Annotated in this window: 56 protein-coding genes, 1 tRNA gene and 2 pseudogenes (2 of these 59 running past the window's edge); 29 read left to right on the top strand and 30 right to left on the bottom strand. The window is 64.3% G+C overall.

All coding sequences use genetic code 11. The features are described from left to right. Together LKE06_RS29005 and cobC are read right to left on the bottom strand one after the other, a co-directional pair. Positions 1-432 carry the 5' end (the start) of a Nif3-like dinuclear metal center hexameric protein gene (locus tag LKE06_RS29005; RefSeq protein ID WP_228002512.1) on the bottom strand. 693 nt of this gene lie to the left of the window's left edge, so 432 of the gene's 1125 nt are visible here — the first part of the coding sequence; its start codon is at positions 430-432; its stop codon lies beyond the left edge, outside the window. A gap of 213 nt (positions 433-645) precedes the next feature. Beyond that, entirely contained in the window at positions 646-1683 is a 1038-nt protein-coding gene (gene cobC, locus LKE06_RS29000) for an Rv2231c family histidinol phosphate aminotransferase CobC (protein WP_228002511.1), read from the bottom strand. Positions 1684-1727: 44 nt separating this feature from the next. On the opposite strand from cobC, the pseudogene LKE06_RS28995 reads away from it, so the two are divergent. Beyond that, positions 1728-2186: pseudogene (locus LKE06_RS28995) on the top strand (low molecular weight protein-tyrosine-phosphatase); the annotation flags it as partial. Positions 2187-2353: 167 nt separating this feature from the next. After that, a complete protein-coding gene (locus tag LKE06_RS28990; protein ID WP_228002510.1) occupies positions 2354-3205 on the top strand; it encodes an SURF1 family cytochrome oxidase biogenesis protein in 852 nt (283 codons plus the stop codon). A gap of 182 nt (positions 3206-3387) precedes the next feature. On the opposite strand, the gene LKE06_RS28985 is transcribed toward LKE06_RS28990, so the two are convergent. Next, positions 3388-4332, bottom strand: coding sequence for a cobalamin biosynthesis protein (locus LKE06_RS28985; protein ID WP_228002509.1), 945 nt, complete (start codon positions 4330-4332; stop codon positions 3388-3390). A 440-nt stretch (positions 4333-4772) separates the two neighbouring features. Here LKE06_RS28985 and LKE06_RS33405 point away from each other — a divergent pair, with 440 nt between their 5' ends. Further along, complete coding sequence (locus tag LKE06_RS33405) at positions 4773-5090, top strand: sigma factor (protein WP_228002508.1); 318 nt, start codon at positions 4773-4775, stop codon at positions 5088-5090. Beyond that, the gene (locus LKE06_RS28975; protein ID WP_228002507.1) at positions 4982-5305 is read left to right on the top strand and encodes a hypothetical protein; all 324 of its coding nucleotides are present in this window, start codon (positions 4982-4984) and stop codon (positions 5303-5305) included. Before LKE06_RS33405 ends, LKE06_RS28975 begins: the two co-directional genes overlap by 109 nt. A 95-nt stretch (positions 5306-5400) precedes the next feature. Here LKE06_RS28975 and ald read toward each other — a convergent pair whose 3' ends face one another. Continuing rightward, the gene (gene ald / locus LKE06_RS28970; protein ID WP_228002506.1) at positions 5401-6513 is read right to left on the bottom strand and encodes an alanine dehydrogenase; all 1113 of its coding nucleotides are present in this window, start codon (positions 6511-6513) and stop codon (positions 5401-5403) included. 124 nt (positions 6514-6637) lie between these two features. Here ald and LKE06_RS28965 point away from each other — a divergent pair, with 124 nt between their 5' ends. The 4 genes from LKE06_RS28965 to LKE06_RS28950 all read left to right on the top strand — a co-directional run bounded on the left by LKE06_RS28965 (position 6638) and on the right by LKE06_RS28950 (position 8552). Beyond that, positions 6638-6880, top strand: a complete 243-nt coding sequence (locus LKE06_RS28965; RefSeq protein WP_228002505.1) for a hypothetical protein — start codon at positions 6638-6640, stop codon at positions 6878-6880. 68 nt (positions 6881-6948) lie between these two features. After that, entirely contained in the window at positions 6949-7464 is a 516-nt protein-coding gene (locus LKE06_RS28960) for a gamma carbonic anhydrase family protein (protein WP_228002504.1), read from the top strand. A 165-nt stretch (positions 7465-7629) separates the two neighbouring features. Further along, the gene (locus tag LKE06_RS28955; RefSeq protein WP_228002503.1) at positions 7630-7815 is read left to right on the top strand and encodes a hypothetical protein; all 186 of its coding nucleotides are present in this window, start codon (positions 7630-7632) and stop codon (positions 7813-7815) included. A gap of 119 nt (positions 7816-7934) precedes the next feature. After that, the gene (locus LKE06_RS28950; RefSeq protein WP_228002502.1) at positions 7935-8552 is read left to right on the top strand and encodes a TetR/AcrR family transcriptional regulator; all 618 of its coding nucleotides are present in this window, start codon (positions 7935-7937) and stop codon (positions 8550-8552) included. 1158 nt (positions 8553-9710) lie between these two features. On the opposite strand, the pseudogene LKE06_RS33005 reads toward LKE06_RS28950, so the two are convergent. Beyond that, positions 9711-10328: pseudogene (locus LKE06_RS33005) on the bottom strand (Eco57I restriction-modification methylase domain-containing protein); the annotation flags it as partial. Positions 10329-10448: 120 nt separating this feature from the next. On the opposite strand from LKE06_RS33005, the gene LKE06_RS28940 reads away from it, so the two are divergent. After that, positions 10449-11141, top strand: a complete 693-nt coding sequence (locus tag LKE06_RS28940) for a nitroreductase (protein ID WP_228002501.1) — start codon at positions 10449-10451, stop codon at positions 11139-11141. Positions 11142-11154: 13 nt separating this feature from the next. Here the strand turns inward: LKE06_RS28940 and LKE06_RS28935 are convergent, their stop codons facing one another. The 7 genes from LKE06_RS28935 to aceE form a co-directional block, all read right to left on the bottom strand. Next, complete coding sequence (locus tag LKE06_RS28935; protein ID WP_228002500.1) at positions 11155-11640, bottom strand: winged helix-turn-helix transcriptional regulator; 486 nt, start codon at positions 11638-11640, stop codon at positions 11155-11157. A 119-nt stretch (positions 11641-11759) separates the two neighbouring features. Further along, entirely contained in the window at positions 11760-13193 is a 1434-nt protein-coding gene (locus LKE06_RS28930; RefSeq protein ID WP_228002499.1) for an acyl-CoA carboxylase subunit beta, read from the bottom strand. Between the two features lie 125 nt (positions 13194-13318). After that, positions 13319-14569 (bottom strand): KasA/KasB family beta-ketoacyl-ACP synthase, encoded by a 1251-nt coding sequence (locus tag LKE06_RS28925; protein WP_228002498.1) that lies wholly within the window; start codon positions 14567-14569, stop codon positions 13319-13321. A 10-nt stretch (positions 14570-14579) separates the two neighbouring features. Next, positions 14580-14882: a meromycolate extension acyl carrier protein AcpM gene (gene acpM, locus LKE06_RS28920; RefSeq protein ID WP_228002497.1), complete on the bottom strand. Its 303-nt coding sequence runs from the start codon at positions 14880-14882 to the stop codon at positions 14580-14582. A gap of 117 nt (positions 14883-14999) precedes the next feature. Beyond that, on the bottom strand, positions 15000-15914 hold the full coding sequence (locus LKE06_RS28915; RefSeq protein ID WP_228002496.1) for an ACP S-malonyltransferase: 915 nt from the start codon (positions 15912-15914) through the stop codon (positions 15000-15002). A gap of 128 nt (positions 15915-16042) precedes the next feature. Next, complete coding sequence (locus LKE06_RS28910; RefSeq protein WP_228002495.1) at positions 16043-17377, bottom strand: PucR family transcriptional regulator; 1335 nt, start codon at positions 17375-17377, stop codon at positions 16043-16045. 11 nt (positions 17378-17388) lie between these two features. Further along, entirely contained in the window at positions 17389-20310 is a 2922-nt protein-coding gene (aceE, locus tag LKE06_RS28905) for a pyruvate dehydrogenase (acetyl-transferring), homodimeric type (protein ID WP_372477443.1), read from the bottom strand. 215 nt (positions 20311-20525) lie between these two features. Here aceE and LKE06_RS28900 point away from each other — a divergent pair, with 215 nt between their 5' ends. The 4 genes from LKE06_RS28900 (at position 20526) to LKE06_RS28885 (ending at position 22292) form a co-directional block, all read left to right on the top strand. After that, positions 20526-21083 carry an Rv2240c family protein gene (locus LKE06_RS28900; protein ID WP_228002493.1) on the top strand — a complete coding sequence of 186 codons (558 nt, stop codon included), beginning with the start codon at positions 20526-20528 and terminating at the stop codon, positions 21081-21083. A 127-nt stretch (positions 21084-21210) separates the two neighbouring features. Further along, complete coding sequence (locus tag LKE06_RS28895) at positions 21211-21633, top strand: DUF3052 domain-containing protein (protein ID WP_228002492.1); 423 nt, start codon at positions 21211-21213, stop codon at positions 21631-21633. 75 nt (positions 21634-21708) lie between these two features. Continuing rightward, entirely contained in the window at positions 21709-22188 is a 480-nt protein-coding gene (locus tag LKE06_RS28890; protein ID WP_228002491.1) for a peroxiredoxin, read from the top strand. 32 nt (positions 22189-22220) lie between these two features. Next, positions 22221-22292 (top strand) — tRNA-Val (locus LKE06_RS28885). Between the two features lie 390 nt (positions 22293-22682). Here LKE06_RS28885 and LKE06_RS28880 read toward each other — a convergent pair. Beyond that, positions 22683-23096, bottom strand: coding sequence for a MarR family winged helix-turn-helix transcriptional regulator (locus tag LKE06_RS28880; protein ID WP_228002490.1), 414 nt, complete (start codon positions 23094-23096; stop codon positions 22683-22685). A gap of 70 nt (positions 23097-23166) precedes the next feature. Between LKE06_RS28880 and LKE06_RS28875 the strand changes: the two genes are divergently transcribed. From LKE06_RS28875 to LKE06_RS28865, 3 genes are all read left to right on the top strand, one after another. Then, positions 23167-23694 carry a MarR family winged helix-turn-helix transcriptional regulator gene (locus LKE06_RS28875; RefSeq protein WP_228002489.1) on the top strand — a complete coding sequence of 176 codons (528 nt, stop codon included), beginning with the start codon at positions 23167-23169 and terminating at the stop codon, positions 23692-23694. 256 nt (positions 23695-23950) lie between these two features. Further along, complete coding sequence (locus LKE06_RS28870; RefSeq protein ID WP_228002488.1) at positions 23951-24523, top strand: hypothetical protein; 573 nt, start codon at positions 23951-23953, stop codon at positions 24521-24523. Next, positions 24507-24758, top strand: a complete 252-nt coding sequence (locus tag LKE06_RS28865) for an abscisic acid-deficient protein Aba4 family protein (protein ID WP_228002487.1) — start codon at positions 24507-24509, stop codon at positions 24756-24758. The genes LKE06_RS28870 and LKE06_RS28865 overlap by 17 nt, the downstream gene beginning before the upstream one ends. Here LKE06_RS28865 and LKE06_RS28860 read toward each other — a convergent pair. Beyond that, positions 24695-25615 (bottom strand): hypothetical protein, encoded by a 921-nt coding sequence (locus tag LKE06_RS28860; RefSeq protein ID WP_228002486.1) that lies wholly within the window; start codon positions 25613-25615, stop codon positions 24695-24697. The genes LKE06_RS28865 and LKE06_RS28860 overlap by 64 nt on opposite strands. An 859-nt stretch (positions 25616-26474) precedes the next feature. Here LKE06_RS28860 and LKE06_RS28845 point away from each other — a divergent pair. After that, entirely contained in the window at positions 26475-26921 is a 447-nt protein-coding gene (locus LKE06_RS28845; RefSeq protein ID WP_228002485.1) for a DUF6924 domain-containing protein, read from the top strand. A gap of 147 nt (positions 26922-27068) precedes the next feature. Further along, a complete protein-coding gene (locus tag LKE06_RS28840; protein WP_228002484.1) occupies positions 27069-27566 on the top strand; it encodes a class I SAM-dependent methyltransferase in 498 nt (165 codons plus the stop codon). A gap of 255 nt (positions 27567-27821) precedes the next feature. Here the strand turns inward: LKE06_RS28840 and LKE06_RS28835 are convergent, their stop codons facing one another. The 3 genes from LKE06_RS28835 to LKE06_RS28825 form a co-directional block, all read right to left on the bottom strand. After that, complete coding sequence (locus LKE06_RS28835; RefSeq protein ID WP_228002483.1) at positions 27822-28409, bottom strand: tyrosine-protein phosphatase; 588 nt, start codon at positions 28407-28409, stop codon at positions 27822-27824. Positions 28410-28524: 115 nt separating this feature from the next. Next, positions 28525-29055, bottom strand: a complete 531-nt coding sequence (locus tag LKE06_RS28830; RefSeq protein WP_228002482.1) for a DUF3145 domain-containing protein — start codon at positions 29053-29055, stop codon at positions 28525-28527. A gap of 122 nt (positions 29056-29177) precedes the next feature. Beyond that, the gene (locus tag LKE06_RS28825; protein WP_228002481.1) at positions 29178-30008 is read right to left on the bottom strand and encodes a serine hydrolase domain-containing protein; all 831 of its coding nucleotides are present in this window, start codon (positions 30006-30008) and stop codon (positions 29178-29180) included. Positions 30009-30107: 99 nt separating this feature from the next. On the opposite strand from LKE06_RS28825, the gene LKE06_RS28820 reads away from it, so the two are divergent. Further along, positions 30108-31301 (top strand): serine hydrolase domain-containing protein, encoded by a 1194-nt coding sequence (locus tag LKE06_RS28820; RefSeq protein WP_228002480.1) that lies wholly within the window; start codon positions 30108-30110, stop codon positions 31299-31301. A 193-nt stretch (positions 31302-31494) separates the two neighbouring features. Here the strand turns inward: LKE06_RS28820 and LKE06_RS28815 are convergent, their stop codons facing one another. Both LKE06_RS28815 and LKE06_RS28810 read right to left on the bottom strand, forming a co-directional pair. Continuing rightward, positions 31495-32625, bottom strand: a complete 1131-nt coding sequence (locus LKE06_RS28815) for an NDMA-dependent alcohol dehydrogenase (protein ID WP_228002479.1) — start codon at positions 32623-32625, stop codon at positions 31495-31497. 164 nt (positions 32626-32789) lie between these two features. Then, positions 32790-33845, bottom strand: coding sequence for a phosphotransferase family protein (locus tag LKE06_RS28810; RefSeq protein ID WP_228002478.1), 1056 nt, complete (start codon positions 33843-33845; stop codon positions 32790-32792). 91 nt (positions 33846-33936) lie between these two features. Between LKE06_RS28810 and pabB the strand changes: the two genes are divergently transcribed. Beyond that, complete coding sequence (gene pabB, locus LKE06_RS28805; RefSeq protein WP_228002477.1) at positions 33937-36132, top strand: aminodeoxychorismate synthase component I; 2196 nt, start codon at positions 33937-33939, stop codon at positions 36130-36132. Positions 36133-36256: 124 nt separating this feature from the next. Here pabB and LKE06_RS28800 read toward each other — a convergent pair whose 3' ends face one another. Next, a complete protein-coding gene (locus LKE06_RS28800; RefSeq protein WP_228002476.1) occupies positions 36257-36748 on the bottom strand; it encodes a hypothetical protein in 492 nt (163 codons plus the stop codon). 233 nt (positions 36749-36981) lie between these two features. Here LKE06_RS28800 and LKE06_RS28795 point away from each other — a divergent pair, with 233 nt between their 5' ends. After that, positions 36982-38955 carry a TerD family protein gene (locus LKE06_RS28795; RefSeq protein WP_228002475.1) on the top strand — a complete coding sequence of 658 codons (1974 nt, stop codon included), beginning with the start codon at positions 36982-36984 and terminating at the stop codon, positions 38953-38955. Positions 38956-38962: 7 nt separating this feature from the next. Here the strand turns inward: LKE06_RS28795 and LKE06_RS28790 are convergent, their stop codons facing one another. Both LKE06_RS28790 and LKE06_RS28785 read right to left on the bottom strand, forming a co-directional pair. Continuing rightward, positions 38963-39682: a TetR/AcrR family transcriptional regulator gene (locus LKE06_RS28790; RefSeq protein WP_228002474.1), complete on the bottom strand. Its 720-nt coding sequence runs from the start codon at positions 39680-39682 to the stop codon at positions 38963-38965. Between the two features lie 8 nt (positions 39683-39690). Continuing rightward, positions 39691-40920, bottom strand: coding sequence for a cytochrome P450 (locus LKE06_RS28785; RefSeq protein ID WP_228002473.1), 1230 nt, complete (start codon positions 40918-40920; stop codon positions 39691-39693). Positions 40921-41142: 222 nt separating this feature from the next. On the opposite strand from LKE06_RS28785, the gene LKE06_RS28780 reads away from it, so the two are divergent. Continuing rightward, entirely contained in the window at positions 41143-41391 is a 249-nt protein-coding gene (locus LKE06_RS28780; protein WP_228002472.1) for a globin domain-containing protein, read from the top strand. Positions 41392-41508: 117 nt separating this feature from the next. Further along, positions 41509-41787: a hypothetical protein gene (locus tag LKE06_RS28775; protein WP_228002606.1), complete on the top strand. Its 279-nt coding sequence runs from the start codon at positions 41509-41511 to the stop codon at positions 41785-41787. 290 nt (positions 41788-42077) lie between these two features. Here LKE06_RS28775 and LKE06_RS28770 read toward each other — a convergent pair whose 3' ends face one another. The 3 genes from LKE06_RS28770 to LKE06_RS28760 form a co-directional block, all read right to left on the bottom strand. Further along, a complete protein-coding gene (locus tag LKE06_RS28770) occupies positions 42078-43304 on the bottom strand; it encodes a cytochrome P450 family protein (protein ID WP_228002471.1) in 1227 nt (408 codons plus the stop codon). A gap of 10 nt (positions 43305-43314) precedes the next feature. Next, positions 43315-44583 (bottom strand): cytochrome P450 family protein, encoded by a 1269-nt coding sequence (locus LKE06_RS28765; protein ID WP_228002470.1) that lies wholly within the window; start codon positions 44581-44583, stop codon positions 43315-43317. Positions 44584-44961: 378 nt separating this feature from the next. Further along, entirely contained in the window at positions 44962-45321 is a 360-nt protein-coding gene (locus tag LKE06_RS28760) for an Rv2640c family ArsR-like transcriptional regulator (RefSeq protein WP_228002469.1), read from the bottom strand. A gap of 97 nt (positions 45322-45418) precedes the next feature. On the opposite strand from LKE06_RS28760, the gene LKE06_RS28755 reads away from it, so the two are divergent. After that, positions 45419-45946, top strand: a complete 528-nt coding sequence (locus LKE06_RS28755; protein ID WP_228002468.1) for an ArsI/CadI family heavy metal resistance metalloenzyme — start codon at positions 45419-45421, stop codon at positions 45944-45946. Between the two features lie 766 nt (positions 45947-46712). Then, positions 46713-47402 carry a DUF899 domain-containing protein gene (locus LKE06_RS28750; RefSeq protein WP_228002467.1) on the top strand — a complete coding sequence of 230 codons (690 nt, stop codon included), beginning with the start codon at positions 46713-46715 and terminating at the stop codon, positions 47400-47402. A gap of 297 nt (positions 47403-47699) precedes the next feature. On the opposite strand, the gene LKE06_RS28745 is transcribed toward LKE06_RS28750, so the two are convergent. Both LKE06_RS28745 and LKE06_RS28740 read right to left on the bottom strand, forming a co-directional pair. Next, positions 47700-48044, bottom strand: coding sequence for a hypothetical protein (locus LKE06_RS28745; RefSeq protein WP_228002466.1), 345 nt, complete (start codon positions 48042-48044; stop codon positions 47700-47702). A gap of 548 nt (positions 48045-48592) precedes the next feature. After that, positions 48593-48793 carry a hypothetical protein gene (locus LKE06_RS28740; protein WP_228002465.1) on the bottom strand — a complete coding sequence of 67 codons (201 nt, stop codon included), beginning with the start codon at positions 48791-48793 and terminating at the stop codon, positions 48593-48595. A gap of 624 nt (positions 48794-49417) precedes the next feature. On the opposite strand from LKE06_RS28740, the gene LKE06_RS28735 reads away from it, so the two are divergent. Both LKE06_RS28735 and LKE06_RS28730 read left to right on the top strand, forming a co-directional pair. Continuing rightward, on the top strand, positions 49418-49966 hold the full coding sequence (locus LKE06_RS28735; RefSeq protein ID WP_228002464.1) for a hypothetical protein: 549 nt from the start codon (positions 49418-49420) through the stop codon (positions 49964-49966). A gap of 576 nt (positions 49967-50542) precedes the next feature. Further along, complete coding sequence (locus LKE06_RS28730; RefSeq protein WP_228002463.1) at positions 50543-51040, top strand: MarR family winged helix-turn-helix transcriptional regulator; 498 nt, start codon at positions 50543-50545, stop codon at positions 51038-51040. 302 nt (positions 51041-51342) lie between these two features. Here the strand turns inward: LKE06_RS28730 and LKE06_RS28725 are convergent, their stop codons facing one another. Both LKE06_RS28725 and LKE06_RS28720 read right to left on the bottom strand, forming a co-directional pair. Next, a complete protein-coding gene (locus LKE06_RS28725) occupies positions 51343-52305 on the bottom strand; it encodes a hypothetical protein (RefSeq protein ID WP_228002462.1) in 963 nt (320 codons plus the stop codon). 985 nt (positions 52306-53290) lie between these two features. After that, complete coding sequence (locus tag LKE06_RS28720; RefSeq protein ID WP_228002461.1) at positions 53291-54112, bottom strand: hypothetical protein; 822 nt, start codon at positions 54110-54112, stop codon at positions 53291-53293. Between the two features lie 194 nt (positions 54113-54306). On the opposite strand from LKE06_RS28720, the gene istA reads away from it, so the two are divergent. Further along, positions 54307-55548 (top strand): IS21 family transposase, encoded by a 1242-nt coding sequence (gene istA, locus LKE06_RS28715; protein WP_228002605.1) that lies wholly within the window; start codon positions 54307-54309, stop codon positions 55546-55548. Beyond that, entirely contained in the window at positions 55548-56345 is a 798-nt protein-coding gene (istB, locus tag LKE06_RS28710) for an IS21-like element helper ATPase IstB (RefSeq protein WP_228002460.1), read from the top strand. The genes istA and istB overlap by 1 nt, the downstream gene beginning before the upstream one ends. Before the next feature lie 225 nt (positions 56346-56570). Here the strand turns inward: istB and LKE06_RS28705 are convergent, their stop codons facing one another. Continuing rightward, positions 56571-57519 carry the 3' portion of a HEPN domain-containing protein gene (locus LKE06_RS28705; protein WP_228002459.1) on the bottom strand. 260 nt of this gene lie beyond the right edge of the window, so only the last 949 of its 1209 coding nucleotides appear in the window; the start codon falls outside the window, past its right edge; its stop codon occupies positions 56571-56573.

Below are 57519 nucleotides of genomic sequence, written 5' to 3'. Positions count from 1 at the left end.
TCGCGGGACTTGAACCACCCAGTTATCCACGGCGGCACGCGGTTTCGCGTTCAACGGGCCCGTGACGGTGAGCCCCAACGCCGCGGCCAGCGCATCCGAGACGCCGGGATCGGCGGAATCGGCATTGGTGTGCGCACTGAACAACGCACAGCCCGAACGGATCAGTCGATGCAACAGTGCGCCCTTCGGGGTATCAGCCGCGACCGTGTCCACCCCACGCAGCAGCAGCGGATGGTGCACCACCAAAGCCTGTGCCCCCCAGTGGATCGCCTCATCGACAACGGCAGCGGTGGGGTCGACAGCGAATAGCACGCGCGTCACCCCGACAGCCGGATCACCACACACCAGCCCCACCGAATCCCACGACTCGGCCAGCTTCGGCGGATAGGCCATATCGAGCACCTCGATGAGATCCGCCAGCGTCGTTACCATCCACCGTCCTCCACTTCGCCCATGTCACAACCGTCTTCGTCCACCGAGCCCGGCGGAGTGTGTACCACCCCCGCCGAGCTTCCCGCAGACGCCACGCCCATCCTGCGCTTACCGTGAACATCCGCCTCAGCGACATCCCGGCCCAACGTCCTGGAGCGCACTTCACCGGCGTCGCTCACCGCGACCAGCACCCAGCCGATCGCCCCACCGGCATCACAGACCCGCCGCGCGGATGCCGGCGATCAGGCGATCGACCTCGGCGCTGCCGCGTACCGCGACACGCAGGTGGTTCGGCCCGAGGCCGGGGAAGGTATCGGCTCGCCGGACCGCGATCCCCTGGTCCGCCAAGTGCTTTCGCAGCAGCTCGCCATCGGGAACGCGGATCAGCAGAAACGGTCCGGCAGCGGGTGTGTGAACCCGCACACCGAGGGAACGCAGCCGCTCGATCATCGAATCCCGTTCGACGCCAAGGACTTGCGCCCGCGCATGAGATTCGGCGACAGCGTCCGATGCCGCGGTAGCGGTGATCGCTTCCAGTTGCAGGCTGCCCAGCGGCCAGTGGGGGCGGCCGTGATTCAACCGGGCCAGTAGTTCGGGAGCGCCGAGTGCATAGCCACAGCGCAGACCCGCGAGCGCCCACGTTTTGGTGAGGCTGCGCAGTATCAGGACATCGGCGTCGCCGGACCCGGCCAGCGATTCCGGCTCGCCCGGCACCGCGTCCGCGAATGCCTCGTCGACCACGACGATTCGGCCGGGCCGACGAAGGGCGCGGATCGCTTCGGCGGGGTGCAGCACCGAAGTGGGATTGGTCGGGTTGCCGAGCACGACCAGGTCCGCGGCCTCCGGCACGACGGCGGTGGTCAGGGTGTATGGCGGTTCCAGCAGCACTCGAGTCATCGGGACACCGGCCTCGCGCAACGCCAGTTCCGGCTCGGTGAACGAAGGATGGATAACCGCGGCCAACCTGGGCGCGAGCCGTGGCAGCATGGCGAAACCCTCGGCGCCGCCCGCCAGCAACAGCACCTCCTCCGGCGAACGAGCGTGGCGTGCCGCTACCGCGGTCCGCGCCGCGAGGTCCTCGGCGGCACTCGGGTACCGCCCGAGCGATTCCAGGCGCGCGGCCAGCCGCAGACGAAGCCACTCCGGGGGTGCGCTGCCCTGCACGTTCACCGCGAAGTCGACCATGCCCGGGCGCGCGTCCACGTCACCGTGATGTCGCAGTTTCGCATGATCGACGCTGTCCTCGGGCACGAGAACTCACCCTACGTGGCGGGTCATCGGGACCACCGGCCAGAATGGTTGTCGTGGCTGAGCTGCACGTGTCATTCGTCTGTACCGGCAATATCTGCCGGTCGCCGATGGCGGAGAAAATATTCGCGGAGCATCTGCGCCGGGCCGGGCTGACCGACCGGGTGCGGGTGAGCAGTGCGGGCACCATGTCCTGGCACACCGGCGCGGATGCCGATCCGCGCACCACCGCCACATTGCGCCGGCACGGATACCCTGTCGGACATGTTGCCGCCGCAGTCGGCGACGAGCATCACAACGCCGATTTGCTGATCGCCCTCGATACCGGTCACGAACGCGAATTGGCCCGCATGGGCGTCCCCTCGGAACGCCGCCGACTCCTTCGCAGCTTCGATCCCACCGCCGATGGCCCCGACGTCCCCGATCCGTATTACGGCGACACCGCCGACTTCGAGCTCGTCCACGACCAGATCGAGGCAGCGATCGCGGGCCTGTTGGACTGGGTCGACACCGCGTTGGCGGCCCGCGCGTCCGCAGCTTCCCCAGCACCACCTCGGCTCGACACCCCGACCGACGCCGACCACCGTCACACGGCCGCCAACCACGCTGCTGGCGACCACCTGACGTCGGCCCACCGGCATAACGCGGCACCGGTCGCGGAGGGACGCCCGTGATGCGCAGACTGACCTTCTTACTGCGACCGAGCTGGCTGATCCTGGCTGTGGTGGTCGCCGGGTTCGCCTACCTGTGCTTCACCGTCCTCGCGCCGTGGCAGCTCGGCAAGAACACCTCGACCGCGCACCGCAACCAGCTGATCGCCGATTCGGTTGACGCTGCACCGATCGACATCACCGCTGTCCTCGATGACACCGGCAACGATTCGCCCGTCGAATGGAGCCGTGTCACCGCTACGGGCAGCTACCTGCCGGATTCGACGGTGCTGGTCCGGCTCCGCCATCTCGACGGTGCTCCCGGCTACGCCGTGCTGTCCACCTTCCGGCTCGACGACGGCCGCGTCCTACTCGTCGATCGCGGTCTCGTCGCCGCTGTCGACGGGACCCGCCCGCCGCAGATCCCCGAGCCGCCCGCCGGATCGCAACATATCGAGGCCAGGGTGCGCATGTCCGAGGGGGTCACCCCCGGCAAAGACCCGAGCGTCCAAGACGGCTACCGGCAGGTCTACACGATCGATACCGATCAGGAAGCAATCGTCCTGCAACAGCCGCTGACCGCGATCCCCACCGGCGAACGCGGCGGCTACCTGCAGCTCGACGAGAAGCAGCCCGGCGCGTTCACCCCTACCCCACTGCCCCAACTCGACGCGGGGCCGTACCTCTCCTACGGCCTGCAATGGCTGGCCTTCGGCATCATGGCTCCCCTCGGCCTCGGCTACTTCGTCTTCGCCGAAATCCGCGAACGCCGCAAGGAAAAGCCCGCCATCCCCACCCCGGCCCCTGAAGTCGCCCCAACCCCAGCCGCTACCAAAGAACAACGTCTGGCCGACCGCTACGGCAGCAACCGCTGACCTCGCCACGATTGGACAGCTGCGAGCGCATTCGATCCTGACCTGTTCACCCGGCACCGTGCGACCCACGGCCGGATGTCGGGATCACACCTCCGCGCGACCATCCAGGTCCCCCACCGTCCCACGCACTGGTCGCCTGGCGAGTGGCACATGCAGAGTCGGCTACTCGACGTTCGCCGCAATCATGTGCCACTCGGCGATGACCCGCGGCGGGGACGCAGGATCGCCCAGGTGGCGGCCGTCAGGGCGGCGGCCACCTGTACTGCCTCTGATATGCGGATAGCGCGGCGGAGGTCGGGGACGGTGGGGGACGGACCATCGCCGAGGGTGGGCCGCAGCTCGATGCCGTACCGGTATTGGGTTTTGCCACCCAGCCGGACACCGAGTGCCCCAGCCATCGATGCCTCGACTACACCCGCGTTGGGGCTGGGGTGTTTCGCCGCGTCCCGATGCCAGGCGCGCAGCGCGGTAACGGGACGTCCACCGACGAGCGGGGCCGCGGCCGCGGTGAGCAGACCGGTTACGCGGGCGGGCACCAGGTTCGCCAGATCGTCGATGCGGGCCGCGGCCCAGCCGAATCGCTCGTAGCGGTCATTGCGGTAGCCGATCATCGCGTCGAGGGTGTTGATCGCGCGGTAGCCCAGCAGGCCGGGCACACCGGTTGCCGCGCCCCACAGCAGCGGCGCCACCGTCGCGTCGGAGGTGTTCTCGGCGATGGATTCCAATGCGGCGCAGGCCAATCCGTCCGCGTCGAGCACCTCGGGGTCGCGCCCACACAGCGACGGCAGCAATGCCCGCGCGGCGGCCAGATCACCGGATTCCAGCCGATCGGCCATCTCTCGACCGGTGCGCGCCAAGCTGCGTCCACCCAGCACCGCCCAGGTGGCCAACGCCGTCGCCACAACCCCACCACGCCGCACACCGAACCCGACCGCGATCACCGCGCCCACACCCAGCGCTTCGTGCAGCACGCCCGCCGACCGCCGATCCGAGTACGTAACGGATTCGAGTGCGCTTGCCGCATACCCGAATCCAGCCACCGGATGCCACCGCCGCGGGTCACCTAACAAGCGGTCGAGCCCGAATCCGAGCAGCAGGCCGGCAGCGGTCGAAGTCCCGGTAGACACCGTGCGAGAGTAACCGGTCCCGGCCACACCTTCGCGCGCCCCTCCGACAACAACACCGGAAACGACGTACATACATAACAGCGATCGACGCCAGACTCCGGCTTCCGGCGAAGGATCGGCGGATCGAATCGGCGCTGTCAGGGCACGGGCCGCAGCGGGAGCGAGGCGGATGGCGGGCCGATCGGCGTTCGACCGAGACCAGGAGCGACCGCACTCGGCACTCCCGCACGACACTGTCGCGCCGCGACCCCGTACAACACTGTCGCGCCGCGACCCCGTACAACACTGTCGCGCCGCGACCCCGTACAACACTGTCGCGCCGCGACCCCGTACAACACTGTCGCGCCGCGACCATGTCACACTCACCGTCCTCGCGTCGTCACCCTGATGACCATCCTGAACTTGTCCCCGATAGGGACCCATGACCGAACGGCGGGACCGTGACATTCGACCAGCCTTCCGAATCCCCGCCCATCGACCAGGCTGAATTGGCCCGGCAATTCGAGGAGCATCGGCCGTATCTGCGCAGGCTTGCCTATAGCAATCTGGGTAGCCTGACCGACGCCGACGATGTGGTGCAGGAGGCGTGGCTGCGGCTGCAGCGCCAGTACGAGGCCGGGAAGGCGGGCGAGATCGACAACCTCCGGGCTTGGCTGACCACGGTGACCGGGCGACTGGCACGGGCGCGTGGGGCCGCGCGGTCCTGGTCAACGGCCGCCCGGGTCTCGTCGTCTTCGATGGCACCCACGCCGGCGTAGTCGCCTTCACCGTCGACGCGGGCCGCATCGTCGCCATCGATATCGTCCGCAACCCCGACAAACTCCGCGACCTTCCGACCGGCGGCACGCCCGACTGGTACCTCGGCGCCGACCCCAACCCCCAACCCCAACCCCGCAACGGAATAACGCATCCACGAACGGGCGGCCTCCTCGAGGAGGCCGCCCGTTTCCGCGCATCGACCCGTCGCCCGTGAATCCGTATATCCCTGCGCCGCAACAACTCCCAGTGCGACCATCGCCCCGCCGCGAAACATCGGATCGGGCAGAACAGTCGGACGATCGTGCCGAATCAGTCTCGCGGGCCCACCGGATCCAATGCCGTATACCCATGTGCGGCAGCAACTTCCACCGACATCAAGCGGCCCGCGTCCGCGGTGAGCCCCGACGCGAGATCCGGGTGTGCCGCGCAGGCCGCGCGCCAGCCGTGGTCGGCGATGGCGCGCACGTATGGCAGCGTCGCGTTGGTGAGGGCCACGGTCGAGGTGTGCGGTACCGCGCCCGGCATATTGGCCACGCAGTAGAACAGCGAATCGGCCACACGAAAGGTGGGATTCGCGTGGGTTGTCGGATGAGAGCCGGCCAAGCAACCGCCTTGATCTATCGCGATGTCCACCAGCACCGATCCGGGGCGCATTGCGGCCACCAGCTCCTCCGAGACGAGTCTCGGCGCCCGCGCGCCGGGCACCAGCACCGAACCGATAACGAGATCCGCGGCCGGTACCACCTGCTCGATCGTGACGGCATTCGAGGCGAGTGTGGTGACCCGCCCTTGGAATCGGGCATCCAGCTCACGCAACCGAACCAGATTCGTATCCAGCACAGCAACTTTCGCCCCCATGCCGGCCGCGACCACAGCAGCGTTCGTCCCGGCGACACCGCCGCCGAGCACCACCACATCCGCCGGACGGACACCGGGCACACCACCGAGCAGCACACCGGCACCGCCGAGCGGCGCCATCAGGTGATACGCCCCGACCTGGGTGCCGAGCTTGCCCGCGACCTCACTCATCGGCGCGAGCAGCGGCAGCGAACCGTCGGCCGCGCGCACCGTCTCGTAGGCGATCGCGGTAATTCCGGACCGCAGAATCGCGTCGGTGCAGGCCCGTGACGCGGCCAGGTGCAAAAAGGTGAACAGGACCTGCTCGCGCCGCATTCGCGGATATTCCTGCGCGATCGGCTCCTTGACCTTCAAAATCAGCTCGGCCCCCCAAACCTCGTCGGCGGTGGACAGCAGTCGCGCTCCCGCCGCGCCGTAGGCGGAATCCACGAATCCCGACCCCACCCCCGCACCCGCCTCGACGAGCACCTGGTGCCCGTGACGCACCAACTCCCCGGCCCCCGCCGGCGTCAGCGCGACCCGAAACTCCTGCTCCTTGACCTCCCGTGGAATTCCGATCCTCATATCGCCATCGTGGACCAGATACTCCGCCGATGCCACGAACGCCGCGCGCTCGACCTCGACCAACCTTTACGAACACCCTGGTCACAACGGATCCGACACCCGCGACCACGGTGCGGCGTCACGAATGAGATGCATCAGCGCACCGACTGCGCCCGCCTACTGCTCGAATCGAGCACCCGACACTGTGGACCGCATCGCCACCGACACCGGCTTCGGCACCGCCGTCAGCCTCCGACACCACTTCCATCGCATTCTCGGCACCTGTCCCGCCGCACACCGCGCGCAGTTCCAAACCGCTGACGCGAGTATTCAGCGGACCCGCCCGACCCACGATGCCAGCGCGGACCGGCACGTCGACGCGGGGTGAGACGCCGTGCCGGTCGACCAGCACGACCCGCCGGGTTCCCCCGGTTGCGGCCTCGCTACGTTTTTCGCATGAGGATTCAGGTCGGTGAGTTCGCGCCGGAAGTCGACGACAGTGCGTGGATCGCGCCCAACGCGACCGTGATCGGGCGGGTGCGACTCGCCGCCGAGGTGAGCATTTGGTACGGCGCGGTGTTGCGGGGTGACCTCGAGTCGATCGAGGTCGGCGCCAGGACGAACATCCAGGACGGGTGCGTGCTGCATGCCGATCCCGGATTCCGGCTGACGGTCGGCACGGGAGTTTCGGTGGGACACAATGCGATCCTGCACGGGTGCACGGTCGGCGACGATGTGCTGGTCGGTATGGGAGCGACGGTGCTCAACGGCGCGGTGATCGGAGCGGGCAGCCTCATCGCGGCCAATGCGCTTATCCCCGAGGGCGCGCAGATTCCGCCGGGTTCCTTGGTCGCGGGAGTGCCGGGCAAGGTGCGGCGCGAACTCGGCGAGTCCGAGCGCGAAGGCATTCGACTCAACGGCGCTGTGTACCTACACAACATGGCCAACCACCGCGACGCGCGGATACTGTGAGTCAGCGCACACTAGTCAAGTGTCCAACAGGAATCGCTGATAACATTTTGCCAGCGTGTCCGGTGTCGAGGGGTCCCCTGTCGACACCGCCGCCGTGCGGCTCGTAGCACGGCAGGGCGCCCGTCAGCAATGGCGGACCGGCGCGTGCGGGTAGGAGGTTTCACGGTGGCGTACGGACAACCGAGTATGCACCGGCTGCAGCGGCGGATCAGCGTGGCCGATATCGCGGCCCAGCCAGGCGGTATCGAGGCGCTGCAGCGCCGAGTCCACGAATTGCGTTCCAATGGGGTCGATTTCGCGGCCAATGCCATCGAACAAGAGATGGCGGAGCTGGATCTTCCGCGACAGTAGTTCGCAAGCAACTCGCCGGTCACCGCAGCGCAACCCGGTGAGATACTGGTCGTCCATCGCCCATACCGTCGCGGTAGCGCGCGTCATCAGCGCCCCGCGCCGAATCGACTGGAGACCTGATGCCCACCGTCCCGTCCATGCTCGAGCGCATCCTCGACAATCCCGTCAAGGACGGCGAGCAGCTGCTGGAGAGCGCGCTGTCGGCGTTCCTGGACTTCGGCATCAAGCGCACCAGCATGGGCGAGATCGCGCGGCGCGCGGGCATCAGCCCGGCAACCCTGTATCGCCGGTTCGAATCGAAGAACGATCTGGTCGAGGCGGTCAGCCTGCGCGAGGCGCAGCGTTTTGTCGCCGAGATCGACGAACGCGTGCGGACCGTCGCTGACAGTGACGACCAACTGGTCGAGATCTTCGTCGCATTCATCAGCGCCATCGCGGGTAACGAACTGCTGCGCAGGCTTTTGCGCACCGAGCCCGATCTCATCCTGCCGCGCCTGACCACCGATGCGGGGCCGATCATCGCGGTCGGGCGCATTTACCTGGCCACTAAGCTGCGAGAGTTACGGCCGACCGACGCTACCGAGGACTTCGACGCCGACCTGGTCGCCGAGATCATGGCCCGGCTGGCCCTGTCGCTGGCGCTGACCCCGGACGGACTCATCCCACTCGATGACCTCGAAGCCGGACGCGATTTCGCCCGCCGCATCCTGCTGCCGATGATCGGCGTCGCAGGCTGACCCGACACCGAACGCGACGGCGACTCGATCGTCGAGCATTCGTGCCGCCTCGGCGTCGGGCACGCGCCCGCCCTCGACGAATTCGGTGACCAATTCGACAATTCCGGAGCACCGGGTCGGATCCGGTAACGGCAGGCGCGACACATATTGGGTAATCCACCGCCGCCGACCCGAATACAGCCGATTCCCGCAGACCGCATCGTAGAAGCGCAGGCCGAGCGCCGAATTCGCGACACCCATCAGCAGATACGCCAACATATCGGCATCACCGCGAATACCGATGTCCGACAACGACATCCAATAGCAGTCGCCATTCACTACCGCCCCGGACCGGTCCAGCGCGAACCGTGGCCGCACGCTGATATCAGGAAATACCAGTTTCGGCACCTGCCACAGATGCGGTCGCTGTGGCACCCATATCTCGAACCACGCACGCCCACTCGCTGTCACATATTTCCGACCGGACAGGATCTCCTCATGGGTCCGCAAATATGCTGCGGCACCGGGGAATTCGGCCAAGTCGACGGGTACCCGCCGCAGTTCGGTGATGTCGTAGGGGTACAGCACGCGGGTGTCGCGATCACGACGAATCCGCCAAGGCCCGAGATCGTGATGAGTAATCAAGTCGAACAACAACTCCGGCTCCGGACGCGGGTCCGCCTGCTCCCACCGATCCGAAATGAACACCCGGTCCGCGGTCGTCTTGATCCCCACCCGGATCGGCGCCACCTCCCCGAACGTCTTCCATGTCCTCGCCGCTACGCGCGCCAGCCAGTCATCCACCCCCGGCCGCGACATCCGCCACGCTCGTCCCGCAGCCATCCCGTCGACACCGGCTCCATCGCCGATATCGAACTGGTCACTGCCACTGGAACTCTCGCCCACTCCGACATCGGCCGACGGTACCGTCGCGGCCCCCGATACGCACGCGGGCGCCGCATCGCCGGTTGCCAAGCTGCCGACCCGCACGGCGAAATTCCGCCCGTTGTGGGTAATCAGACGGTCGGCTATTCCGACCAGTGCTTCGAAAAGGTCAGCATCATCGGCGGTTTCGTCATCGTCCGCCTCGTAGGCCGACACATAGCGGCAAGGGGCGTCTCGGAGCGAGCGCGTCGCGATGGTGACAGCGGGCAGCACGGCCGCGTCGAACAGTCTGGTGTCGCCGAGGTCGTACAGTTCGACCGGAGCCAGCTCGGAAAGCAACAGTCCGCGAACGTTAGCGCCCGCCTTTGTGGTGAGAAACCGGTTGGCGCACAACAATCCGAGTGCCCCGCCTGGACACAGCAGTCGAGCGGTGATCGCGACGAACGGATGGGTGAGATCGATCCGCCCGCTCAGTCCGAATCGCTTACTCAGCAGCCGCGCGGTCTCCCCACCCAACTGCTGGGTCCGGACATACGGCGGGTTCGTAATGACGACATCGAAGCATCCGTCCGCGATGGCCTCGGACACGGTCAGAAAGTCGCCGACATGACCATCGATGGCCACGCCTTCCGCACCCGCTCGCTGCCGCACCACCCGCAGCGCGTCGTCGTCCAGGTCGTATCCGACCAACTCCAGCCGCGTCCCCGGCAACGCGGCCGCCGCCTCCCGATGCAGCGCCAGCAGTAACTCGCCATCCCCGCAGGCGGGATCCAGCACTCGCAGCACACCGGCGGACCCGTTTCGCGGTACATGCTCGAGTAGTCGCCGGGCTAGAAATCGCGCCAGGGCGGGCGGCGTGTAGTGCCTGCCGTGCCGCTTTCGATCCCGCGCGGCGGCGATCTCGGATCCCATGCCAGGGATTGTGCCCCGTCTATCGGCATTGAACCGCGTGGCGCGAGCGACTCGCGCCAACCGACCGGAGACCTTCAATGCTAGCGTTCAGTCTCAAAATGAGACTTACGGAGGAACGCCATGGCGCCGAGCACCACTGACCCCGAGCAGTTCGCGGTGTTGTCCCAGATACTCGACGACCGGTGGACCTGCAGGCAGTTCCAGCCGCAGCCGGTGGCGCGGGAGACCATCGAGTCACTACTGCGACTGGCGCAGCGAACGCCATCGTGGTGCAACACCCAGCCGTGGCAGGTCGTGGTGACCGAGGGCGCGGGCACCGACCGGTTCCGCAAGGAGCTGCTCGATCACGTCCAAAAGTCCACACCCGAACCAGATTTCGCGTTTCCGAAGCAATACACCGGCGTCTACCGCGACCGCAGGCGCGAATGTGGCAAGCAGCTGTACGCAAGCGTCGGGATCAGCAAGGGCGACGACGAGAAGACCATGCGGCAGGCGATTCGCAACTTCGAACTCTTCGACGCACCGCACGTCGCGATCGTCACCAGCGAGGCCGACCTCGGCGTCTACGGGGCCGTCGACTGCGGGCTCTACCTCGGCAACTTCCTGCTCGGCGCGCACAGTCTCGGCCTGGGAGCCGCTCCGCAAGCCGCCCTCGCGTCATATGCGCCATTCCTGCGCGAATACTTCGGCATTCCGGATCACCGCCGGGTCGTCGCGGGCATCTCCTTCGGCTATCCCGATACCGATCACCCGATCAACTCGTTTCGCACGGCTCGCGAAACTCTCGATCAAGTCGCCATCTGGGCCGACTGACGCACCCTGCGCCCTACCGAACCGAACTCCGCGCCCCGGCCGCCGCCTCCGAAACGGCCAGGCCGGGCCCGGGCAATGGCATCACCTCACGTGCGGTGAGCTCGGTCCCACACACATCGCATTCGAGTTTCACGTGCGCCTCGCCGGTGCAGTCGCGATGCCGATACTCCACCGGCGGCCCCTCCGGCGCCATATAGATATCGCCCCAGTCCCGAATCGCCAGGAGAATCGGATAGATGTCATGTCCCTTCGGGGTGAGCCGATATTCCTCGTGAGCACCCCCCGCCGCCTTCTGTTTCACCAGAATCCCGTGTTCGATCAATCGATCGAGCCGATCCTGTAGCCGACTGCGCGAGATGCCGAGCGTGCTCTGGAATGCGTTGAATCGGCGGATCCCCGAGAACGAATACTTCAGGATCAGCAGTGTCCAGCGGTCGCCGAATATTACGAGCGGACGCGTGATCGAGCACGGCACATCGGCCAGTTCCTCATAGCGCACCTCTCGATGCTACGCAGCCGTCATCGCGCGGCGGTCTTGTCGAGGCGAATAGCCGGTCATCGGATCAGGGCAAAAAGAATGGGCTCCGGGATATCCCGGAGCCCAACTCTTTCCCGCCCTTACAGCGGAATGTTCTTGTGGTGACTCTTGCGCGCCGGCGCCGAGGCCAACGCGGCGGCGACGGTGCTACGGGTCTTCGCCGGGTCGATGACCTCGTCGACGACACCGATCGCGATAGCACGCTCCACACCACCGGCGATCTGCTCATGCTCTGCGGTGAGACGTTCGTGCAGCGCCTCACGCTCGTCGTCCGGCGCCGCGGCCAGTGCCTTCTTATGCAGAATGCCGACGGCGGCCTTGGCGCCCATAACGGCGACCTCGGAGCCGGGCCACGCGTACACCGCGGTCGCGCCAAGCGAACGGGCGTTCATGGCGATGTAGGCGCCGCCATAGATCTTCCTGGTCACCAGCGTGACACGTGGTACCCGTGCTTCGGCGAACGCGTGCAGCAGCTTCGCGCCACGGCGCACCACGCCTTCCCACTCCATGCTGACGCCGGGCAGGTAGCCGGGAACATCGGTGACCACGATCAGCGGGATACCGAAGGCGTCGCACAGCCGCACGAAACGTGCTGCCTTCTCGGCGCTTTCGGAGTTCAGGCACCCGCCGAGCCGGATCGGGTTGTTCGCGAGCACGCCTATCGTACGACCGCCGAGCCGACCGAGCCCGGTGACGATGCTGCGTGCGTAACCACCCTGCAGCTCCTCGAACGAGGACTCACCGTCGACGTTGTCGAGCAGCTCGTGGATGATCGGCTTGACGTCGTAGGCACGTTTGGCCGACGCCGGCATCATCGCCTTCAGGTCGACGTCACCGTGTTCGGCGGCAACCAGATCGAACTCGCCCTGTTCGGCGAACATCGACACCAGCCGACGACCCCGATGCAGCGCATCGGCCTCGTCAGTGGCGACGATATGGGTCACACCGGACTTCTTGCCGTGCGTCTCCGGGCCACCGAGGGTCGCCATGTCGACCTGCTCGCCGGTCACGCTGCGCACCACGTCCGGACCGGTCACGAAGACCCGGCCCTCGGGCGCCATGATGACGATGTCGGTCAGCGCGGGGCCGTAGGCAGCGCCACCGGCCGCGAAGCCGAGAACGACCGAAAGCTGCGGGACCAGGCCTGATGCCCGGACCATGGCCTCGAAGACCAGGCCGACGGCGTGCAGTGCCTCGACCCCTTCGGCGAGCCGGGCGCCGCCGGAATGCCAGATGCCGACAACCGGAATGCCGGAGTCGATAGCGGTGTCGATCGCGTCGACGATGTGCTTGCAGCCTTCCACGCCCATCGCGCCGCCCATGACGGTGGCGTCGGAGCAGTAGGCGACGGTGCGTACTCCGTCGACCTCACCGATGGCGGCGAGCACACCGGACTTGTCACGCGGATGTAGCGGTAGGACTGTACCGGGATCGAAGAAGCGTTGCAGCCGACCAAGCGGGTCACGCGGGTCGGTTGCTGTTTCGGGCTGAAACGCGGGGGCCATGATTGTCATCGCGTTTGTCTCCTCACCTCTATGAAGTGCGCCGCTGCCGCGGCTGCGTATGTCGAACCACGGTGGGGTCGAGCCAATTCAATTGGCCGACCCCACCGGGATCGTTGTGCAGTCGATCGGTGCGGCTATGCCCGACCGAAGGCGAGCGCCACATTGTGCCCACCGAAACCGAAAGAGTTGTTGATCGCGTACTCGATCTCCTGGCGGCGAGCCTCGCCGTGCACCACGTCCAGATCGATCTCCGGATCGAGGTTTTCCAGGTTCAGCGTCGGCGGAACGATGCCGTCCCGGATGCTGAGCACGGTGAGCACCGACTCGAGGGCACCGACGGCGCCGATCGAGTGACCCAGTGCTGATTTCGGCGCGTATACCGACGCGTGGTTACCCACGGCCAGGTTGATCGCCCGCGCCTCGGCGGTGTCGCCGATCGGGGTGGCGGTCGCGTGCGCGTTGACGTGGGTGATGTCGTTCTTGGTCAGACCAGCGGTCTGCATCGCCCTTGTCATCGCGCGCGCGGCGCCATTGCCATCGGGAGCAGGAGCTACGAGATGGAAGCCATCGGAGGTGATACCGGCGCCGAGCACGCGGGCGTGGATCGTGGCCCCGCGTGCCTTGGCGTGCTCCTCGGTCTCGATGACCATGAGCGCACCGGCCTCACCGAAAACGAACCCGTCACGATCCTTGTCGAACGGACGCGAGGCACCCTTCGGGTCGTCGTTACGAGTGCTCATCGCACGCATCATGGTGAACGCCGCAATCGGCACCGCGTCGATAAAGCCTTCGACGCCACCGGTGACGACGATGTCCGCGTCACCCATGACGATCATTCGCCACGCATTAGCGATGGCCTCGGAGCCGGACGAGCACGCCGAGACCGGAGTGACCACTCCTGCCCTGGCCTTCAATTCGAGACCAACAACGGCCGAGGGGCCGTTCGGCATGACCATCTGAACAGCCAGCGGCGAAATCTTGCGATAGCCACCGTTCTTCAGCTTGTCGACCGAGTCGATGAGGGCGTCACCGCCACCGAGTCCGGTGCCGATTGCCACACCCAGCCGTTCCGGGTCGACTTCCGGGCTGCCCGCGTTACGCCAGACCTCACGACCGAGCACGGTCGCGAGCTGCTCGACGTACGCCATGCGCCGGCACTCGACTCGGGTCAGCAGGGTCTCGGGCCGAACCTTCAGGTGACCGCCGATGCGGACCGGAAGGTCGTACTCCTCGATGAAGGAATCCTCGAGAACGTCGATACCGCTCTCGCCGTTGAGGAGTCCCTTCCACGTCGCATCGACGTCACCAGCGATCGACGTGGTCGCCGCCATGCTCGTGACGACGACGTTGGGGAAGTTCCCGTTCAAGGTGGAAGGAGTGGTCACAGTGTCAGCCCTACTCGGCGTTGTCGAACTTGGCCTTGAGCTCCGCGGCGGCATCCGAATTCTCCGCCTCGAGCTTCTGGATGTAGCCGACTGCGTCGCCGACAGTCTTCAGGCTGGCCAGATCCTCATCCGGGATCTTCACGCCGTACTTGTCCTCGGTCTGCACTGCGATTTCGACCATGGACAGCGAGTCGATGTCCAGGTCATCGACGAAGGACTTCTCGAGCGTCACCTCGGAGGGTTCGATACCCGTAACCTCTTCGATGATCTTGCCGAGTTCCTCGACGATTTGTTCCTGGGTCAGAGCGGCCACGTCGTGGCTCCCTTCTTGTTACTTTGTAGGGCTCTACTGTTTTCGGATCGAGCGGGACGATAGTTACGCACCCACTCGGTCGCGGTCGTGCGTTTGGTTACACGACCGCAGGGAAAGCTAGCCGGAACTGGTCAGCCCGGCCAATGCGGGGAGGTCTTCGGGAGTCTTCAGGGCCAGCGTCGGCGTGCCCTTCAGTTCCCGTTTTGCGATGCCGACGAGTGTGCCCGCCGGCGGTAACTCCACCACCGCCGAAACCCCGGCTTGCCTGGCGGTTTCGGTGCACAGGTCCCATCGGACGGGCCGGGTGACCTGCGCGGCGAGCTTAACGATCGCGTCGGCGCCCGAGACGACCGGCTTGCCGTCGAAGTTCGACAGCAGCGTCCGAGTCGGGTTGTTCGGCGAGATCTTGCTCACAGCTTCCGTCACCGCATCCTGGGCCGGACCCATGAACGTGGTGTGGAAAGCCCCCGCGACGGACAGGGCACGTACCCGAGCCTTTTCGGGTGGGTTCGCGGCGAGTTCCGCCAGCGCGTCGAGCCGGCCCGCGGCGACGATCTGGCCCGTCGCGTTCCGGTTGGCCGGAACGAGGTCGAGCTCCGCGAGTCGAGTGAGCACGGTGGCCTCATCGCCACCGAGTACCGCGGACATTCCGGTCGGGTCCAGCGCGCACGCCTTGGCCATCTCCGCACCGCGGATGGCAGCCAGGGCGACCGCGTCGTCGTCGGTTATGACTCCAGCGACAGCGGCTGCGGCAAGTTCACCGACCGAGTGTCCGGCGACGATGGTATCGGCCGGCAGTGAATTCGGCTCGATTTCCGCGAACGCGAGCAGCGCAGCGGCGACAACGAGCGGTTGGGTAACGGCGGTGTCGGTGATCTCCTCGGCCGTCGCGGTGGTACCGAGACGAACCAGATCAAGGCCGGAGGCCTTGGACCAGATGGCGAGGCGATCTATCGCGCCGGGGAGGTCGAGCCAAGGCACGAGCATGCCGGGTGTCTGGGACCCCTGTCCAGGGGCGAACAACGCGATCACACCTCTAAGAAAACACTGTGAGGTGGCCCGCACGAGATGTCGACGCGAATGAAGCTTGTCGACTGCTTTTGTGGGGGTCCCACAAAAGGCCACGTGAGATGTCCGGATCGACCGAATCGCATGTTCTGTTACAGGCCCTCGTGACCCGAGGAAAGGCGAGTGGCCTCTGAGGCAGAAGGTGATGATTCGTTACGAGTTCGTGTCAAACGACCTACCGTTGCCGCGATCCGGAGCACATAGGCATCCCGTGGGTTCATCGGATCGCGCCCGGTGATTTCGGCTATTCGTTTAAGACGGTAGCGAACGGTATTTGGATGTACGTACAGCTGACGGGCGCACGTCTCGACAGCGCCACCACAATCCAGATAGGCCTCGAGCGTGTCCGCCAGCGACGAACCCGCCGCAGCCAACGGAAGGACAAGATACTCGTTCAGCGCGTCCACCGCAGCTCGGTCGCCGAGCAGCGCTCGTTCGGGCAGCAATTCGGCCGCGTGTACGGGTCGCGGTGCCCCGCGCCAGCCCACCACGGCCTCCATTCCGGCAAGCGCTTCCAGCGCGCTGGCATGCGCCGCGCCAAGGGTTCGGGTGGTCGGTCCGATCACCACTGGGCCATCGGAGAACACCTCGGCCAGCAGGTCCGCGAGGAACGGTGACACATATGAGGTGTCCCCCAACTGACCGCTGACCACCATCACCAGCCGCGATCCCTGCACCACCGCCAGCGCCGCCCGGCTGTGGCGAGCGGCGATGGTGTGTACCGACCCGAGCATCGAGACACCCTGGTCCCCCGGCGGCGTACCGACAAGCACCGTCGCAGGCGCGGTCGCGTCCCAGTTCAAGGTCGCGGCCCGCGACAACATGTCCGGGCCGGTATCGCCGCGGACCACCGCGTCCACGACCAGGGCCTCGAGGCGGGTATCCCAGGCGCCACGGGATTCCGCGGCGCTCGCGTACACCGAGGCGGCGGCGAATCCGAGCTCACGACCGTACCGCAACACCGCCTCGGTGAGCGCGACCAGCTGCCGGTCGTTGCGGGCGAGCGCGGGCAGCCACTGTTCGAAGAACTCCATTGCCACCCGGACCATGTCCACGGTCTGGCGCAGCGTGAGTCGCCGCGCCAGATCCTGTGGAATCACCTGGAAGGCATCCAGACTGAACCTGATGTCGCTGTCGGGATCCTGCAACCATTCCAGGAAGTTCACCACCGCGGTCTGCACCAGCATCTGCACGCCCGCGCGCTGCGCGGCATCCAGATCGGCGAAGAACGGCAACCGATCCTGCATCGACCCCACCGCCTCGGTGGAAAGCCGACCCGAGAACTGCTTCACGCGTTTGAGCAACGTGTCGGGAAGCGGGTCACGGGTTTGCCGGTTCGGGGAGAGCGCGCCCGTCGGCAGATACACCTCGTGCTCGGCAGAGCCTTCGGAGATCCGTCGCGGCCTCGGCGGTTTACGGTCCACCATGCAATCGTCCGCTACTCGCCGTCTCCGGCGCCGCTTGCCACCGATTTCGGCGCGGCGCCCACGTCATCGATACGGTATTCGGCGGCGGCCGTTGCCAGCGTCGCGTGGTCGATCTTGCCCGCCCTGACCAGGCCGGTGAGGGCGGCGATCACGATGGATTCCGCGTCCACGTTGAACACTCGCCGCGCGGCGGGCCGCGTGTCGGAGAAGCCGAAGCCATCCGTCCCGAGGGTGGTGAAGTCGCCTGGAACCCACTTGCGAACCTGGTCGGGTACCGCGCGGATCCAATCCGTCGCGGCGACATAGGGCCCTTCGACCTGAGAGAGCGCCTGCGTGACATACGGGACGCCCGCGTCGGTGCCCGGGATCCGCAGGTTCGCGATCTCCATGTCGAGCGCCTCCTTGCGGAGTTCGCCCCAGGAGGTCACCGACCAGACATCCGCCTGCACACCCCACCGCTTCGCGAGCAGCGCCTGAGCACGCAATCCGTCGGGCACCGTAACGCCGGAGACCAGGATCTGCGCGCGCACATCACCCGCGCCACCACGGGAGTACAGATAGATGCCCTTGAGTAGACCGGCGATATCGAGCCCCTCCGGTTCCGCCGGTTGCTGGTAGGGCTCGTTGTACAGGGTGATGTAGTAGAAAATGTCCTCGCCACCGAAGTTGCCCGCCGATTCCGCGCCATGCGAAACGGCTCCCGGCAACGTGCCGGGCCCGATCTGCGGGGTGCCGCCGCCGTACATCCGGCGCAACCCGTCGCGCACGATGTGCGCGAGCTCGAAGGCGAACGCCGGATCGTAGGTGACAACGGCCGGGTTGGTGGATGCCAACAGCAGCGAGTGGCCGTCGTTGTGCTGCAGCCCCTCACCGGTCAACGTGGTTCGCCCGGCAGTTGCTCCGAGTACGAAACCGCGCGCCAATTGGTCCGCGGCCGCCCACAGTCCATCGCCGGTGCGCTGGAAGCCGAACATCGAATAGAAGATGTACAGCGGGATCATCGGTTCGCCGTGCGTCGCGTACGAGGTACCCACGGCGGTGAACGACGCGGTCGATCCGGCCTCGTTGATGCCCTCGTGCAGAATCTGCCCGACCGAGCTCTCTTTGTAGGCAAGCATCAAATCGGCGTCGACCGATGTGTACAACTGGCCGTTTCGATTGTAGATCTTCAACGAAGGGAACCAGGAGTCCATACCGAAGGTACGAGCCTCGTCCGGGATGATCGGAACGATCCGCTTGCCGATTTCCTTGTCGCGCAGCAGCTCCTTCATCAGCCGCACCAGCGCCATCGTCGTCGCCACGTTCTGCTTACCCGAACCCTTGCGCACCGAGCGATACGCCTCGTCGCCGGGAAGTTGCAGAGGCTTAGCTGTGGCACGTCGCTCGGGCAGGTAGCCACCGAGCGCCTTACGACGGTCGAGCATGTACTGGATCTCGCGCGCCTCCATACCCGGGTGGTAGTACGGCGGCAGGTACGGATCCTTCTCGAGCTCGGCGTCGCTGATCGGAATCCGTTGCAGGTCACGGAAATCCTTGAGGTCCTGCAGCGTCAGCTTCTTCATCTGATGCGTGGCGTTACGGCCCTCGAAGTGCTTACCGAGGGTGTAACCCTTGATGGTTTTGGCCAGGATCACCGTCGGCTGACCCTTGTGCGCCATCGCGGCGGCGTAGGCGGCGTAGACCTTGCGGTAGTCGTGGCCACCTCGCTTGAGATTCCAGATCTCCTGATCCGACAGATCCTGCACCAGCGCCTTGGTACGCGGGTCACGGCCGAAGAAATGATCGCGCACATACGCGCCGTCATTGGCCTTGTAGGTCTGGTAGTCGCCGTCGGGCGTGCTGTTCATCAGATTCACCAGCGCCCCATCGCGATCGGCGCCGAGTAGCGCGTCCCACTCACGGCCCCAGATGACCTTGATGACGTTCCAGCCCGCACCGCGGAAGAACGACTCGAGTTCCTGAATAATCTTGCCGTTACCGCGAACCGGGCCGTCGAGACGCTGCAGATTGCAGTTGACGACGAAAGTCAGATTATCGAGGCTCTCCATTGCCGCGACCTGCGCGAGCCCGCGCGACTCCGGCTCGTCCATCTCGCCGTCGCCGAGGAACGCCCACACATGCTGGTCAGAGGTGTCCTTGATACCGCGATCGTGCAGGTAGTGGTTGAACCGCGCCTGGTAGATGGCGTTCATCGGGCCGAGGCCCATCGACACCGTGGGGAATTCCCAGAAGTTGTTCAGCAGGCGCGGATGCGGATACGACGGCAATCCCTTGCCCGGGCCGCCGTGGCTGTACTCCTGTCGGAAGCCGTCCATCCGGTCGGCGCTGAGCCGGCCCTCCAGGAACGCTCGAGCATAGATGCCGGGCGAGGCGTGGCCCTGGATGAAGATCGAGTCGCCGCCGCCGGAATGGTCTTTGCCGCGGAAGAAGTGGTTGAAGCCGACCTCATACAGCGCCGCCGAGGACGCGTAGGTCGAAATGTGGCCGCCCACACCGATTCCCGGACGCTGTGCGCGATGCACCATGATCGCCGCGTTCCAGCGGATCCAGGCGCGGAAGCGTCGCTCCACCTCTTCGTCGCCGGGGAACCACGGCTCGTTTTCGGTGGGAATCGTATTGACGTAGTCGGTCGAAGTCAGGGAGGGGATGGCGACCCGGCGCTCACCGGCACGCTCGAGCAAACGCAGCATGAGGTAGCGCGCTCGGCCCGGGCCTTCCCGGTCGAGCATGTCATCGAACGATTCGAGCCATTCGGAGGTTTCCTCCGGGTCGATGTCCGGTAGGTAGGACGCCACTCCCTCGCGGATCACCCGGACGCGTCCACCTGCAGGCGCGTCGGATGATCCGTGCGGATCGCGGCCTGGAGCAGGGGCGGTCTCGGAGTTGGGCACAGCGGGTTTCGCTGTAGCGGAAGAGTGGATCAGGTCGGTCAAATCTGCTCCTCGTACAGGGGTGGACATGTGATGACGTCTGTTTCCCCGGGCGGGCACGCTTGGTTGGCGAACCGCCCGCTTACGAAAGGGTTCGGGCGCACCTCCATCCTTCCGGATGATGTGTCCCAGGTCATCATGTCAGTCGCGAATCCAGTACCGTTCTGCAGGGAACGTGAGTCGAGGCTGCCGTAGTACGAGCAGGAGCGGAGAGGACGATGAAGGTGCTGGACCCACGGGGGTTCGGGTTGGTGTGCGCGGGCCTGGCGGTGGCCGCCGGTCTGACCGTGGCGGGGTGTGCGAATCAGGTCGAGGGGGTCGCGAGTCCGAACGCGCAGGAACTAGCGACATACAAGACCGAGGCAGCCTCTTCGTCGGCCGCGGCCAGTTCCTCACGCAAAGCGGCGGCACAGGCACAGGTCATCGGCGACAACTGTGCGCAGTTCCCCAACACCACCGGCGTCGGCGTCTCGAAGTACAACGACTTCATCAACGCCCACGACGCCAACGCACCCGACTACGCGGCCAAGCGTGAGGAGGCCGCGGCGACACTCGATGAGGCCGCCAACAAAGTCGAGACCGGAGTAAACTCCACCAACGATGCGCTGCCAATTGACTTGTCGGCGAACTTCACCGAGTACGTTGCGGCCGCCCGGCTGTTGGCGTCGGAGACTCGCAAGATGACCTACACCGCACCGGTTGGACCGCTTAACGACGCGAGCAAACGGGTCAACGACGCACGTAACGCGGTCCGCGACGCGTGCCCGAAGCGCTGATCGAGAGCCATCGGCACGAACTTGTCACACGACATTCAAGGGTTATTTCGTCCGATCAGCTTGCGCTCGAGCCGATAACCATGTTCGCTTGCAACTACCTATCACCTGATTTGAGGAGGACACCACCGTGGTCGCCGCGGCGGACGCGCAGAACTACGCTCAGAAGCTTGGCATTATTCACGGCATGGTTGTCCAGGAACTGGGCTGGGATGAGGACACCAACGACGACCTGAGAGCCGACATCGAGGAAGTCATCGGCAGCGAGCTGCTCGATGAGGACTCCGATGAGGTCATGGACGTCGTATTGCTGTGGTGGCGCGACGACGACGGGGATCTGGTGGATGCCCTGATGGAGGTCACCGGTCTGCTTTCGGACGAGGGATTCGTCTGGGTGCTCACTCCCAAGACCGGAAATCCTGGACACGTCGACCCGAGTGAAATCGCCGAGTCCGCACCACCAGCAGGTTTCACGCAAACCTCCGCGATCAATCTCGGAGACTGGGCAGGCAGCCGCCTGGTGCAACCGAAAGCGCCCTCCAAGCAGCGCTGACCGGTCATTCGCTATGGTTCCGCCGGGCGGCTTTCATGCCGCCCGGCGTTAGCCCGACACCGATGGAGGTTCACGATGCCGTTGGAGGTTGGCCCGCTAGAGGTCGGCTCTGTCGCGCCGAATTTCACACTCAAGGATCAGAACAACCAGGAAGTCTCGCTCTCGGACTTCCTGGGCAAGAAGAACGTGCTGATCGTGTTCTACCCGCTCGCCTTCACCGGCATCTGCCAGGGCGAGCTGTGCAAGGTCCGTGACGAACTGCCGAAGTTCCAGAACGATGACGCGGAAATCTTGGCCATCTCGGTCGGCCCGCCGCCCACCCACAAGATCTGGGCCGCCGAACAGGGCTACGTCTTCCCGCTCCTGTCGGACTTCTGGCCACACGGCGCCGTAGCCCAAACCTACGGTGTCTTCAACGACAAATCCGGTTTCGCCAACCGTGGCACGTTCGTCATCGACCGAGACGGAATCGTCCGTTTCGCCGAAATGAACGGCCCCGGCGAGCCCCGTGACCAGGCGGCTTGGGAGAAAGCGCTCGCCGCGCTAGATTCATAGACCGATCCCGCCGGTATCCGCCGGCGGACCAAGGGCGTATAGCTCAGCGGTAGAGCTCTGGTTTTACACACCAGCGGTCGGGGGTTCGAACCCCTCTGCGCCCACAAGTGAACATCGAGGCAGACGCTGCTTTCAGCGGGGCAGCCAGCGCCGATGCAACGGACGCTGTGGGGCGAACACGGGGCCACAGCCCAGTATCGTCGCTATGAGCCCTCTCCACTCTGGCAATGCCCCGCAGCGCATCATCACCCGAGCTCGCGAGCCATCTGGCGCGAGTTTGCTCGGTGAAACTCGAAATGACTGCTCATGAGTATGCTGTCGCGTATCTGGGCGGCTGGTATCCCGGCCTCCTCGAGTAGCACAATCGGGGGCACCCAGGGCACTGCGCGTGACAACGTCGCCCACCGGAGCACCCGGATGTCCAGCGTCTCATTGGCATTGCCGCCGAGAGGGCATCGACTGATGCCACCCCGGTCGGTGGCGAAACGAACGATTTAGGCCATCGCATCGACGAAACGGGTAAGTAGCCGCGCGAATTCGCCCCGCTCGCATGCGGTCCACCCAGACATCGCTTGATCGAACGCCTCGCGGCGGCGACGGTGCACTGCGGCGACGACCGCCTGCCCGCGGTCGGTCAGCACCAACACTGAACGTCGGCCATCGGTCTGATCGGCGACCCGCCGCACCAGGTTCGCTCCGACTGCGGTGGCAATCAGTTTGCTCGCGCGTGGCTGGTCAACCGCCAGGGCCACCGCCACTGTAGACACAGTGGGTTCGTCGGAGGATTCGATGACATCGAGGACGTCGAACGCCTGCCCGGCGATCTCCTTTCCGCCCGCCAGCGTGCGCTTGGTCTGGCGGCGGCGAATCGCGATCATCGCCTGCTCCACACGATCGACATCATCCATACCGGCATGTTATCGTTCCAAACTACTTGCACTTAGACAAGTAGTTGTAAATCGACATGGAGGTGCCACAATGCGCATCCGCTCACTTCTCCTCTGCGTCTTGACCACTGCCGCGCTGCCATTGGCCGCGTGCTCGAGCCAGGGGCAGGACCCACCCAGCTCGACGGTGGCTACCGAGCCGACCGACAGCAGGTTGATCGGATTCCAACTCAAGCGACTCGACCAGTTGATCGAGTCCACCTTCGACAAGCTTCTGACCGAGGCCGGTCTCACCCGCCGCCAGTGGCAGACTCTTAACGTCATCAGCCGGAGCCCGGCCGATGCGGCGCAACTGACCGACGCACTGCGTCCGTTCTGGGACGCGAATCGGGAGAACGTCGACGAAGTGGTCGCCGAACTGACTGCCCGCGCCTGGGTCGAGCAGAGTCCGGACTCTCGCTATGTCCTGACGCCCGCTGGGCGCACCGCACACAGCGAAGCAGCAAAGTCCGTGGATCGGATCCGAGACCTCTCGGCAACCGGGGTCAGCCCCGAGGGGTTCGCCACCATGATGGACGTCATGGGACGCATGATCGAGAACTTGGAACGCGTCAGCTGAATGCGAGCACGGAGCCGCTGCGAACCACACTGCGCATGCTCCTTATCAATGATCCGCAACTACATTTGTCGCGTCCCTTTTGCTGATCGATATATGGATATCAAACTAGCAACCAACGAATAGTTGCGTTATCCGTTCTTGGAGATGTTGTGACTACCGGCAATATCACTGCCGCATTGCGCGAAGTGCTGCGGCGCGCGGAACCCGCAGTCATTTCAATGTCGCGACCGAATTCGACACCACGCTGTGGCAATTCATGGGCCTGACCATCGCAGTTCTATTCGTCGGCACGCTTGTGGCCGGTGTATCACTTGCCGTGCGCCGCGTCAGCGATCCAGCGCTGACCTGGGCGATTCGGTTCGGCATCGCTATCTCGTTGGTCGGCATGGCATTGGGCAAACTGATGGCCGATCTACCGTCCGGCATCGACGGTGTCTCCGGCGCACACACTGTCGGAGCACCGGATGGGACTCCGGGGATGCCGGTGACCGGTTGGAGCACGACACATGGTGACCTGAGGGTGCCGCACTTCGTCGGCCTGCACGCCCTGCAACTACTTCCGCTTATCGCGGTATTGCTGGCCGCGGGATCGAAACGCATCCGCCGGCTGGGCAATGCAACCCTGCGCGTTCGTCTGGTCTGGATCGCGGCGGCCGGTTATGCGGCAGTCGTCGTCCTGACCACCTGGCAAGCTCAGCGCGGGCAGCCGCTGCTCCACCGCGATCCGACGACCGCGAGCGAGTTCGTGCTGCTGGCCATTGTCTGCGTTGCCGCAGCGGGTACCGCAGTCCGATCCGGCCACGGGAAGTCGAATGAACCGGCTGTTTGATCTCGCCTTCGACGTCACCGCTCCGTTCTGGGCCCTGATGATCCTCGCACCTACCTGGTCCTGGACCGCCCAGGTGATCACCGAGACCGTCAGCGCCGAACTGACCATCACCCGCCCGTCCGAGATCGCCCTGCACGAGAAGACCTTCACCCTGCTCGCCGACCAGGCCGCCTACAACGACGCCGCCCGAGCGCTCATCGGGCGAGCGCTGGAGCGGCGTACGGGGGCGGCGTGAGCGCACCTATCCGCGTGAGCACGCGCTCTATTGCGCCGCAATGAACCTGGAATTGGCATACCGCCCGGTGTCGGCTCCCAATCAGGCTTCGCCATCTCCTCGGCCAGCCAGAACTCGAATTCATTGCTCTTACAATGGTATTCATCAACTTGACACCGGACCGCCTCTTTCACCTGGTCCCAAAACCAGCCGTAGAACTGACGGGCGCGCGTTGAATACTTCTCCAATAGAGGAAGGAACTCAACGTCTTTCGCCTGGGTTTTGAGGAAGCGTTTGGCCGGCCCTCCCCATCTGGAGTACTTGTCCAGTTCGTCTCGCTCGAGTTCGACTGTGTTGATCCACATCGCCGGTCCGGGTGGGCGGTGACTCAGCGTCGTGCCAATCGACATCATCGGCACGGCGTAATGCACTGTGAAGTTTCGGAGATCGAACAAGAACTTGATGTCGTCGTCGCCGAAAAGCTCAGTAACCTTCGGTTCGTAGGTCTCGACTTCCCAGACCGTTCTGGTGTCGTTGTCGTCGCGCCGCTGATCGTTGGGAAGACGCTTCGACCAGAGCTTGCGGTGGGTACTGCGTTGTACATCGCGAAGGGTGGCGACAGACGCAATGTAGTTGTGGAAAAGACGCACAGCCTCGTGTTCGAACTCGTCCGGAAGATCGTTCACGTGCCGGGCAGTGCCGACAAACGTCGAAATGTGCTTGGTCAGCTCGGCACCGTTGGTCGAGAACAATCGTGAGACCCGATTCAGGGCGTCTAGTCGTTCGTGGTGCTCCTTGCCGGAAAGTTTCGCCAGGAGAGCCAGCCTCTGTTCACGCTCCACCGCCCACTCCGCCTGCCAACTCTGTTTGTCGCTCATCGCCCCTCTGCCCGCCGTGAATTGGTCGACCCCGAGGCTGCGGCGCAGCCGTCGCGCCGAGTTCCCGGCACGCTTCGAGGTCGCTCTTGATCGGATTGCTCGACACCACCACGTAATCGGCCGCCTTCACCCGACCGAGCCCGGTCGTGCTGAAGGTGACACCACGCTCGGCCCTCAGCGCCCTCATGCGGGGAGAATAAGGCCAGCCACTGACAGATTCGGTGGCCTCGAGGCTCGGCTCACTCCCGGCGTCCCTACAGCGTCCCTAAACAGGAAGATACGGCCGGACGGGGCGGTACCCGGCGGACGGTTCGGCGCGCTTTCACACACCAGCGGTCGGGGGTTCGAACCCCTCTGCGCCCACCGAAGAACATCGCGATAGACCCCGTTTTTCATGGGGCAGCCTGGCTCGTGCGGTTCGATTCATGGGGCAAACATGGGGCACGCCTCCCGAGACTTGGGCTGCGAATGTCATGACACATCCCGAGGAACCCGTGCCACTCCAGGACGAGGCGACAGGCGAGCCGCCGCGCCGGATGGAAGCCCGTCCTGACTAATTCGGCTGCATATCCGATGTCGTGAAGCCAGGCCGCAGCAACCAACTCGTCCGCGTTGTCGACCACCTCGGCGGCCGGCCGGGCAACGCCTTGAACGTGTGCCCATCGGCGCGGTAGGGATGACGCAAGTTGGGTACTCGCCAGCTCTTCCGCCCATGTTGCCAAGCACCCCATACCGCGAGTGCAGTCGGCAAGCAACCTGGTGCAGCCCTGTACAGGTGCAAGCCACTAACTAAGGGGCCGTGTGCGGGGTTCCCCTACGGCTGGGCTGTGACGTCCTGCCGCGGCGCACAGGAGGCTGCATGCTGCCCGAGACCAACCTGACGATCCTGGTCCGCACCTGCTATGACCGACCCAAGGAGTGGGAGCGGTTCCTCGAGGCCCTCACCCGGCCGGACGCCTCCGGTGAGGAGGCGATCGACCAGGTGGACATTCTGGACGATCCCGCCTACGCCGGTATGGGCGTGGCGCAGCTGCTGGAGCTGGTGGAGCAGGACGAGGACGGCTGGCCGCAGCACACCGTCCTCCTGGTCGTGGACGAGGAGGCCCTTCGCGGTGAGCTGCTGGCGCTGGCGGTGTGCAACCAGCTGCACGAGGACGATCCGCTGCCGAAGACCGAGTCAGAGGAACCGTTCCGGATCACTTCCGGGCTGCTGGCCTCGTTCGCGACGGACATGAACCTCGCCAACGCCGACTTCTTCGAGATCCGGCGCGACGTCGCGGAAGACGGTGTGCTGCGCAAACGGTAGGTGGGGCCTGGCACACGCGAAGTACCTCTTCCAGGGCGCACCGGTAACTGCCACCGCCCTGCCGAACCTCCGGCGGCTGCCCGTCCTGCTCGACGAACTGGATATGCGCGATGATGCCCGCCCGGCGTGCCGTCGAGTTTGTGAGCAGTGGCGCTGTGTCGGCGGCAGCGGCGGAGGGACGGTCTTGACGAGCTGATCCTGACCGAACCGGAGGCCGCGATGCGCACGCGGTTGGCGCGGAGGTTGCGGCGCAGTCGACGTCGGGCACGTGTGCTCGACGCATCGGCGGAACAACTGCCATTCGCGGATGAAACCGTGGATACGGTCGTCTCAACGCTCGTGTTGTGCACTGTCGACGACCCCGATCCGGTGTTGCGGGAGATCGGGCGCGTGTTGCGCCCCCGCGGCCAGCTGCTGTTTCTCGAGCACGTACGTTCCGACTCGCCGCGACTTGCCTATTGGCAAGACCGCCTCGCCGATCCGTGGCGCCGGTTCGCGGAGGGCTGCCACTGCAACCGTGCCACCCTCGAGCTGATCCGGGCGTCCGGGCTGGAGCTCGAAGACGTACAGGACGCGTCGTGGCGGCGAATGCCCCCGATTGTTCGACCGCTGATCCTGGGTGTGGCCACCAAAAGTGGTATCTGACTGAAGCTGCGCCTCACTCGCCCTCGGCACGGCGGTCGTCACCGGCGTGGTCGCGGTGCTCTTGTCGCCGCTTCTGCTATCCATTCCGGATCCAGAACCCGGAGACTATGCCCCGCAATCGTGACAGGGAGGACGAATCTTGTTAGCCGGTTACAGTTTTCGCTGGAACTGACATTTATCGGACGCGATCATCTCTGTGCGAGATCGCCGACTCGACACCACTCGCGACTACTTCGACAAGACAATGGTTGTCACCTATGGTTCGAGAAGTTGATTCCGCAATTGTTTGATCACTCGCTGCTCGATCCCGACCTGCTCGGTGATGTATCGGCGTGCTGAACCATAGGTTGCGGCGAGGTCGTCGAGCACCAATTGCATGACTGCGGCGGGTGCCCGCCCATAACCGGGCCACTTCAGTTCGCGGTTGGGGTTGGCAGCTTTCCAGTCCGCGATCAGCCGGGCCGTCGCGAGTTCGGTCAGGGCGAAGTCGGCGAGGATTTGTTTCTCGGAGACATCCAGCGCGGTGAGTATCAAAGCGGCGATGAGCCCGGTGCGATCCTTGCCGGAAGCGCAGTGGACTACCGTGGGGCCCTCAGAGTCGGCGATCAGTTCGATTGCCCGCCGGATCTCCTCGACACCGTCGGCAGCGACTTCGGCGAACTTTTCGGCGAGGAAGTGCCACGGGTCGATGTCTGGATCAATATCGGCTTGGTCATAGGGCCGGTGCTCGATGCTGAAGTTGGCGTAGATGAATCGCTCGGGTTCGGGGACTTTGCCTTTGGCCTCGATTTGTGCAGATAGCCGAAGTCGATATGCCGCTTCAATTCGCCCCCTCCTCGTCAATCAAAGACGCGAACCTCCCGGTGCAACGGCTACGGTCCGAAACGGAAGGAAACTCGCCAGACCCAAATTACCCGTCCGACAATGGATTCATGGCGTCGCACAATGCACGAGAGGCTCAGCCGACGTCGCGGCGCAGCCAGGTTACTTCGGCGCCGGATTCGGTTCCGTAGCGGTAGACCTCGAGGTCTTCGTCCCAGGGTGCGCCGAGGGCGCGGTCGATTTCGGTGGCGAGGTCGTAGGAGTACTCATCGAGTTCGCGGGAGGCTTGCAGGAGGGTGCGCAGGCGCATTTCGCCCAGGGTCACGTCGCCGTTGGCGCTGGTGGAGCCGTGCCAGAGGCCGAGGTCGGGGACGAAGCTGTAGCGTTCGCCGTCGACGCCGTCGCTAGGGTCCTCGGTGACCTCGAACCGCAGCATCGGCCATGAACGCAGGGACTGCGCGATTCGGGCAGCGGTGCCTACGGGGCCGACCCAGTCGGAGGTTGCGCGCAGATGACCGTCGGCGGGTTGCGCGGTCCAGCGCAGTTTGGCTGGTGCGGCCAGGGCCGAGGTGAGTGCCCATTCGATGTGTGGGCACACCGCGGCGGGCGACGAGTGGATGTAGACCACACCCGCCGTCTCATCCGCGAACTGACTCGATGCGCGCACCACTAACACCTCCAGCTTCGACGAGGAACGTCTTCCCCAACGGCCCGTCGAGCCTGGCGTTGCCTGAGTGTACTGGAGTGCTCGAAGTTACACGTGTTACTTCGAATGCGTGTTCCGTCGTGTCACTTCGGGCCCCCATTGTGTACGAGCGTCAACTCGGCGATTACCGCATCGGAGAAAACCGGCCAAGCCTCCCGTGCCCAGTCGCCGAAATTCTCGTCGGTCAGTGCGATACACGCCACTCCTATTTTCGGATCGACCCACAGGAATGTGCCCGATTGCCCGAAATGGCCATAGGTACCAGGTGAGTTGGATCCGCCGGTCCAATGTGGTGATTTGCCGTCACGAAGCTCGAACCCGAGCCCCCAGTCGTTAGGACGCTGCGAACCGTAGCCGGGCAGCACGCCATTGCACCCGGGAAATTGAACCGATGTCGCCTCGGCGTGCGCCTGGGCGGAGATCAATTGCGGATTCAGCAATTCCGTCGCGAATCGCACCAGATCCGCGACAGTGGACCGGCCCGCGTGCCCTGCCGGGCCGGCCAGTACCGAGGCGGTCATACCGAGTGGTTCGAAGACCGCGTCATGCAGGTATTCCGGAAACCCGATCCCGGTCTGCTCGGACACGAAATCGGCGAGCACTTCGAAGCCCGAACTGGAGTAGATCCGCCGCGTGCCCGGCGCGGCCATTACCGCGTTGGTGTCGAAGGCGAGACCGGAGGTATGCGCGAGCAGGTGGCGCACGGTGGCACCGGGCGGACCCGCGGGTTGGTCGAGTTCGATCGCGCCCTCTTCCACCGCGACCAGCACCGCGTAGGCGATCAGCGGCTTCGTTACCGATGCCAGCGGAAACACGCGCCCGATGTCGCCTGCGGTCTGCGCGCCGTCACGGGTGAGGACACCCACCGTCGCGTGCCGAACGGGCCAGTCCTTGATCTGCTCGAGTGAACGCACGAGACGAGCCTACGAGACGACCGCGCGGCGAACGCGGCCGACAGTACCTCCGGGCATGGGGAGATGCGAATCCGGTACCGCCGGTACCATTGACTCACTATGAGCGCACAGCCCACCATCCACGGCGAGGTGGAGTCCGGCTTCGGACCGGTCGCCGACGCATTCCGACGCAACTTCGCCGATCATGGCGAAATCGGTGCTGCCGTGGCGGTTTATGCGGGTGATCGTCCGGTGGTGGATTTGTGGGCGGGCCATCGGGACCGGCACCGGACGCTGCCGTGGGAGCAGGACACGATCGTGCCGGTGTTCTCCTCTACGAAGGGGATGGCCGCATTCGTCATAGCCACCGCCGTATCGCGGGGACTGCTCGATTACGCGGAACCGGTCGCGAAATACTGGCCGGAATTCGCGGCGGCGGGCAAGGCGTCGGTGACGGTCCGGCAGTTGATCGACCATCAGGCCGGTCTGTCGGGGCTGGACACAGTGGTGCGGCTGCCCCAGGTCGCCGATTTGGATGGGCTGGCAACCATTCTGGCCGCACAGAAGCCGGCGTGGGTGCCGGGTACCCGGCATGGGTACCACGCCATCACCCTCGGCCTGTATCAGGGCGAGCTCGTACGCCGGGTCGATCCCGCGCATCGCACGCTCGGCCGCTTCTTCGCCGAGGAGATCGCGAAACCGCTCGGACTGGATTTCTTCATCGGACTGCCCGCCGAGGAGCGTATGGAGCGGATCGCTACGCTGGCCGCGACCGAGGGCATGGACATTCTGCGATATGAGCGTGATCTACCGGTGCGCATCGGCATCGAAATCTTCGCCAAGCGCGGGTTTTCCCATGCGGCACTGACCAATCCGCGTGTCGGTTCGCCCGCCAGGGCAACCAGGCGCGAGTTCCTCGAAGTCGAGATGCCGGGGTCCAACGGTGTCGGCAATGCCAGGTCGCTGGCGAAGGCGTACGGCGCCGCGGCCGGTCGCACCGGCGAGCTTCCGATCGACGACACGGTGCTTGACCTGATCGCCACCGCGGACGCCGCCGACGACGTTCCCGCCGATGATCTGGTGTTACACACCAAGAGTCGCTATCACCTGGGTTTCCGTAAATCGCGCGGTTCGTTCCGCTTCGGCTCGGACAAACGCGCCTACGGCACCACGGGTTTGGGCGGCTCCTTCGGATTCGCCGACCCGGCAACGGGTCTCGGCTTCGGCTATGCGATGAACCGGCTCGGCCTCGCCGTCCTCGACGACGTCCGCAGCCGCAAGCTGCGCGAGGCACTGCTGCGCTGCGCTGTCTGATGGCAACCGAAACCTGCCCGGCCGCCGCGTCAGTCTCTATCCCGTCCCCGACGGCGAGGCCGCGTTCGAGCACGAGATCGAGCCGTACCGAGCGGGTAAAGGAACATTGAAATTCCCGCTCGGCAAGCCGGTCCCGTACGACCTCGTGGCGCGAATCGCCACCATGCTTGCCGAGCGGCCTGCCTGAGCGGCTCTACCAGTCTGCCTCGGTGTACTTGATGATGCCGCGAATGTTCTTGCCGTCCAGCATGTCCTGGTAACCCTGGTTGACTTCCTCCAGGGCGTAGCTGCGGGTCACCATGTCGTCGAGGTTCAGCTGACCCGACTTGTACAACGACAGCAGCTGCGGCGCGTCGTGGCGTGCGTTGCCGCCACCGAAGATGCAGCCCTTCACCGTCTTCTGCAGCATGGACAGCAGGAAGCTGTTCATTTTGACGTCGCCAGCGTCCATCCGGCCCATCGAGGTGACCACCAGGGTGCCCGCCTTGGCGGTGAGGATCAGACCCTCTTCGACGTAGTCGCCGTGCATTTCACCCATGGTCAGGATGACCTTCTGGGCCATGCGCCCCTCGGTGGCCTCCATCAGCGGCATGATCGCAGCGGCCATGCTCTCGTAAGTGTGTGTGGCGCCGAACTTCTGGGCCTGCTCCCGCTTCCACGGGTTCGGGTCGATCGCGACGACCTTGGACGCACCCGACAGCACCGCGCCCTGCAGCGCGCTCATACCTACGCCGCCGATGCCCGCGATTACCACGGTCTCGCCCGGCTTGACCTCGGCGACGTGGGTCGACGAGCCGAATCCGGTGGGGACACCGCACCCGACCAGGCAGGCGACCTCGAACGGAATACTCGGGTCGATCTTCACGACCGAGGTGTGGTGCACCGTCATATACGGCGCGAAGGTGCCGAGCAGGCACATCGGGATGACGTTCTCACCGCGCGCCTGGATGCGGTAGGTGCCATCGCTGATCGCCTGACCCAACAGCAGTCCGGCACCGAGATCGCACAGCGCCATATTGCCGTTCACACACGCCGGACAGCGACCGCAGGCAGGGATGAACGACAGGATGACGTGGTCGCCGACCTCGAGGTCTGCGGGGCAGTTCGGGCCGAGCTTGGTGATCACACCCGCACCCTCGTGGCCACCCATCACGGGATAGCTGGGCATCGGGGTCGCGCCGGTCACGATGTGATGGTCCGAGTGGCACATTCCGGCGGTTTCCATCCGGATCTGCACTTCACCGGCGACCGGGTCACCGACCTCGATTTCCTCGACGGACCACGGCTGGTCGATCCCCCACAGGATCGCGCCTTTCGTCTTCATTCGTGTCGACCTCTCGCATGCACGGGCTTCTATGTGACTGCACCCACCCTACGAGAAAACTGGAACGCGTTCTAGTCCAGGGTCGAAAATTCGTCGGTAAGGATTGACGGCACTCGCGAACGAGTTCCAGTTTCACCCGCGTCGGCGGCGTCGCGGACACGCCCCTACTCCATCAGGCGATGCGCCTTCTCGAACAGTTCGAGGGTTATGGCGTGCAGGAAGTCACCGACCTGCTTGGGCGCCTTGCCCGCGAACGCACGAGCATGGGTGCCTTCGAGCACGATGCCGAGCTTGAAGCAGGCCAATACCGTGTACCAGGGCACGACGCTGAGATCGCGATCCGAGAATCGGCCGTAATGCGCGACCATCTCCTCCGGCGTAGGCAGGCCACCGACCGCGCCGAGCTTGCCGACCAGCGCGGCTCCGGTGGTACCGGGCTCCGGGCGGGTGGCGATCTGCCAGCCGAGATCGAGCAGCGGGTCACCGATGGTGGACATCTCCCAGTCCACCATCGCCGCGACCTCGGGCCCGTCGTAGGAGAACATCATGTTCGCCAGGTGACAGTCGCCGTGCAGGATGCCCGGGGCCCACTGCGCGGGACGGTTGCGGTCGAGCCACTCCCCAACCTGCTCGACGCCAGGGATCTGCGGGCCCGAGTAGCCATCGTTGGCCGAATAGGATTCGAGCTCAGCTAGCCACCGCGGTACCTGACGCTCCAGGAAACCCTCGGGTTTGCCGTAATCGGCGAGACCGAGGTCCCGATAGTCGAGCGCGCCGAGCCGGGCGATGGCCTCCACCGCGGACAGCCCCATCTGTCGCCTGATCTCCGGATCGCCCGCGTGTAGTTCCGGCAGTTCGTTCTGCGGGTTGAACCCGGCGATGGGCTCCATCAGATAGAAGACGGCGCCGAGCACGGTTTCGTCCGGGCAGGCCGCGATCACCCGAGGCGCGCGCACGCCGGCGCCGTCGAGCGCGCCGAGCAGTCGCGCCTCACGCCTGATGACGTCATTGCTCTTGGCTCGCAGGTGCTTCGGGCCGCGCCGCAGCACGTAATCCCGCCCGCCCCGAGTGAAACGCAACATGATGTTCTGCGTGCCGCCGCCGAGCGCGGCCACCCCTTCGAATTCACCACCGGGAAGCCCCTGGTCTTCCATCCATTTTCCGACCACGGTGAAGTCGGCAACATCACGATCCACTGCGAGCGGCTGCGTAACAGACATGCACTGAATTGTGCCTCAATCGGCCCCAAACAACTGAAGGCAGCCGACAACAGTTTGACCATTTCGGGCTGAGCGTAGGGTTTCAGGCACCATGCACACGCTGTTGATCGACAATTACGACTCGTTCACTTACAACCTGTATCAGCTGATCAGCAAGGTGAACGGCGTCGAGCCGACGGTGGTGCGCAACGACGAGGCCGACGCTTTGGCGGAACTGGATTTCGGCCGCTTCGACAACATAGTCATCTCCCCCGGCCCCGGTCGCCCCGACGTCGCTCGCGATATCGGTATTTCGGCGGCGGTGATCGATACGACCGAACTCCCGCTGCTCGGGGTTTGCCTGGGCCATCAGGGCATCGTTGTCGCGGCGGGTGGTGTGGTCGCCGAGGCACCCACGGCCAGACACGGATACCTCGACCAGGTCGAGCACGACGGAAGCGACCTGTTCGCCGAACTTCCCGACGGATTCACCGCCGTGCGCTATCACTCACTGTGCGCACAGCGCCCACTGCCCGACAGCCTGGATATCACGGCGATCTCCGGTGACGGGGTGATCATGGGGGTACGCCATCGCAGCCGGCCGCAATGGGGTGTGCAGTTCCATCCGGAATCGATCGCAAGTGAGCACGGCGCGGCACTGCTGCGCAACTTCGCGAAGCTCACCGCCGCCCAGCCCGCTCGCCGGCACGTCCACCGCACTGCGACCAGCGCCGCGACCCGATCGGCGACCATCGGGCAGTCCGGAGCCATTACCCGGACCCGCGAGCAATCCGCTTCGGACACCGAGGAATTCGTTCGCACGGCCGAGGGCTTCGCGCCCACGATCGGCGACCCCACGGTTCGAAAAGGATTCGGGGAGACCTCCCCCGGCCCGCGGATCCAGCACAGCGTGATCGAGCGCGCCATCGATACCGAGGCCGCGTTCGTCCAGCTTTACGCCAACTCCCCCACCGCGTTCTGGCTCGACAGCGAACACGTCGAACCCGGCCTTGACCGCTTCTCCTTCCTCGGCGACGCGGGTGGGCCGCTGGCGGAGGTGGTTCGCTATCGGGTCGGCGAGGGCGCGGTAACGGTCGAATCCTCCGATGGCAATCGACGCATGGTTCCCGGCACGATCCTGGACTATCTGACCACCGAGTTGCGCGGGCGATATGTCGAACTTCCCGATTTGCCTTTCGATTTCGCCGGTGGCTATGTCGGCTACCTCGGCTACGAGGTGAAAGCCGATTGCGGCGCCGCGGCCGCGCATCAGGCCTCGACACCCGACGCGCAGTGGATCTTCGCCGACCGGATCGTCGTGGTGGATCACGTGGGTGGGCGCACGTATCTGCTCGCGCTCACCGATTCCACTCCGGAGGCCATGCGCGCGGGCGCGGACTGGTCTCGCGATACCCGCGAAATTCTGGAATCCCTGCCCACCTGGGCGAATCCGCCGACGCTGGAAGTATCGACCGATCTCGATGCCGTCGCACCGCTGTTCACCAGGGGACGCGACCGCTACCTCTCCGATATCGCCGTCTGCCAGGAGCGGCTGCACTCAGGCGAGTCCTATGAAATCTGCATTACCGACAGCGCGTGCTTCCCCGCCGCGGAGTCCGACGGCCTCGACTTCTATCGGCGCCTGCGCCGCTGCAATCCCGCGCCCTACGCCGCGTACCTGCGTTTCGACGACCTCGAGATCGCCTGCTCCTCACCGGAACGCTTCCTCAAGGTCGATCGGGCCCGCACCGTGGAGAGCAAGCCGATCAAGGGCACCGCGCCGCGTGGCGCCACCCCTGCGTCCGACGAGCGGCTGCGGCGCGATCTGGCCGATAGCCCGAAGACCAGGGCCGAGAATCTGATGATCGTCGACCTGTTGCGCAATGACCTCGGCCGGGTATGCCAGATCGGCAGCGTGCATGTCCCGAAACTGATGGCCACCGAGACGTATTCGACCATGCACCAGCTGGTTTCGACTGTTCGCGGCACGCTGCGGGCGAACGTCGACGCCATCGACTGCCTGCGCGCCTGCTTCCCCGGCGGCTCCATGACCGGCGCGCCCAAGTTGCGCACTATGGAAATCATCGACGAACTGGAAACCGAAGCACGCGGCGTCTATTCGGGCACCATCGGCTTTCTCGGGCTGGCGGGCACCGCGGACCTCAACATCGTCATCCGCACCGCCGTCCGCCACAACGGTGGGTGGCGCATCGGCGCGGGCGGGGCCATAGTGCTCGACTCCGACCCCGAGGACGAGTACCGCGAGACCGTCCTCAAGGGCGCCGCCACCTATCGAGCGACCCGGTAGCTCGACTCCGCGAGGACCAGGCTATTCAGGTGACCACCGGACGGTCGCGAAACCTCTTCCGTCTCGGCAGATCCGGCGCGCCAGCCCCGACGTGCGTTCGACGACCCGAGAAACGGATGGCCCGCTACTTCCGTCGGCCGCGAGTGCGCGGCGGTTCCGGCTCGGCGGGCGGCTCGGTTGCTCGGCCCGCGAACCGGCCCAGCATAGCGGCGCCCGGCAACTTCGACAGCGCCCCGAACAGGTCTTCACCCAATCCGACCATCGCCTCCAATCGCGGCAGCAGACTGTCGTAGGCGGCGAAGGCCGGGTCGGCCAGTGCGAGGGTGCGGTCGAGTCGGTCGATGGTGGAGTTGAGCCGGTCGATGGCCTTGGACAGGTTCTCGACCAGATCGGGCAGCTGGGCGGCCAGTTGGGCCGACGCCGGTGGCAGGCGCACCGCAACGTCGAATGCCTGGCCCGCGGTCAACTGCGCGGCGTCCAGCGCCTGTCCGGCCGCCGATTGCGCGGCGGCGGCCGCGGCCTGGGCGGCCGACAAGATATCGGCGGGGCTCGGCACGCGCGAACTCAGCGTCTTCGCGGTCGGCGGTTTCCGGCGCGGACCCTGCGGGGTGCTCATATCACCACTGTGCCGCACCGGACAGCCGAATGTGAGCAGTATTCGTACCAATCGGTTTGTGTCGGGCCTGCCCTTGGTGCCCGTTGTCGGACCGGGTCCCGTCCCCGAGCCACGGATGCTGGAGCGATGCCGCGCGGCGGCTTGCTATCGGTGTCGCGGGCACCGATAGCTCGCCCATCGATCGGGCCCGGCCGATTCGGCGTGTCGGACCCGCGTGGCATAGTTCGAGCACGATGAAACTCAGCAAAGGCGCCAATGCACCAGTACCGACATCCCTTCTTGCCGTGGTCATTTCATGGCAGTCGGAACATGTCGTGGACGGGCACGCGTTGTTGCTGAACGACCTCGGCGCGGTACGGACCGATCGTGATCTCGTGTTCTTCAACGCCCCCCGGCACGTTTCGCAGGCGGTGACGCTCGATCAGGAGCCCGCGCCAGGCACGGCCCGGCTCAGTGTGTCGCTGCCGCGCACCGAAACCGATGTGCAGCGGATCGTCATCGCGGGCTCTATCGACGACGCGACATTGCGCGAGGTAACCGGTTTGACGCTTACCGTCGAGGCCGCGAACGGCACGGTGGCACAGTTCGAGATCGATGACACGGACTCGGTGGCCGCGATGATGTTCGGCGAGTTCTACCGCAGGAACGGTCAATGGCGGTTCCGTGCCATCGGGCAGGGCTGGGCGAGTGGATTGGCCGGGCTGGTCACCGAGTTCGGCGTCAATGTGGAAGACCCGGCGCAGCGGACCGCCGCCCGCCCGCTCGGCTCCCGCTCCACCAACCCGTTCGGGTGGACCCATCCGCCAGCACGTTCCACGGTCTCCTCGGGCAGAAACCATTCGGCGACAACGGTTTCCCGGTCCATGGACGCGTTCGACGAGACGCACCCGGCGGAGCCCACCTACCCACTCGACGAACCCAGGCCACCCGCGCCTCCGGCCGACTCGTTCGATGAGCCCCGGCCACCGGCACACGTCGGCCAGTCGGCCGGATCATTCGATCTGCGACGATCTGACGCGGCGCGGGAGTCCGAGGCAGCCGGCCGGCACGAGGCGTCGAATACATCCCGCCCAACTGCGCGGTCGGCCATGCCGGTTGATCTCGAGCGCCGTCGTCACACCGTCGAGCATGCGCCACCGCCACCGAATCCCGAACGCGCCGACTGGCATTCGGACCCGAATGACTCATCGAAGTGGCGTTGGTGGGATGGCGGCGAATGGACCGGTGCGACTCGCCCGCAGCGGCAGCCCGGCCCACGGGACTGCACTCGGTGCGCTAATCCGCGACGGCGCAAGATGTTCGGAGGTCTCGCGCCGTGTCGGGTCTGCGAGATCGAAATCGAGGAGTTCCTGACCCATTGGCACACGCAGGCGTGGCGGGTCCTGACGATGTCCGGGCCGCGCGGCGAGGACTGGGCCGCGCTATGGGCGTCATTGCGGTACCAGCGCATCGAGGCGGGCGCGGGCCGGGAGGCACTGCGCGAGGACGCGCTCAGCTATGTGGAACGATTGGTAACCTTCGCCTTCGCGGACGGTGAGGTGGAGCTCGCCGAATTCGAGGCGTTCGAGTACGCCATTGCCGAGTTGGCCTTGAGCGGGCCACTGATCGAGGACCTGCGCAGGCGAATGCATCGTGGCCGGACGCTGTCGGCGCTACGTGCGGGCGAGTTGCCGATGGTTCGTACGCCAGGGTTGCATTTGGATCCTGAGGAGAAGGTGCACGTGGATCTGCCGGCGATCCATGTCCGCAACTTGGCAAGGGGACCGAAGCTCACCGAGGGCAGGCTGATCGCCAGCAATAAGAAGCTCCGCTTCGTCGGCGCCGACACCGGCATCGAATTGCCGTGGTCGCGAGTCGTTTCCGTGCATCGTGAACAGAACACCGTGGTGCTCGCCGCGACCTCCGCCCGAGGTGGCGCCATCTTCGAGGTGAGCGACCCCGACTACGTCGCCGCCGCGTTGGAAGGTGCGCTGCGAGTGGCCAAACGACTGATCCTCACACCCGGCCAGCGCGATACTCGCAGCATCCCGCAAGAGGTCAAGGCCGAGGTGTGGCAGCGCGACGGCGGCAAGTGCGTCGAATGCGGTGATGGCCACTACCTAGAGTTCGACCACATCATCCCGCTCAGTCGCGGCGGTGCGACCAGCGCGACGAACCTCCAAATCCTTTGCCGCGCTTGCAATCGCGCAAAGGGCGCGCGGATATGATCTGCCGTCAGTCTGTGATCATTCCCGCGGTACGGCCGAGTTCGGCCAGCATGGTGTCGAACAGGATCTCCGGATTCGATAGCGGTATCGGATAGTTGCCGAACACCTCGAGCGTCACATGCCCGTAGAGCCGGGCCCAGATCTGGATCATCAGATAGGTGACACCGAGATCGAGTTTTTCGACGGGGAACTTCTGTCCGGCCTCCGAAAGTGCTGCCAGCAGCTCGGTTTGGAACAGCACGAGGTCTTCGCGCAGTTCCGCGGGAATGACGTCGGTCGGCGGTGTCACGATGTCATAGGCGACCAGCAGTCGCCCGGCCGCAGCGAGGAAGATTCGCCCGAACGGTTCGTCGAAGCGGCTCATCATGCCCGCTCGACCCGGACCGGGTGAGGCGAACACCAGGGTGAACTCCCTGGTGTGCGCCAGCGCCCAGCGCCGAAAACCCTTGCAAATCGCGAAGAACTGGACCGCGCCGTCGTCGGGCAAGGTAGCGATCTCAGCGGAGAGCTCGGCCGCGAGATCCGCGCAGAATTCCAGGCGCAGGGTCTCGAACAGATCGTCCAGCGATCCGTAGTGCCGGTACAGCGCGGGTGCGGTGACTCCGAGCTCCCGCGCGATCGCCCGCAAGGTCACCGCGTCCGGTCCCTGTTCGGCCAGCAGCGCACGCGCCACCCGCCGGATGTTGACGTCGGTGACCACCGGTGCGCGCCCGCGCGGTTTGCTCATACGGAGATTCAAGCGTATTCGACCTCCCAGCGCTTGATGCCGTTGAGCCAGCCCGAGCGCAGCCGCACCGGATCGGAGACCTGACGAAGGTTCGGCATCACATCCGCGATGGCGTTGAACATCAGGTCGATCTGAAGCCGGGCCAGGTTGGCGCCGACACAGTAATGGGTGCCCGTGCCACCGAAGCCGACATGCGGATTGGGATTGCGCAGCACGTCGAAGGTGAACGGATTCTCGAACGCGTCCTCATCGAAATTGGCTGAGCTGTAGAACATTCCGACCCGCTGGCCCTTCTTGATCAGCTGACCGCCGAGCTCGAAATCCTGGGTCGCGGTGCGCTGGAAGGCGGTGACCGGGGTCGCCCAGCGGACGATCTCATCGGGCGCGGTGCGCGGGCGCTGCTGTTTATAGATCTCCCACTGGTCGGGGTTGTCGACGAATGCCTTCATACCGTGGGTGATCGAATTGCGGGTGGTTTCGTTGCCCGCCACCGACAGCAGGATCACGAAGAACGCGAACTCGTCCGACGCCAGGTGCTCGCCGTCGATATCAGCGTTGACCAACTGGGTGACGATGTCCTCGGCCGGGCATTTGCGCCGTTCTTCGGCCATGTTCCAGGCGTACCCCATGACCTCGGCGGTGGCGGCGTGGTGGTCGCCGTCGAATTCCGGGTCGTCGTAGGAGATCATCTGGTTGGACCAGTCGAAGATCTTCTTGCGGTCTTCCTGCGGAATGCCGATCAGTTCGGCGATCGCCTGCAACGGCAACTCGCAGGCGACCTGCTCGACGAAGTCGCCGGAGCCGGCCTTCTTGGCCTCGTGCACGATCTTGGCGGCCCGCTCGGTGAGCGCGGCACGCAGGCTCTCCACCGCACGCGGGGTGAAGCCCTTGGAGATGATGCGACGGGTTTTGGTGTGCTTGGGCGCATCCAAGTTGAGCATCAACATGTTGCCGAGCATGTCGATCTGCTCGCGGGTGGTCTCTTCGTTGAATCGGATGATGGCGGTGTTCTCCTGCGAGGAGAACACGTCCGATCGCTTCGAGATCTCTTTGATGTGCTCGAGTTTGGAAACGACCCAGTAGCCGCCGTCGTCGAAGCCGCTGGCCCGGTCGGGCTGGGCGCACCACCATACCGGCGCGGTGCTGCGCAGCTCGGCGAATTCTTGGATGGGTAGGCGGTCGGCGAGCAGGTCGGGGTCGGTGAAGTCGAATCCTGCGGGGATCGAGGGGCTGGTCACGGCTATCTCCTCCGGTCTGGGCTGCAGACCTCACAAACGTTGTGCGCAACATGTTCCACCTGAGATGTAATCACAGGACACCCCTTTATGAACAGTGTTTAGTAAAACCCGTTTACTTTTCTTTGCCGACTCACAGAAACCGGCGAAACGGTGGACGTCACCCTTGCGCGGGGCTGCAATAGGGGCGGCAGGTTCGCTCGACTCCCCATCCGGACGCCAACCATGACCAGTCTGTACGAGCACGCCGGCGGTGACGACGCACTGCACCGCGTCGAGGCGGCGTTCTACGACAAGGTTCTCGCCGACCCGATCCTGCGGGCACAGTTCACCGAACGGCACCCGGACCACGTCGACCGCCTCACCTGGTTCACCGCCGAATCCTTCGGCGGCCCAGACCGAAAAGGGTGGGTCCCCGATCGGGCGTCGGCAGCGCGACGGCATGCGCACAACTCGACAATTCTTCGGGCATAGACGAATTCGCACCGGATGCCGCGCCACACCCTCATCGACTCCCCCACGATTACAGAACCGGATACCATCCGTGTGAGCGAATTCCTTCCGTCCCATATCCAGAATGAGCAGCACACGATGATCCTGGCCGCCGTTTACGACACCTGGGCGCAGATCGACAACCCGACCCCAGAAGCACCGCCGGTGTCCGACAAAATCCTGCAACTGGTTCGCTACCTGACCTGGTTCGTACTCCTCGCCGGGGTCTGCGCCATCATCTACGCGGGCGGGCGCTTCGCCTGGGAGAAGTGGTCCGGCGGCAGCCTCGAATCACCGAAGATGGTGGCCGGAGCCATGATCGGCGGTGTGGTCGCCACCAGCGCGGGCACCATCATGAACGCGGTCATCGGCACCTGAGTTCACCCGGCCACCCGCGTCGAGGCAGCACAGGATGCCCGCGGCTCGCGCCGCGGATCCAATCCTGGAATTCACCGAGCAGACGCGTGCACCGCTGTGCGCCCTTCAGTCTTTACGAATACACCTGCTCGACAACCCATTTCGTGGTGTCGGGGACAGACCGCAGGTGGAGTGATCGACGGCGGGGTTTGCCGGGAACAGGTCTTCGTAGCAGACGTTGGTGACGCCGTGAAACCCGCCCGGTCGCAGCCGCGTGCCTCCGGCGTCAGCAGCAATGGCGCGCCGATCTACTACACCGGGTCCAGATACACCGGAAGGCGGCGGTGTCCATTCGAGACGAAGCTACCCATCGGATCCAGCTCCGCCGGGTCCACGGCCAAACGCATATTCGGGAAGCGCTCGAAGATGGCCGGCAGGGCAATTGCCGCTTCGAGCCGGGCCAGCGGCGCGCCGAGGCAATGATGGGCGCCGTGCCCGAACGCGACGTGGTCCTTGTTCTGGCGTCGCACGTCGAACTCATCTGTCGTTGCGCCGTGCACCTTCGGGTCACGGCTGGCGGCGGCGTAAGACGCCAGGATCGCCTCGCCCTTGGGAATTCGGATGCCGTCGACATCGATGTCTTCGACGGCGTAGCGCAGCGGCAGATGCGCGACCGGCGCCTCGTAGCGCAACGTCTCCTCCACCACATCCGACCAGGGAATCCGCCCCTCGACCACATCCGCGCGCTGCTGCGGGTGGGTCAACAGAGCGAAGATCGCCTGGTCGAGCAGGTTGACCGTGGTCTCATGGCCGGCGTTGATGACCAGCATCAAAGTGTCGACGAGTTCCTTCTCGGCCAGCCGCGAGCCGTCGTCCTCATCGCGGGTGGCGATCAAGACGCTGGTCACGTCATCGCCGGGGGTCTCGCGCCGGTAGGCGACGAGTTCGCTGACGAGCCTGTACATCCCGATGTAGTTGGCCTGCGCTTCCTCTGGGCCGAACGAGGTGTCGAAGAAACCGTCGACGTATTTGCGCAATCCCGCACCCATGTACTCGGGCACGCCCATCATCTCGGTGATGACCTGGATCGGAACCGGGTACGCGTAATGCTCACGCAGGTCAGCTGTTTCGCCGCGCGGGGTGGCCGCGAGCGCGCCGAGCAGATCCTCGGTGATCGCTTCGATGCGCGGGCGCAACGCCATGCTGCGACGATGCGTGAACGCGGGCGAAACCAGCTTCCGAAGGCGGCGATGGTCCGCACCGTAGGCGGTGAACATATTGTCCGCGGCCACCCACGGATGCAATGGCCACACCTCGGTGATCTCACCATTCATGAACGCCGCCCAATGCTGGCGCGGATCCTTCGACACCCGGGGATCCGCCAGCAGGCTCCTGAGCACGGCGGCATCGGTCACCGACCACGCGGGTACCCCGCCGGGCAGTTCCACCCGCGCGACCGGCCCATGCGCACGGATCCGGGCGTTCTCGCCTTGAATATCGGCTCCGGTCAGGTCGAGAACAATCGGTTCATGCTCCATCGGACGCTCCTTACATTATGTTCAGCGGAGGGGACTTCGGGAAAGCCACCGGCAGTGCGGCCATGGCACGGTGGAAAGGACCCGGCCGCCAGACCAATTTGTCGACGGGCACCGCCAGCTCCATCTCGGGTAGCGCGTCGAGTAGCTGATCGATGGCGTCCTGCACGACCAGATACGCCACCGATTTGGCGGGGCAGGCGTGCGGCCCGGCACCCCAGGCCAGATGCGAGCGATTCCCGATACGGTCGCCACCGCGAATCGCGGGATCGTTGTTGCAGCCGGCGAGACTGATTACCACCGGCTGATGTGCTGGCAACCAACTGTTTTCGATCAGAATCGGCTGGCGCGGGTAGGTGATGGAGAAGTTCGCCATCGGCGGGTCGTTGAACAGCACCTCATCGAGCGCGTCGCGGGTCGATAGGCTGCCGCCGAGGACATCACCGCCGAACCGATTGTCGGTAAGCATCAACAGCAGTGTGTTGACGATCAAGTTCTGCTGCGGCTCGAGACCCGCACCATAGAAACTGATCAGCTGGCAGAGCATCTCGGTGTCATCGAGTTCGGTGTGGTGGTGCGCCATCCGCGAGGTGACGTCGTCGCCCCGCTCCACGCGCCGGAGTGCGACCAGCTCCATCAGCGCCGCGCTCAGCATCTCCATGCCCTTGGCGGCGTCGACGGTATCGAAGAGCATCGCCATCCCGGTCGCGACCCGCTGCCCCAGCTCCGTCGAGCAGCCGACCATCTGGTTGAGGACCTCGAATACGAGCGGCAAGGCGTACTGCGTCACCAGGTCGGCCGAACCAGTCTCGCAGAAGCTGTTGATCAGCGGGATGGCGATCTTCTCGACGGTGGAATGCAGAGCATGCAGATCGATACCGTCGATACTCGCGGTGTACGCCTGCCGATAGCGGGTGTGCACGGTTCCGGCGTTGCGCAGCGCGTTCGGATACCACTCCATCATCGGTTTGACGGCAGCGTCATCGGGAACGGTCGTCTGCCAGGACCTCGGGTCGGCCGGAAAATGCTCCGGGTCGTTGAGGATTCGCAACGCCGTCTTGTATCCGATCACCAGCGTGGCGGGGACACCGGGCGCCAATTCCATCGGCACCAGAGAACCGTATTGACGGCGCATCTCACGGTAGGCGCCATGCGGATCGGCGGCGAACTCCGGAGTGTGCAACAAGACTCGGGGGCCATCGGTATCGATGGGCGATCCATGCTGGACCGGGCAGGTCGTGGCCGCACTGAGCGGGGACACTGGTGACTGTGGCGTGGTCAAAGATGTGACTCCAGACAATGAAACAGGAGGGGGGCCAGGATCACAGCCATCTGCGACAGCGTTTGTTAAGCCTTCCTCGCGACACCGACCATCGTCGACCCCGGCCATGAGGTCCGCGTCGAGGACCGGAACTCCGTTGAGGCACCTGCAAGTTCACCAGAGTCACCTCACAGTCCCCGCAGGACAGGCGATCTCGACGATCAATCACCCATCGAATGGATCAAGCCCAACCGTCGCCCCGAATCCGACGCCCGGCCCACGTTAGCAGGATTGCCGCGAACTCTCCGCCGATATCGCGACAGTTCCCTGCCGCCTAGGCGTTCGCGCGAACTCACAAACACGGTGGGCCGCTGCGTATCACACCAACTCGACCGGCGCTCATGTACAGCAGTTCGGGTCCAACACGATGCACAGCGCGGAGAGGGCGTCGCGGCGGGCGTAGTGGCAGACGCTCATGCCGCGCCGGGTCGATTCGATGAGACCGGCCTTTTTGAGTTGCCCGAGGTGATGGCTGACGGTGGATTCGGCGAGTCCGACTATCCCGGCCAACTCGCCAGTGTTGTGACTGTCGGCCGCCGCACAGAGCAGCAACGACATCAGCTTCACGCGCACCGGGTCGGCGAGGGCCTTGAGTCGCAACGCCACCTCGAGCGCGGCGGCGTCATCGACCGGGGCGGCCGCCACGGGGGCGCAGCAGACCGGGGCGGACATGTCGACCAACGGCAGGCTCTTCGGCATGAAACCATGTTACGCACCCTGTTGACATATGTCGAAAAGGCCGCCAAGCTGAGGCAGTCAATAGTTCGACATATGTCTCACAGGTGGAGGTTCTGTCATGTCTCGCATCCAACTCGCCCTCAATGTCGACGACCTCGACCAGACGATCACCTTCTACTCGAAGCTATTCGGCACCGAACCCGCCAAACGCAAGCCCGGCTACGCGAACTTCGCGATCACCGAGCCACCACTGAAGCTGGTACTGCTGGAGAACCCTGGCCACGGCGGCGATATCAACCATCTCGGCATCGAGGTCGACTCCAGCGACATCGTGCACGCGGAAATCGCACGGCTGTCACAAGCGGGAATGTTCACCCAGGAGGAAATCGCGACGACCTGTTGTTTCGCCACCCAGGACAAGGTCTGGGTCACCGCACCGGATCAGGAGCGCTGGGAGGTCTACACCGTCCTTTCCGATAGCGAAGCCTTTGGTACTCCAACACAATCGGATGCGGCGCAGCCCGGCGGCACCTCGCCGAGCGGACCATGCCGCGCGACCACAGGGGAAGCTGTCGCCGACAGCGCATGCTGCGGCACCGCCGCCAGATCGCAAGCCATCACGTCCGACACCGCATGCTGCGGCTGACAGCCGACCCGACCCCGCGTCCATCTACACCAGCGCCGATGGAAAACTAACCGCTTACCCTGTCGACACATTCGGCGCAATATCTAGCATGTATCCCAACGGCGACTTTGTCGCCCTCGAAAACGCGCGACATCTTTGTCACTTTCGTCTCCTTCGAGAGAATAACATCATTTATAGCAATCGGAAGCGAAGGCTCCCTCGAACTGCTGACGAGCGTAGATAAAGTCGATATCATCACCGAATCTCATCGTTGGCGCACCGAGAAAAGAACAACGCTCGGCGTAGAAATCTCAGACACAGCATTGATCGCCCGCTTCTATCCTGAGACCTACAACAAGAATCTATTGAATTTCCCGCGCAATCATGACCGAGTCACCCGAAACCTGCAAATCCTCGGATATACTCGCGTCGCGACACTGTTGGATATGTCAACCTCGGGCTCCATCCGATTGTGGAGTTCTCGCCGTCCCCACGCTGCACCGGGCCAACGATTTCTGGTCGCCGAGGTGTCACGCGGACACGATCTTGTTCAGCACACTTTTCATGGCCGAGGACTGTACGCTCCGTTCAGCCAATTTGCCCGTCGGCGGAAACAGACCACCTTGGGGAAGGTAATCGGCCAAAATCCGCTGCGTCCCGTCCGGATATCTCAATGCCGTCCTCGACAAGCTCCTGGCCGACCCCATGGAGGCACCGATGAGTTCGGCGACGGAGCACCGTCTATACCTACAAACCCGCAAGCTGTACATACGACAGTGAGGACCCTATGAGCACCAACGCATTGCCGCCCATCGTCGACGCCGACACCTGGCAGCGTCAACTCGAAGCGCTGCGTGTTCGGGAGAAGACCGCGACCCGGGAACTCGATGCGATCGCCGCCCAGCGCCGCCGCCTACCGATGGTCGAGATGCCCGACTACACCCTGGAGGGCGAGGACGGACCGGTCCGGCTGGCAGACCTCTTCGACGGTAAATCACAGCTGATCGTCTACAACCACATGTGGTTTCCGGGCGAGCAGTGGCAGTGCACAGGTTGTACCGGTTTCACCTCGCAGTTCGCCCGGTTGGAGTTTCTGGGCAATCACGACGCCCGGTTCGTCATAGTCACCCAGGGGCCGATCGACGAGGCACTCACCTACAAGCGGCGGGTCGGGAACCGAATGGCCTGGTATTCCACCGCGAACAGTCCATTCGGCACCGACGTCGGCGCACCGCCCGGCGGAGGATTCGCTGTCAACGTATTCCTGCGCGATGGCGACACCGTATATCGCACCTGGCACACCAACGGCCGCGGCACCGAACAGCTCAGTCACACCTTCGCCCTGATCGATCTGCTGCCCTACGGGCGGCAGGAGCAGTGGCAGGACTCGCCCGAGGGTTGGCCGCAGTCGCCCACCTACAGCCGGTGGAGCGACTCAAAAGACATCGCCGTACTCTACGGCGACCCGAATACATGAGCCCCTGATCCGCCGTACCGGGCTCCCACGCTGACAACCCGGCCGCACGGATCAATCCCTCGACACGATGGCCCGGTCCGTGGGGACCGGGCCATCTCAGTGGGCCTAACGCTCCACAACCCGAACCCGCCGACGGTCGAAGCGCCAGCGATTCCGATCAGACGGGTATTCCGGCGGGTGTGAGCGGTCGCGCCAAAGGACACTGGCGCCTGGTCTACCACGCGCTCAGCGGCATTATCGTGCGTTCGTCATGCACGTCGCGGTCATTTTTGGACCGGTTGGCCGCAGTCCGTGATCCTAGGAGACCGCAACCGCGGTGATCCCATGGACGACGCAGGCGAACAAGGGCCCAGCAACCATTACTGCTTCCCGACGCTGAGCGCCGAGCACGGCGTCTCCGGCCTGAGCGACCGCCGCGACGACCAGAACGAGAGTGCTGACGATGCCGTGAGAGAAGAAAGGCACCGAGCCCGCCAAAAGTCCCAACGGCACCGCTCTGGCCGCATACACCCTCGCGTAGAAACGCTCTCCCGCAGTGGGATCCGCTTCGTGACTCATGGCCGACGGACGTAGAGCTGCCACCACGGCGAATCCGATGCCTATCAGAGAGACCACGCCGTTGAGCACGGTCAGAACGATCATCCCGGCGCTCATTCTCCTCCTGAGTGTTGTCGGGTCTCTCCAGACCTACCGTTGCGATCGAATGCCGTCGAGGAACCATGCGGTCGAAGCCATCCGAATCAGGCGGGCATCTCCTGGACGGCATCGACCGCCTATACCACGGTGCATATCGCACAGCTTCGCCGTCTAACCTGGGGGCATCTGCCTGTGATTCGGATCGGTCGATGTCCTGGTCGCTGACAACAATTCTGACCCGAGCCTGCGGTTCTATATCTCTAGGAACAGATTTCACAAGTCCATACAGGAAGGCGTTGATCTCGCGAGTCCAGCCCTGTTCAATCATTGACTCCCTCCTGACATCCACCATTTGACATGTCAGCTGCCTGGTAATTTCGAAATATTCACCCCTTATGAAAACTCAATACCAGAAGGATTTGCGCTCATTTCGGTCTCCATTCATATCATCGCAATCCCTCGAACGCTTCACGACCTTTATCCGGCGTGAAAACCGCACCACCACCACCGCCGTCGCCTTCGATCACAGAGCACCCTTTTCGGGATCCAGTATCCTATTCGGCCATTCGAAATATCAGGCCACTGCCTCCGAGGGTCGGATGCGCCTCGCTGCTGTCATCGTCAATTGACGCGATCATGATCGCCAACCCGGCGATCGTTGCCAGCCCGTCCGTCACGAGTGCCGCTGTGGTGAACGTGATCCAAATCAGTCCAGTGAAGAACGAACCGATCGCTCCAGCCACGACACGGGCCACACGGTGGCCTCCGCCGCGGCGAGATCGCTGGCGGCCAACTCGACCTCGCCCGCGCTGGTTCCTATGAGGGATCCTCATTGGGCGACCGCGGAAGTAGGGGCGGTCGTCGCGGGTTGGTGCGGAAACGGCTGGCTACCGTGGGTACATACCCCGGTCTGAGCGGGGTTTCGACCCACATCGCTCGACAAGGCATACGACGTCGCTCGACTGCGCCGGTGGGTGAGAGAATGCCTCGAACGATAACCGTATGAAAGCTGGCGATCGGCGCAAGTACATATAATCTCAGGTCGAGGGCCATATTCGAGCAATTGCGGGCTTATCCACCCTGTGATGGACCCGCCGATATGCGACATAGATAAGATCGACCCTCGGAAATAATCTTTCCGTAATTAACTATCCAGAGTGAAAAGCTAATAGCGGAAAATGATATCTCCGGCACGTATGCGATATGTCGATTTCAGCCACGGAAAGATGAGAACAGGCTATATTTCAAACACCCCCTGATGCGGTTCGACATCCCGCCGTACCGTTACTCAACATTTCCTGGAGATAACCATGAGATCGACCTCTTCCCTGCTTCGTGCCGGCGTTCTTGTTCCGGCGGCCGTTGCCACCGTCTTTTGTTTGGCTGCACCAGCAAATGCCGCCCCCGTCAGCCTGAACTGGAGCTGCGAGGGCAAGATTTTCGGTGTCGGCCAAACCTCGAGCATGACCACATCGGTCACCGGCACCGCGCCGAGCTCGGCGGCGTCGGGTTCCGCGGTGGCCATCACCCTCACACCGGGTGCCTCGTCGGTTCCCGGTTCGGCTTCCGGCTTCACCGTGAACAACATCAGCAACCTGAAGATGACCTTTCCGACTCCGGCGAATTCGACATTGGTCTCGGCTACCGCCTCCGGGGGTAGCGTGGCCGGCACCGTCGCCACGTCGGGTGGGAATGTCGTTCTGACCGTACCGGGTCCGATCGCCGGCGGCACCAGCTTCACGCCGCCGGCGGTGACCATCAACGTCACCGCCGGCGCCGCCGGAACGCCGATCACCAGCCAGTACGCGGGAACTAGCTACGCTAGTCCCGGTATGACCATGACGACCAACGTCGCCTTGGTCGGCAACGTCGCGACCTCGTGCTATCCGAAACCTTCCCCGACCCTCACCACCACAACTGTCAGCTGAGCCTGCGGACAGGCGCCATGGCGTGATGACCGGTGTCCGCGCCGGCGGCCGGTGGTGAACATGCCTGGACCGGGTTGTGTCAGCAGCCCGGCCCAGGTCTCACCCGAGCCGGACCGGGTGACCGCAGTTCCTGATAGTGGTTGCCCTGCTTCGGGTTTGGTGCAACAGCAGCCGCTTCGACCCAATTTTACGATGCACAGTATCGCATCGGCCGCGGTGTCGTACAGTGCATGTCCGACACCGCTCACGGTCGCTTCGACGACCGGAGCGGTGCCCGCTTTCGTGATGTTCGTCAGCTGCGGTTCGGGCTGCCGGCCAAATCGATTGACAGGAGCCCACATGCCCGCTTCAATCGCCGGGCGGCGATCCCTACCGCACGCAGGCAAAACGGAGGCGCGCACGCGCGATTCCCCGGTTGCCCTCGATCCTCGCTGCGCTACCGCGGCCTGCGGCGTTCGTCGAGTCCACCGAACTCCCTGAATTCCGGACGGAATCGGGCACTCGGCAACCGAGCACGCCCTGATCGGTGACTTCCGCTGAGCGGTTTCATGTTTCAAGTGATCGAGGGGAAAGCTTGTGTGCCCGAGAACAACCGAACCCGCCCGGATCTCGGTCGAGTTCAAAAGGGCCCTGGCGTTCTATCACGGAACCGTCGAGGATCTGATCCGCGAATTGATCAGGGTGCTGGGTGTGAACGAGACCGATCGGCGTGCACTGGAGATCGTCCTGCTCGACGACGAGAAGTCTACGACGCCGGGAATGCTGGCCGAACGGCTCGGCCTCACCTCTGCCGGCGTCACGATCATGCTCAACCGGTTGGAGAAGCAGGGCTACATCGCCCGCTCGCTGCACCCGACCGATCGTCGTCGGGTGATCGTGATGGCCACCGAACTCGCTGCTTATCGCATACAGGAACTCGTCGTACCTATGATCGTCGAGAGCTACAAGATGTTGCTGAGTTGGTACGACTCCGCCGAACTAGAAATAATCGCCGACTTCCTCACCCGCGCGGGCGAACTGCAAAAGATCCACCGGCAACGGCTGCGCGACGTGGACCCCTACTCGAGACCCTGAAAACCACGATCACGAAGCCTTGTACAAGTTGAGGGAAATCTGAGGCGCTTCGAGATTCAGTGCCCAGACTTTGCTGTGGAAGTTTGGGAGTTTGGGTACGCGGTGTCTGCGCACTGCTCTTCTCGGTAAAACCCTGAAGAATAGATGCCCGCTCGAGCTGTTCGGCGATGCGACACCGTACTGCTCGCGTTTCGGTATTCGGCAGAACTGCTGGAATTCGATGTCCGACCCTCGGGCTTTGTTTTCGGGTGGTGAAGGCGGTGTGGTCACCGATTTCACAGGCCGTGCCGTACGAAGGGTCGTCACGGTTTCCAGCGGTCGGCACATCTCGAGTAAGAAAGCAGTAGTTGGTTGCAAACCATCGACAACAGCGAAGACCAAGTGGCAGAGCCGGACATCAATGCTGAGCCTCGGCCTCGGATTCTGCGGTGGTGCGGTCGGCCGGCCGCGGGGCCATCGGCCGATCGGTTCCGGCGGCAGATGTCGCGTGCGGGTGTGGTGGCCGCGTTGGTGACCACGGCGATCGGGATATCGCTCGTGGTACGGGCCGATTCGAGCCCGGCGGTGCTGGCGAACAACGCGGAGGCGTTCTCGGGCGAACCCGCCATACAGCCTTTCGACTGCGGCGCCGTGCGAAGCCAGACCAGCGTAACGAACACGAGCACGACATCGGGCGTACCGAGCGAGGTCCCCGTACCGGGCGACGTTTCCGGCACCGACACGGCTGCCGATACCGGGACCACCCAACCGGCCGCGGATTCCACCGACCCCGGTACCGGCACGGCCACTACGACGGAATCGACGACAGCCACGACGACGGATCCCTCGGCTGCGAACTCGACGGTTGCGTCGATGAGCGCGAGTTTCTCTGCCACGGCGAGCCTTTCGGTCCAGGCCACGTTCAGCGTGCAGGACCCGGATGCGGTCACCTCGACCCCGATATCCACGGTGACCATGACTCCGACGGATACGCCGACGGTCACGGTGACAGCTGATCCGAGCACGGTGACGGTGTCGGCTGATCCGTCGACCATCACCGTCACCTCCGACACGGCGATCACCACAGTGCCGACCACCACCACAGCGGCGCCGACCAGCACCACGACGACGGTGCCGACGAGCACCACAACTACGACCACGACAGTGCCCACAAGCACCACGACGACCACGATTGCGGCGAGCTCGACCATGACATCCACGTCACCGGAGGTGTCCACAACATCCGCGTCGCCGACGACCACCTCGACGCGGTCTACGACGACCACGGCACCGAAGACGACCCAGCCCTCGACGCCGCCGAAGTCGGCGCGTCCGACGACTCCGTCGATCGCGCATCCACCTGCTACATCACCAAAGGAGAAGTGACACTGTCACGCAATCGTGCAGCAGCCCCCTATGACCTGCGGCTTCTTCATCAGGTGGGGCGGGCGGGGCTCGAACCCGCGACCAATGGATTATGAGATCAAACACTGTCGGCGCTGTGCGTACCTGCAAAGAACCTGCATGTCAGCGAGCATTTCACCATAATCTATTGGTGCACATTCCTCCAGTATTCAAGTCACTTCAGGTGACTCCGATCGTCACAATACCGCCGCCGGCGTAGTCCGACGGACCTGTGTGCCGAGGCGGACCGTGTTCGACTGCCGAATTCCGCTGTACACCAGTCAAGAGCGCCACGGCGGCGCGATGCGCCGCCGCGCACTCTGGTCCTGTTCGCGTGTTCGGGCATCCGCTCTGGCGACGTGGCAGCACGCAGACTCTTCGGCTCTGACCACTTTTTCATTCACCGAGCAGTGCTGGGCACGCCGAGAGCCGTCCCCGACCGTCTCTCCCGCAGCCCGATCACGAATCGGCCGGCATCGCACGGGGTGACTGGCTGTGGTCCCGCTGCAAGTACTCCAGCTCATGAGGGTGCACTCGAATGTCTTCAGCTGGCCAGATCTTCGGGCGCCGGGTACGGCGGCTGAGGAACGAGAACTGTGGAGCTTCATCCTGATTCGTCATGCCCCAGTTGGACGCGACCGAGCACACCGCAGGTTCCATCCGACTCAGGGACATGTGCGGACATTCCCCCCGCCTCCTCATTGGCCCAATGATCTGACAGCCGTCCAGGCGAGCAAAGGGCGCTCCGCGTCACTCCGTGATGCCTACGGCACCCTTGGCTAGCCCTACCGCCAGCTCAGAGATGGCCTGTACGAGGACGCAGGAAAGTGAAGTCATCAGGTAGGCAGGCGATCTGGCCGTCCGCGATCAGCAAACAAGCGGTCGCAAGGCGTCGATGTGGGCGCGCTGACTCTCCGCGTTCTTCCTGACCCAACGTGCAACCCACCCCTGAGATGCGTTTTCAGGATCAGTGGCAATCGTGAGCACGCCAAGCGCGCACTCAACTGCTTCCTTGCTCGTCTTCGCGTTGAACTCCGCGAGTTCTGGCGATGTCTGCACACCGCTTGGGTGGGCCGCCAACGGCCGCATCTCCGAGGACGGATGAACCGCAGAGTTTCTTCGTTTGAACACGGGTGCCAGAGAGCTGCCCAGCCGATCTCTGGCGAGGTTGTCCAGCCCGAATGCCACAGCGAACGCATTCCTCACGATCTGGAACTGTTCGAGCCGATTCCCGTTCAGATCAAGCTTCTGGCATGGAATGAGGTACTTCAGCTCGAGGTAGACAGCTTCAATCGCGTACGCGCTAGCAGTCACTGCGATCAACGACGCGTGGAACTCTTCCGCTAGCGCTGCGGACGTCGGACCGGATGCAATCGCAATTTTCGCTTCGACAGCGTGACGTACTGCAACGTCGATCCACGCGGCCCACATTGCCTGCCTGCCGATGACGCCAGTCCCCTCGGGGCGTCGCCCTGCTGCCACCTCTTCCTTCCTGTACGTCTCCCGTTCCTTGCTGAACTCGCTCGCAAGTCGCTGACGTTCCTCATCCGACGTGGCGGTCGCCTTATCCGCTTCGAACTTCTCCCCACTGTCGTCGAGCTTTTCGCGACGTTCAACTATCGCGCGCAGGCTCAGCTCGTGCGATCTCTCCCCTGAGCGTGCTGGGCCGTTGCTTCCACGTGAGGTCATGGACGAACTATCGCGACCAAACACGCCCTGTTACGAGCATCACAGGTTCGGCCGTGCGGCATACGTGCAACATCGACCGGAAAACGACGGTCAACAGCAGTCACTCGCGGTCACGTGCCCCCATGTCGATAACGGCTGAATACTGACCCTCTGATTCCGGGTGAATGTTGACCCACCCTGTGAACGATCATGAGGTGCTGAACGTGGAGGATTGGGCGGAGATTCGCCGGTTGCATCGCGGTGAGGGCATGGCGATCCGGGCCATCGCCCGTCGGATGAACGTCTCGAAGAACACGGTGAAGAAGGCTCTAGCCTCGCATGAGCCGCCGAAGTATCAGCGCAAGCCGCAGGGGTCCGCGGTCGATGCGTTCGAGCCGCAGATCCGGGCATTGCTGACCGAATTCCCTGATATGCCAACAACAGTGATCATCGAACGCGTCGGCTGGCAGCGCGGCCGGACGGTTTTCTTCGAACGGGTGCAACAGTTGCGGCCGCTGTTCCAACCGGTGGATCCGGCATCGCGCACCGAGTATCAGCCCGGCGAGCTGGCGCAGTGCGATCTGTGGTTCCCACCGGTGGATGTTCCACTCGGTTTCGGTCATGCCGGTCGGCCGCCGGTGCTGGTGCTGGTGTCGGGTTATTCGCGGATCATCACCGCGACGATGATCCCGACCCGACAAAGCCCGGATCTGCTCGCGGGGCATTGGGCATTGATCTCCGGATGGGGTCGTTTTCCACGAACATTGGTGTGGGACAACGAATCTGCGGTCGGGCAGTGGCGCGGCGGCAAACCGCAGCTGACCGAAACGATGAACGCCTTCCGCGGCTCGCTGGGCATCAAGGTCCGCCAGTGCCGGCCCCGCGACCCAGAAGCCAAGGGATTGGTGGAACGGGCGAACGGCTATTTGGAGACTTCGTTCCTGCCCGGCCGAATATTTACCAGCCCAACCGATTTCAACACACAGCTGCTCGACTGGCTGGCCAAAGCGAACCAGCGACACCATCGTCGGCTGGAGTGTCGTCCGGTCGATCGGTGGGACGCGGACCGGGCCGCGATGCTCGAGCTGCCGCCGGTGGACCCAGTGGTCGGATGGCGGTTCACCACCCGGCTTCCTCGCGACTACTACGTTCGCCTGGATTCCAACGACTACTCCGTTCACCCGGGGGCGATCGGTCGCCGCGTCGAGGTCAGCGCTGATCTCGACGAGGTGGTGATCAGCTCTGCTGGCACCGAATTGGCTCGGCATCAACGTTGTTGGGCCGATCATCAGTCGATCACTGATCCCGACCACGCGGCGGCCGCCGCTGATCTGCGCAACGCTCGCCGCCTGGTTTCGGTCCCCACGATCGAGGCCGATGTCGAGCATCGAAACCTTTCCGATTACGACCGCATGTTCGACCTCGACGAGGCGAACGGCAGCGAGGAAATCGCCTGATGGCCACCAAGACCGCAACGAATGGTTCCCGGAACGTCGCCTCCGAAATTGCTTATCTCGCAAGAGCTCTCAAGGCTCCGACCCTGGGCAATGCCGTTGAGCGACTGGCTGAGCACGCCCGCTCGGAGAACTGGAGTCACGAGGAGTTCCTGGCCGCTTGTCTGCAACGCGAGGTCTCGGCCCGCGAATCACATGGCGGCGAGGGACGCATTCGCTCGGCGCGGTTCCCGTCACGAAAGTCGCTGGAGGACTTCGACTTCGAGCATCAACGCTCGCTCAAACGCGACACCATCACCCATCTGGGAACCTTGGATTTCATCACCGCCAAAGAGAACGTGGTATTCCTGGGCCCACCCGGAACAGGCAAAACACACCTGTCGATCGGGCTCGGCATCCGCGCTTGCCAGGCCGGGCACCGGGTTGCTTTCGCGACCGCCGCTAAATGGGTTTCCCGCCTGGCCGATGCGCACCACACCGGAAAACTGCAGGCAGAGCTGGTCAAGCTGGGCCGGATTCCGCTGATCATCGTCGATGAAGTCGGCTATATCCCCTTCGAAGCCGAGGCCGCGAACCTGTTCTTCCAGCTCGTGTCCTCTCGCTATGAGCGGGCCAGCTTGATCGTCACCAGCAACAAACCGTTCGGCCGTTGGGGCGAGGTATTCGGCGACGACGTTGTGGCCGCCGCGATGATCGACCGCCTGGTCCACCACGCCGAAGTCATCTCGATGAGGGGAGACAGCTACCGCCTCAAGGATCGAGACCTCGGCCGCGTCCCCGCGGCCAAGACCAACGACTAAAACCAACCAAGGGTGGGTCAGGATTCGACCGAACCAGCCGGGTCACGATTCGACCGACGTTGACACCCCACCGGGATTAAACGCGAAAATCCCCCTGACCAGGCGATAAGTCAGAGGGATTTGGTGGCCAGGGCCGGGATCGAACCGGCGACCTTCCGCTTTTCAGGCGCAGTGCTGGGCACCAGTGACTCGTACCAGGCTGACTCCCGCTTCGATTCTGTGCGGTCAAGAACTCGACTGAGGGGGTGTGTCATCGTGACGGACAGTTCGCCCTGTAATCATGATCGCTGACTGCCCGTTCATGCCCGCGGCTGACGGCAATTCCGCCCTTGCTACGAAGTCGCATCCTCGTGCCAAATGCAGGTCCTCGTCCTGCGGCAGAAGGCCCAACTGTCGCGACGACCGAATAATGCTGGCCGGGAATCCAGGGACTATCGAACTCAGTGGAAAAGCAGTGGAGACGACTTCTGCCGCGGTTCCGATAGCAGTGTCTGCTTCAGCTCTGCTGAGGCACGCGCCCTTGTGGGCTGCTTTGTTTCGCGGAGCGCCGACCTCCTCGACCACGCGTTTGGGTAATTTACCCGAGGCCCGTCGCTTCTTGTGGAGCTGCGTGAGCTTAGAGAGTCCATGATGTGAATCGAACTCTCGTTTACGTTCGGCTTTACTTATCCCATCGTCATCAAATTTCCGGTCGATGAGTGAAGTCACAGCCAGCTCCGCTGCTGTACAGGCATCTATCACCGCTCGTCGGTACTCGCCAGCGTTCAACAGGGAGCGCGCATCTCTCATGAATAGCCATTCGGCGTCGGGCTGCGTTCCACGTGCCGCCAAATCCAATGCGGCCTGTAGTTGGTGTGCATCAAGTACTTCGACCTGATGTATTCCACCTGTGAAGACCTGGTAGCTGATACCCGCCTTTCGGATGCCGGCTGAATCGCCGCTCCACATCTGTACAGAGTCGTTGAGGATGCTCCGTTGAGTGCGCTTGAGACTGGCAAAATCCTGCAACGTGAGAATGTCGAGCCAATCGCAGACGGAACTCCACCAGACCGCTAACTCGTCTCCGAACCGCTGGGCAGCCGCCTTGAACTCATCCCCATCGTTCGATGCAACCTCGGAGTGGACAACACACCGCTTGATATGCGCGTAGGTCGGCGTCTCTGCGGCAGCGCCA

It is taken from the genome of Nocardia australiensis (genome assembly GCF_020733705.1).
GTDB lineage: Bacteria > Actinomycetota > Actinomycetes > Mycobacteriales > Mycobacteriaceae > Nocardia > Nocardia australiensis.
This window is presented reverse-complemented; position numbering and strand designations above follow the sequence as displayed.

Bases quoted from the DNA above. Each gene is read 5' to 3' on its own strand.
- LKE06_RS28990 (WP_228002510.1), top strand. From the start codon at position 2,354: ATGCGCAGACTGACCTTCTTACTGCGACCGAGCTGGCTGATCCTGGCT.
- ald (WP_228002506.1), bottom strand. From the start codon at position 6,513: ATGAGGATCGGAATTCCACGGGAGGTCAAGGAGCAGGAGTTTCGGGTC.
- LKE06_RS28965 (WP_228002505.1), top strand. From the start codon at position 6,638: ATGAGATGCATCAGCGCACCGACTGCGCCCGCCTACTGCTCGAATCGA.
- LKE06_RS28960 (WP_228002504.1), top strand. From the start codon at position 6,949: ATGAGGATTCAGGTCGGTGAGTTCGCGCCGGAAGTCGACGACAGTGCG.
- LKE06_RS28950 (WP_228002502.1), top strand. From the start codon at position 7,935: ATGCCCACCGTCCCGTCCATGCTCGAGCGCATCCTCGACAATCCCGTC.
- LKE06_RS28940 (WP_228002501.1), top strand. From the start codon at position 10,449: ATGGCGCCGAGCACCACTGACCCCGAGCAGTTCGCGGTGTTGTCCCAG.
- LKE06_RS28930 (WP_228002499.1), bottom strand. From the start codon at position 13,193: ATGACAATCATGGCCCCCGCGTTTCAGCCCGAAACAGCAACCGACCCG.
- LKE06_RS28910 (WP_228002495.1), bottom strand. From the start codon at position 17,377: ATGGTGGACCGTAAACCGCCGAGGCCGCGACGGATCTCCGAAGGCTCT.
- LKE06_RS28900 (WP_228002493.1), top strand. From the start codon at position 20,526: ATGAAGGTGCTGGACCCACGGGGGTTCGGGTTGGTGTGCGCGGGCCTG.
- LKE06_RS28890 (WP_228002491.1), top strand. From the start codon at position 21,709: ATGCCGTTGGAGGTTGGCCCGCTAGAGGTCGGCTCTGTCGCGCCGAAT.
- LKE06_RS28880 (WP_228002490.1), bottom strand. From the start codon at position 23,096: ATGGATGATGTCGATCGTGTGGAGCAGGCGATGATCGCGATTCGCCGC.
- LKE06_RS28875 (WP_228002489.1), top strand. From the start codon at position 23,167: ATGCGCATCCGCTCACTTCTCCTCTGCGTCTTGACCACTGCCGCGCTG.
- LKE06_RS28870 (WP_228002488.1), top strand. From the start codon at position 23,951: ATGGGCCTGACCATCGCAGTTCTATTCGTCGGCACGCTTGTGGCCGGT.
- LKE06_RS28865 (WP_228002487.1), top strand. From the start codon at position 24,507: ATGAACCGGCTGTTTGATCTCGCCTTCGACGTCACCGCTCCGTTCTGG.
- LKE06_RS28860 (WP_228002486.1), bottom strand. From the start codon at position 25,615: ATGAGCGACAAACAGAGTTGGCAGGCGGAGTGGGCGGTGGAGCGTGAA.
- LKE06_RS28845 (WP_228002485.1), top strand. From the start codon at position 26,475: ATGCTGCCCGAGACCAACCTGACGATCCTGGTCCGCACCTGCTATGAC.
- LKE06_RS28820 (WP_228002480.1), top strand. From the start codon at position 30,108: ATGAGCGCACAGCCCACCATCCACGGCGAGGTGGAGTCCGGCTTCGGA.
- LKE06_RS28815 (WP_228002479.1), bottom strand. From the start codon at position 32,625: ATGAAGACGAAAGGCGCGATCCTGTGGGGGATCGACCAGCCGTGGTCC.
- LKE06_RS28810 (WP_228002478.1), bottom strand. From the start codon at position 33,845: ATGTCTGTTACGCAGCCGCTCGCAGTGGATCGTGATGTTGCCGACTTC.
- pabB (WP_228002477.1), top strand. From the start codon at position 33,937: ATGCACACGCTGTTGATCGACAATTACGACTCGTTCACTTACAACCTG.
- LKE06_RS28800 (WP_228002476.1), bottom strand. From the start codon at position 36,748: ATGAGCACCCCGCAGGGTCCGCGCCGGAAACCGCCGACCGCGAAGACG.
- LKE06_RS28795 (WP_228002475.1), top strand. From the start codon at position 36,982: ATGAAACTCAGCAAAGGCGCCAATGCACCAGTACCGACATCCCTTCTT.
- LKE06_RS28790 (WP_228002474.1), bottom strand. From the start codon at position 39,682: ATGAGCAAACCGCGCGGGCGCGCACCGGTGGTCACCGACGTCAACATC.
- LKE06_RS28780 (WP_228002472.1), top strand. From the start codon at position 41,143: ATGACCAGTCTGTACGAGCACGCCGGCGGTGACGACGCACTGCACCGC.
- LKE06_RS28775 (WP_228002606.1), top strand. From the start codon at position 41,509: ATGATCCTGGCCGCCGTTTACGACACCTGGGCGCAGATCGACAACCCG.
- LKE06_RS28770 (WP_228002471.1), bottom strand. From the start codon at position 43,304: ATGGAGCATGAACCGATTGTTCTCGACCTGACCGGAGCCGATATTCAA.
- LKE06_RS28760 (WP_228002469.1), bottom strand. From the start codon at position 45,321: ATGCCGAAGAGCCTGCCGTTGGTCGACATGTCCGCCCCGGTCTGCTGC.
- LKE06_RS28755 (WP_228002468.1), top strand. From the start codon at position 45,419: ATGTCTCGCATCCAACTCGCCCTCAATGTCGACGACCTCGACCAGACG.
- LKE06_RS28750 (WP_228002467.1), top strand. From the start codon at position 46,713: ATGAGCACCAACGCATTGCCGCCCATCGTCGACGCCGACACCTGGCAG.
- LKE06_RS28745 (WP_228002466.1), bottom strand. From the start codon at position 48,044: ATGATCGTTCTGACCGTGCTCAACGGCGTGGTCTCTCTGATAGGCATC.
- LKE06_RS28720 (WP_228002461.1), bottom strand. From the start codon at position 54,112: ATGACCTCACGTGGAAGCAACGGCCCAGCACGCTCAGGGGAGAGATCG.
- istB (WP_228002460.1), top strand. From the start codon at position 55,548: ATGGCCACCAAGACCGCAACGAATGGTTCCCGGAACGTCGCCTCCGAA.